Here is a 57,671-nt window from a genome sequence, read left to right as displayed (position 1 = left end):
ACGATCATGGAAATCCAGAGACGGCTGCCTAGCCGCCGGTCATGTTCATGAAACGCAGGATCTGCACGTCGCCACCGACTTCGAAATGATGGCGGTAGGGCTTGAGGTGCAAGGAATCACGAATGGCCTTTTCCAGGCGTTCGGGGTTGCCGGGGTGGGCGCGCAGCACCTGCTTCAGGTCCACCGAGTGTTCATTGCCCAGGCACAGCAGCAGGCGGCCTTCGACGGTGAGTCGCACGCGGTTGCAGGTGGCGCAGAAGTTGTGGCTGTGTGGCGAAATGAAGCCGACCCGAGTATTGGCGGCTTCGGCCAGGCGCCAGTAGCGGGCGGGGCCCTGGGACGACTCGGTCGATTCGACCAATGTGAACTGCTCGGCCAGCAGCACACGTACTTCGTCACTGGAGCAGAACGACTCGCCGCGTTCATGTTCGCTGATCACGCCCAAGGGCATTTCTTCGATGAAGGTGATGTCCAGTTCGCGGTCGATGGCAAAGCGCACCAGGTCGACCAGTTCATGATCGTTGCGGCCCTTGAGGACCACGCAGTTGAGCTTGGTGCGCTTGAAGCCTGCCTGGCGGGCGGCGTCGATGCCGGCGATCACCTGGTGCAGGTCGCCGGTGCGGGTCAGTTGCTTGAAGCGCTCGGCGTCCAGGCTGTCGAGGCTGATGTTCAGGCGCGTGACACCTGCGTCGAACAGCGGCTGGGCCAGGCGCCCGAGTTGCGAGCCGTTGCTGGTCAGGCACAACTCGCGCAGGCCGGGCAGGGCGGCGATCCGCCCGCACAGGTCGACGATGCCCTGGCGCACCAGCGGCTCGCCGCCGGTCAGGCGGATCTTGCGGGTACCAAGGGCGACGAAGCGCTCGGCCACCTGGAGCAGTTCCTCGAGGCTGAGGATTTGTTGGCGCGGCAGGAACTGCATGTCTTCGGCCATGCAGTACACGCAACGGAAGTCGCAGCGGTCGGTGACCGACATCCGCAGGTAGTCGATTTTCCGGTTGAAGCCGTCGATCAGGGCCCGGCTGTTCTGTTCCACGTTCGCGCTCGAATGGATTGGGACTCGATCCAAGCTATAACTTGGGCGCAGGGCCGTCAAATTGCTTTGTCCGACCGATTGATCGATGGCCTCTATCACTTGGCGCAGCATCTTCAGCGTCTATGAGATCGAGCGCCGCCCGCGCGGCGCTTCGCGGCACAAGGCCGCTCCCACATTTGTTTCGGGCCAGTCACTCCTGTGGTTTCACCTCTGTCCGCCTTGTTTGTTCCATTCGATATCGAACGGTACGCCACTGCACCCCATCAATCTCCAGCCATGCACCAAAGCTGCAACCCACCTGTCACAGGAATAACTGGCCCGAAACAAATGTGGGAGCGGCCTTGTGCCGCGAAGCGCCGCGCGGGCGGCGCTCGATCTCATAGGCGCTGAAGATTCTGTGGCAAGCACCTGGCAGCCCCAACACATCTCCAGAAAATACCCATGATCGAAACCGCCTATCACCCCGTAAGATCTTTCGATTGGACGGCTCTACCCCACGCTCCATAGGCTGAAAAAAAGCATCGAAGCGTGAGGATTCACCGCATGAGCCAGGACCAACATATCAGGGACTACAAAGGCGCCGCCGCCGGCTGGGGGGCGCTCAAGAGCGTGACCAAGAGCTGGCTGGGCAGCGACAATGCCTTCAAGAACCTGCGGGCCATGCTCAAGACCAACCAGAACGGCGGCTTCGACTGCCCCGGCTGCGCCTGGGGCGAGTCGCCGGAAAACGACATGGTCAAGTTCTGCGAGAACGGCGCCAAGGCGGTCAATTGGGAAGCCACCGGCCGCTCGGTGGACCCGGCATTCTTCGCCAGGTACAGCGTCAGTGCGCTGGCCGAGCAGACTGACTACTGGCTGGAGTACCAGGGCCGCCTGACCCACCCGATGCGCTACGACGCGGCCACCGACCACTATGTCGAAACCAGCTGGGAAGAAGCCTTTGCGCTGGTTGCCCAACACTTGCGCGCACTCGAATCGCCCGACCAGGCCGAGTTCTACACCTCGGGCCGGGCCAGCAACGAGGCGGCGTTCCTCTACCAGCTGTTCGTCCGCGCCTACGGCACCAACAACTTCCCCGACTGCTCGAACATGTGCCATGAAGCCAGCGGCGTGGGCATGTCTGAAACCCTCGGCGTGGGCAAGGGCACCGTGGTGTTCCACGATCTGGAACTGGCCGATGCCATCTTCGTCATCGGCCAGAACCCCGGCACCAACCACCCGCGCATGCTCGAACCGCTGCGTGAAGCGGTGAAGCGTGGTGCCCAGGTGGTCTGCTTCAACCCGCTCAAGGAGCGCGGCCTGGAGCGCTTCCAGCACCCGCAGCACCCGTTCGAAATGCTCAGCAATGGCTCCGAACCAACCAACACGGCCTACTTCCGCCCGGCCCTGGGCGGCGACATGGCAGTGATGCGTGGCATTGCCAAGTACCTGCTGCAGTGGGAACGCGAAGCCCAGGCCAATGGCGAACCGGCGGTGTTCGACCATGCCTTCATCGCCGAGCACACCAGTGGCATCGACGCATACCTGGAAACCGTGGATGCCACGCCTTGGGCGCACATCGTCGAGCAATCGGGCCTGACCCAGGCCGAGATCGAACTGGCCGCGCGCATGTACCGCAAGGCCGAACGGGTGATCATGTGCTGGGCCATGGGCGTCACCCAGCATCGCCACTCGGTGCCGACCGTTCAGGAAATCGTCAACCTGCAGCTGCTGCGCGGCAACGTCGGCAAGCCCGGCGCCGGCCTGTCACCGGTGCGTGGCCACAGCAACGTGCAGGGCGACCGCACCATGGGCATCGACGAGAAGCCCGGGTCGGCGCTGCTCGATGCCATCGAAAAACGCTTCCAGTTCCGCGTGCCGCGTGCCCACGGGCACAACGCGGTGCTGGCGATCAAGGCCATGGAAGAGGGGCGGGCCAAGGTGTTCATCGGCCTGGGTGGTAACTTTGCCCAGGCCACGCCGGATACGCCGCGCACCCATGCGGCCATGCGCAATTGCGCGCTGACCGTGCAGATTTCCACCAAGCTCAACCGCTCGCACCTGGTCACCGGCCGCGATGCGTTGATCCTGCCGTGCCTGGGCCGTACCGAAATCGACATGCAGGCCAGCGGGCCGCAAGGCGTGACCGTGGAGGACACCTTCAGCATGGTGCACATCTCCCACGGCCAGCTGCGCCCGCGCTCGCCGCACCTGCGCTCGGAGCCGTGGATCATCGCCGGCATGGCCCAGGCGACCCTGGGCAAGCAGCCGATCGACTGGGAGTACGCTGTTGCCGACTACGGCCGCATCCGCAGCATGATTGCCGATGTGATCCCCGGCTTTGCCGCTTTCAACGAGCGCCTGCAGCACCCGGGCGGCTTCCACCTGGGCAACAATGCCGCCGACCGTACCTGGCGCACGGCCACAGGTAAGGCGTGCTTCAGCCCGCACCGGCTGCCGGAGCAACTGGTGAATGCCAAGGTGCTGGCGCGCGGCGACAAGCCCGACCTGATCCTGCAGACCCTGCGCTCGCACGATCAGTACAACACCACCCTGTATGGCCTGGACGACCGTTATCGCGGGGTGTTCGGCCTGCGTGAAGTGGTGTTCGTCAACGAGGTGGACATCCGCCGTATGGGCTTCGAGCCGGGCGAGCATGTGGACCTGGTGTCGCTGTGGGAGGATGGCGTGGAGCGGCGGGTGTCGGGCTTCCGCCTGGTGGCGTATGACGTGCCCGAGGGGCAGGCGGCGGCGTACTACCCTGAGACCAACCCGCTGGTGCCGCTGGAAAGCTATGGCGAGGGGACCTATACCCCGACCTCGAAGTTCGTGGCGATCAAGGTCGAGAAAGCCAAGGCCGGCAACCGGATTGCGGCGGTGCTGGCCGCGGATTGACAGGTAGCCTGCAAGGGCCCTATCGCCGGCAAGCCAGCTCCCACAGGGACCGCACAGATTTCAGAACCTGTGACGTACCTGTGGGAGCTGGCTTGCCGGCGATAGGGCCGGTACTGCCATACAGGAATCAGGAACGGTTCACCGGGTAAGCCGTGGTGTATTTCATCTGCTCCATGGCAAAACTGGAAGTGATGTTCGACAGCCCATCAGTACTGGTGATCAGCTTTTTGTAAAACCGGTCGTACGCCGCAATATCCCCCACCACCACCCTCAGCATGTAATCCCAGTCTCCCGACATGCGGTAGAACTCCATCACTTCCTCGAACCCGGTCACGGTCGCGGCAAACTGCTCCAGCCAGGCGCTGTCGTGGCGCTGGGTCTTGAGCTGGACGAACACCGTCAGCCCCAACCCCAGCCGTTCCGGGTCGAGCAGGGCGACACGGCCGACAATGTAGCCGTCTTCCTCCAGGCGCTTGACCCGCTTCCAGCACGGCGTGGTGGAGAGGTTGACGGCCTCGGCCAGGTCCTTGAGCGAGATCGAGGCGTCGCGCTGAAGCAGGGTGAGAATGTGCTGGTCGAAGCTGTCCATATCGCGCGTGGGCCGTGGAGAAAAATATTTCACAGATTACCCCAAGGCTAGAAGATTTGGGTTGTGCGATAGTTGCAGCTTTCACTCTGCCAATGGGCCTGACCATGTCCGACAAGCCGCGCAATTTCGCCACCCGTACCATTCACGCCGGTGAGCAGTTCAGCGTCGCCGATAACGCTATTTTCCCGGCGATCGTCACCGCCAGCTCGTTCACCAAGCGCAGCCTGGACGACAAACCGGAATACTCCTACAGCCGCGTCGGCAACCCCACCCGGCATGCCTATGAAACCTGTGTCGCCGCCCTGGAAGAGGGCGTTGGCGCGGTCGCCTGCGCCTCGGGTGTGAACGCCACCGCCACCGTGCTGGAGCTGCTGCCCAAGGATGCCCACGTGGTGGTGATGAACGGCGTGTACGGCGGCACCTTCCGCATCATGGAAGACTACCGCAGCCGCACCTCGGGCCTGACCACCACCTACGTCGACCTCAACGACCTCGAGGCGGTGGCCGCCGCCATCAAGCCGGAAACCCAGCTGATCTGGATCGAATCGCCGACCAACCCGTTGCTGCACCTGGTCGACATCAAGGCGGTGTGCGACCTGGCCAAGGCGCGGGGCATCCTCACCTGTATCGACAACACCTTCTGCTCGCCGTGGAACCAGCGCCCGATCACCCTGGGCGTGGACCTGGTGATGCACTCGGCCAGCAAGTACATCGGCGGCCACTCCGACCTCACCGGTGGCGTGGTGGTAGCTGCCAATGATGCGCTGTTGGCGCGCCTGCGCCGCATCAGCATGGCGATTGGCGCGGTGCAGGGGCCGTTCGACTGCTACCTGGCCCTGCGCGGTCTGAAGACCCTGGATGTGCGCATGGAGCGCCAGTGTGCCAATGCCCTGCAGGTGGCGCGCTTCCTCGAAAGCCACGCGCAGATCGATCAGGTGTATTACCCGGGGCTGGAAAGTCACCCGCAACATGAGTTGTGCAAACGGCAGATGCGCAGTGGCGGGGCGGTGGTGGCGATGAAGGTCAAGGGCGACCGGGCTGCGCTAAACCGCTTGGTGGAGGCGCTGCAGATCTTCGTGCTGGCCGACTCGCTGGGCGGGGTGGAAAGCATGATCAACCACTCCTGGAGCATGTCGCACTGCTCGCTGAGCCCGGAGCAGAAGGGCGTGATGGGCATCAGCGAAAACCTGCTGCGGTTGTCGGTGGGGATCGAGGATTACCGCGACCTGGTCGAGGATCTGGATGGGGCATTGAAGGCTGCGGCTGCTGGCTCGTGATGATGCGGTTGTAGGAGCGGCCTTGTGTCGCGATGGGCTGCGCAGCAGCCCCAGAATCTATGTCTCTGTCGAGATTTTCGGGGCTGCTGCGCAGCCCATCGCGACACAAGGCCGCTCCTACAGGGGGCCGTGCAGGCCTGTGGTATCTATCTGGATTTGGGCGGATGAATGATCCGTTCGATCTTGTCCTTGATCAGCAAGCGCTCCTTGCGCAGGCGGTTGACGGTTTCGTCGTTGGTGCCGTTGCCTTCGGCAGCGACCACCTCTTTGTCTTTTGCGTTGTATTCCTTGTGCAGTGAGTGCAGCGTCTGGTCCTTTTCCATGAGCGCCTGGAATGCATCAGCGGTAACGTGCAGGTCAGCGAGCAGATCATGCGGAACTGGCATTTCTTCACCTCTGTCGGGGGTTGGCGGATGGTTCTGACCTTTGAGGATAGTCGTCTTTGCGCAGGTAGGGGACTGGGGTAGGCTGTCGCATCTCCCCCGTGACCCGGAACCTGCGCCATGCCCCACCTGAACCTCGAATACAGCGACAACCTGCGTGAGCTGAATGTCGACGTCCTGCTGCTGCGCCTGAACCATGCCCTGGTTGGCAGTGGCCAGTTCGCCGACGAGGCCGATATCAAAAGCCGCGCCGAAGCCTTCAAGCATTATCGGGTGGGCACTGCGCCCGGCGAGCGTGCCTTTGCCCATGTGCGCCTGGTCATCCTCAGCGGGCGCTCGCTCGAGGTGAAGACGCAACTGTCCACCAGCCTGCTCGACGTGTTGCGTGACGCCATCCCCGAGCAACCCGGGCTTGATATCCAGCTGTGCGTGGAAGTGCTGGACATCGACCGCGAGCCGTATGCCAAGGCACGCCTGCCAGGCTGAACAAGCGCTGAATGAACTTCTTTTAATGTAGAAAAGGCGCCTGCTCACGAATTTGTTGGCGTCTTTTTCACAAAATATTGATGGCACGCTTTCTAGAGTTCAGCCAAGTTTCCCTGGTGCCGCGCAGGCCCTCGGGCTGATAATCACTCTTGATTGCGAACACTGATGCTCAACTTCAAATCCCTGCGGACTGAATGGGTCACGCTGCTGGCCAGCCTTTACCTGCTGATAGGCTTCAATGTCTTCCTCTGGCAGCATCTCGAACAGGTTGTGCCGCCCGGTTTGCCGGGGCTTTGGCTGAGCCTGGCGTTTGCCGTGCTGATGCTGTTCGCGTTCAACCTGATTCTCACGTTGTTCGCCTTCCGTTATGTATTGAAGCCAATACTTATCGTGTTGTTCATGAGTGGCGCGGGCGTGGCTTACTTCATGAACCAGTACGGCGTACTTATTGACGCGGGCATGTTCCGCAATATTGCGGAAACCAACGTGGCGGAAGTGCGTGACCTGCTTTCGTTGAAGTTTGCCTTGTATATCCTGGGCCTCGGTGTAGTGCCTTCGCTGCTGTTGTGGAAGGCGCCGATCGCCTATCGCGCCTGGCACCGTGAACTGCTCGGCAAGCTGGTGGTTGGCGGTGCCTGCGTAGTGGCCCTGGGCTCGGTGGCACTGGTCAACTACCAGGGCCTTTCGTCGCTGTTTCGCAACCACCACGAACTGCGCCTGATGCTCACCCCCAGCAATATCGTGGGTGCCTCCATCGGTTATGTCAGCGAGCGCGTCGGTACCGCATCACGGCCCTTCCAGCATTACGGCGAAGATGCCAAGCGTGACGCTGCCTGGCAAAAGCATGAACGCAAGTCGCTGACTGTACTGGTGGTGGGTGAAAGTGCGCGGGCAGATCACTTCGGCGTGCTCGGCTACAACCGCGATACCACACCGAACCTCGCCAGGGAGCAGGGCCTGCTGGCGTTCTCCGATGTTCACTCCTGCGGCACGGAAACCGCCGTTTCGGTGCCCTGCATGTTCTCTGGCATGAAGCGCAAGGACTACGATGCCCGCGTGGCGAAGAACCGCGAAGGGTTGCTGGACATCCTCCAGCGGACCGGCCTGGCGGTGCAGTGGCGTGACAATCAATCGGGCTGCAAGGGTACCTGCGACCGCGTGCAATTCATCGATGTCAGCAAACTCAAGGACCCGCAGTTGTGCGCTGATGGTGAATGCCATGACCAGATCCTGCTGCAGGGCCTGGGTGAGCTGATCGACAACCTCGACAAGGACACCGTGCTGGTGCTGCACCAGATGGGCAGCCACGGGCCTGAATACTTCAAGCGCTACCCCGGCTCCGACCAGCGCTTTGCCCCGGTGTGCCAGAGCAACGCGCTGGACCAGTGCAGCGAACAGGAAATCGTCAACGGTTACGACAACACCCTGGCCTATACCGACAAGGTGCTGGCCTCGCTGATCGATACCCTGCGCAGCAAGCAGGACAAGGTCGACACGGCGATGATCTACCTGTCCGACCATGGCGAGTCGCTGGGTGAGTACAACCTGTTCCTGCACGGCACGCCTTACGCTATCGCCCCCGAGCAGCAGAAGCACGTGCCGCTGCTGACCTGGTTCTCCGACAGCTACAAGGAGGACTTCGGCGTCGACACCGACTGCCTGGCCAAGCTCAGCGATGCGCCGCTGTCGCAGGACAACCTGTTCCACTCGATGCTCGGCCTGTTGCAGGTGCGTACCGAGGTCTACCAGCAATCGCTGGACATGTTCGCCAGCTGCCGGCCGTGGCTGGCGGCCAAGCGCTGAGTCTGACTGCACACGGGCACTGTAGGAGCAGCCTTGTGCTGCGAAGGGGCCGGTACAGCCAATACAGCACCATGATCAGTGCACCGGCTCTTTCGCAGCACAAGGCTGCTCCTACAAAAAGGCGCCGGTGCAGCACCGTTTATCTATTCCAGGGATGGCGCAGGTTTCACCAGCAGTGCCCGCGCCGTATATACTGCGCGCCAATGTTAGTGGGAGAGCCTCGTGGCCATCGAAATACACTGGATCCGTGACGACCAGAGCCTGGCCGAACACTGCCGCGACTGGCACCAGCTGCCCTTTGTCGCCGTCGATACCGAATTCATGCGGGTCGACACCTTCTACCCGAAAGCCGGGCTGATCCAGATCGGCGATGGCCAGCGTGCCTTCCTGATCGACCCGTTGCTGATCGGCAACTGGCAACCCCTGGCCGAACTGCTGGATGACAGCGGTGTGGTCAAGGTACTGCACGCCTGCAGCGAAGACCTCGAAGTGCTGTTGCGCCTGACCGGCAAGCTGCCACAGCCGCTGTTCGACACCCAACTGGCGGCCGGTTATCTGAACCTGGGGTTCTCCATGGGTTATTCGCGCCTGGTGCAGGATGTGCTGGGTATTGACTTGCCCAAGGGCGAAACCCGCTCCGACTGGCTGCAGCGTCCGCTCTCGGAAACCCAGGTCAGCTATGCCGCCGAGGATGCCGTGCACTTGGCCGAGCTGTTCACCGTGTTGCGCCCGCGCCTGAGTGACGACAAGTACGCCTGGGTGCTGGAGGACGGCGCCGAGCTGGTGGCCGCATTGCGCCGCGAAGTCGAGCCCGAAAGCCTGTACCGCGACGTCAAGCTGGCCTGGAAGCTGGCCCCCCAGCAACTGGCAGTGCTGCGTGAGCTGTGTGCCTGGCGCGAGCGTGAAGCGCGCAACCGCGACGTACCGCGCAATCGCATCCTCAAGGAGCACTCGCTGTGGCCCATGGCCAAGAGCCAGCCGAGCAACCTGTCGGCGCTGGCCAAGATCGACGAGATGCATCCGCGCACCATTCGTCAGGACGGTGAGTTCCTCATCCAGCTGATCAAGCGTGCCGCCAGCCTGCCAGCCGAGCAATGGCCACAGGCCTTGCCCGAGCCCTTGCCGATCGAGGCTGCAGGTATCCTCAAGCAGCTGCGTGCCATCGGCCAGGCCGAAGGTGAGCGCCTGGGCATTGCCCCCGAGCTGATGCTGCGCAAAAAAGCCCTGGAAGCGCTGCTCAAGAGCGGCTACCCCAATGGCCCCTATCAATTGCCCGATTCGCTGCGCGGCTGGCGCCGTGAGCGCATGGGCCAGGCCCTGCTGGACAGCCTCGCAGGCGCCGGAGAGACCCGATGAAACGCATTTGCTCTATCTACAAGAGCCCCCGCAAGAACGAAATGTACCTGTACGTGCTCAAGGCCGACGGCCTGGAGCGCGTGCCCGAAGGCCTGCTGCCGTTCTTCGGCACCCCCGTGCACGCCTTCGACCTGGTGCTGACTCCCGAGCGCAAGCTGGCCCGCGAGGACATCGCCAAGGTGCTGGAAAACCTCGACAACCAGGGTTACCACCTGCAGATGCCGCCGCCGGAAGACGACTACATCGAGCACCTGCCCGAAGAGTTGCTGCGCCGTAACGACCCTGCCTGATCATGCGAGTACTGATTGCTGAGCATGATCATGCTCGATACGCCGAGATTTTGCGTGCAGCCGCGCCTGAGCTGGAAGTCCTGACCAGCGGCGACTCCGCCGAACTGGCACGCCAGGCGCCACAGTGCCCGGTGTGGCTGGGCCAGCCGGACCTGCTGGCAAGCCTGTTGCGCCAAGGCCACAAGCCGGGCTGGATGCAGTCCACCTGGGCCGGTATCACCCCGCTGCTGGCCGAGGGCCTGCCGCGCGACTATCGCCTGACCCGCGCCGTGGGCATCTTTGGCCAGGTGATGGCCGAGTACATGCTCACCTACATGCTCGGCCATGAGCGCGAGGTGCTGTCGCGGCTGGTCAGCCAGGTCGAGCGTCGTTGGGACGACCGCCCGGGGCGGACCCTGGAAGGGCGCAAGGTGCTGATCGTCGGCACTGGCGACATTGGCCAGCGGGTGGCCGAGTTCCTGCAGGCGTTTGGCGTGGTGCTGTATGGCGTTGCCAGCAGCGCCCGCGAGCAGGCGCCGTTCGTCGAGGTAGCGGCGCTGGCCGACCTGCCGCGCATGGTGGGTCAGGTCGACTACGTACTCAACCTGCTGCCGGATACCCCGGCAACCCACGACCTGTATGATGCGGCACTGTTCAAGTGCTTCCAGCCCACGGCGCTGTTCATCAATGCCGGGCGCGGCGCTGCGGTGGTCGACGCTGACCTGGTCGAGGCACTGAAGGAAGGGCACCTGGCGGGGGCGGTGATCGATGTCTGCCGGCAGGAGCCGTTGCCTAGGCAACACCCGTTCTGGACGGCGTGGGGCTTGCTGCTGACCGGGCACAGCTCGGCACCCACCTCGCCGGCGGCGATGGTGCGGTTGTTTGTCGAGAATGTGCGGGCGTATGCGGCGGGGCAGGGGTTGCGAGGAGAAGTGGACTTCGCCCGGGGCTATTGATTTTGTAGTGCCTGTACCGGCCTCTTCGCAGCACAAGGCTGCTCCTACAGGTTTTTTTCACTGTGCTGTAGGAGCAGCCTTGTGCTGCGAAAGGGCCGGTACAGCCAATGCAAGGCTTACAGGCTGAAATCACCCTCGGCAGCCAGCTCGCTCAGTGGCTTGCGCGGGCTCGGGACTTCACGCGCCTGCAGCGCTTCGTTCAGGCTGGCCTTGTCGCCCAGCTTGCCGATCGCCACCATGGCATGCAGCACGTAGCCTTCAGGAACCTTCAACTCCTGACGCGCCAGTTCCTGGTCGAAACCGGCCATGCCATGGGTATGCCAGCCGCTGATGCTGGCTTGCAGGGCCAGGTGCCCCCAGGCGGAGCCGGTGTCGAAGGTGTGCCACAGCGCCGGTCTTTCTTCCGTGGCGCCCGGGGCGGCGTAGGTGGTCTTGGAAATCACCAGCACCAGCGCCGAAGCCTGTTGCGCCCAGCTGCGGTTGGCCGGCACCAGCAGGTTCAGGTAACGCTCCCAGTTCGGCGTGTCACGGCGGGCATAGAGGAAGCGCCAAGGTTGCGAGTTGTTCGCCGACGGCGCCCAGCGTGCAGCTTCGAGGAAGCTCAGCAAGGTTTCTTCGCTGATCGGCTCGGCGGTGAAGGCACGTGGCGACCAGCGGTTGATGAACTGCTCGTTGATGGCGTAATCGGCAATGCGGGGGTTGGCGCTCATGGCGGCTCCTGCAAAAGGGCGGTAAACGCGCACGCTACTGCGTCGCGTCGCGACTGACAAGCGGTCTGGCTTTGCCGAAGGCCAGGCTCTAGACTGGCGCCGCCGCGCGCCGTGGCCCCAAGATGAATGCAGGAAACCCGTGTCATGATCGCTGAAAACGCGCCGTTCTGGCAGCGCAAGACCCTCGAGCAACTCAGCCCGCAAGAGTGGGAGTCGCTGTGTGATGGTTGCGGCCTGTGCTGCCTGCAAAAGCTCGAGGACGAGGACGACAACAGCGTCTATTACACGCGTATCGCCTGCAAACTGCTGGATCTTCACACCTGTCAGTGCAGCGATTACCCCAACCGCTTCGCCCAGGTACCTGACTGCATCCAGCTCACCCCGGGCAAGGCCGACCAGTTCAAGTGGCTGCCGAGTACCTGCGGCTACCGCCTGGTCAGTGAGGGCAAGGACCTGCCGGCCTGGCACCACCTGGTCTGCGGTGATCGCCAGCAGGTCCATGAACAGCGCATTTCCCAGTCGGGGCGCATGCTCAGTGAACACGATGTGCACGAAGACGACTGGGAAGACCACCTGATCTTCCGCGCCAGCTGACCGGCGCGGCCCGCTGCCACGGGGAAACAAGGAGTTTCTGTATGCGTTGCCAGCTGTTGTTGCTATTGGGCCTGATGGCCAGTTCGCCGGCCTGGGCGAAAAAGGTCGACCTCGACTATCAAGTGCGCCTGTTGCCAGCCAGTGGCCAGGCGGAGGTCCGCCTAACCTTGGCCGAAGGCAGTGCCGTGCGCAGTCTGGATTTCGACCTGGGCAAGGCCGGGGCCTACAGCGGCTTCCAGGCTGATGGCCAATGGCAACTGCAGGGCCAGCGCGGCGTGTGGCAACCGGCGGCCGGCAAGACCAGCCTCAGTTACCGCGTGCAGCTGGACCAGAAACGCGGCAGCGGCGCCTATTCGTCGCGCATCACCCCGCATTGGGCGCTGTTCCTCGGCGACCAACTGGTGCCGCCTGCGCGCCTCGACCAGCAGGATGGCACCGAACTGGTGGCGCGGCTGGCGTTCGACCTGCCGGAGGGCTGGAAGAGCATTGAGACCTCCTGGCCGCGCATCGGCAAGGACAAGTTCCGCATCGACAACGTTTCGCGCCTGTTCGACCGCCCCACAGGCTGGATGCTCGCTGGCGACCTGGGCAGCCGCCGCGCCCGCCTGGGCGAAACCGAGGTCACCGTGGCCGCACCGGTGGGGCAGGGTATGCGGCGCATGGACAACCTGACCATGCTGACCTTTGTCTGGCCGCAATTGCAGGCGGTTTTCCCGCGCAACCCGCCGAAGCTGCTGTTGGTCGGCGCTCGCGACGGCATGTGGCGTGGGGCGACCGCCGCGCAGGGCTCGTTGTACCTGCACAGTGCCCGGCCGATGGTCAGCGAGAATGGCAGCAGCCCGTTGCTGCGCGAAGTGGTGCAACTGTTTGCGCAGATCCATGGGCGTGATGGCAGTGACTGGCTGGTGGAAAGCCTGAACGACTACTATGCCAGCGAGTTGCTGCGCCGCGCGGGCGGGGTGAGTGACGACCGTTACGAGGCTTGGCAGGCGCGCCTGAGTAAGCAGGGCGCCAAGGTCACCCGGCTCAAGGGCGAGCATGCCACCCCGGCGCAGGTGGCGCGCGGGGTGATGCTGTTGCAAGCGCTGGACAAGGAAATCCGCATCCACACTCAGGCCAAACGCTCGCTGGACGATGTGGCACGCGGGTTGATGCGCCTGCCCAGCGTCAGCACCGAAGACTTCGTGCAGATCAGCGAGAACGTGCTGGGGCGGCGCTCCGAGGTGTTGCAGAGCAAGGCGTTGCGCTAGGCCTCTCTATTGCCAGTGCTGACTCTTTCGCGGGCACGCCCCCACAGGTGCCGCGCAAGTTTCGAAGAGGTCGGCACAGGCCAGTGATGTTCCGACAGCCATGAGGTCCCTGTGGGAGCGGGCGTGCCCGCGAAAGGGCCGGCACAGGCAGTGCAAAACTCAACTGCCAGCCAACGGATCCTTCCCGGTTACCGTCACCCCCCGCGTCGCCGCCTCGGCACTGGCCTTCAACGCCTCCAGTTCCGCAGCACTGCGCTCGATGTCCGAACGCAAGCGGTGATACTCCTGCCGGTGCCGCTGCCACCAGGCCTTGGTCGCACAATGCCCGCTGAAGCCCCGAGCCAGTGCCAGGCCGCCAACTGCGATCTGCAACAACCCGACCAGGCCGCCGTGGCGTAGCCCCTTGCTGACCATCAACGCGCCGCCAGCCAGCGAGCTGGCGCGCTCCAGGCCATGAACGTTCTTGTCTTGCGATGTCGCTGCCGAATGGATATCAAGCATGGCAAGGTCTCCGTCTGAAGTGTATGCAGGTGACCTGTTGGCCGCCGCCATCGTTCAGTCGGCTATTTGAACCTGGGCCCCGAACGGGTATTCAGCCCCTTGGCCATGCGGTCATACAGCACCACATTCACCGTCGCTGCGAGGTTCATGCAGCCCTCAGTCGGAATGTAGATGGTCTCTTCGCACCATGCCCGCACATCGGCACTGAGGCTGCCGTCTTCCGGCCCGAAGATGTAGATGGCCCGGTCCGGGTGGGTGTATTCCGGCAATGGCCGCGCGCCCTCCACCAACTCCACGGCCACCGGCGTGCAGCCCAGCGGGATGATGCGCTGCAGGTCATCGATGCCGATCAGCGGGATGTCGTAGTGCACGCGCTTGGTGTCGGTGACGAAGTCACGCGCACGCTCGTAGCGTTTGCCGGTGTAGAACACCGAATTGACACCGTAGCAACCCGCGGCGCGCATCACCGAGCCGACGTTTTCTGCCGACTTGGGGTTGAACAGGCCAATGCAGCTGTATCGTTTGTTTGCCACGTACCGGGGCCCTTCGCGAAAAAAAGCGCGATTATACGGGCTGCCCGGTAGCAGCGGGGTGGTGAATCGATGGTCAGTCTTTCTTCAGCATGCCCGCCAGCCCGGCGAACGGGTTGTGGGTGGCCTTGGCGATGCTCGGGGTGCTGGTGGAGCCTTCGCTGAAGTACTGCTGGTCGGTATAGCGCGAGTGCTCGTTGTCGTGGCAGTACAGGCACAGTAACTCCCAGTTGGAGCCGTCCTGCGGGTTGTTGTCGTGGTTGTGGTCGCGGTGGTGCACGGTCAGCTCGCTCAGGCGCTTGCCGGAGAACTCGCGGGCGCAGCGGCCGCAGACGTGCGGGTACATTTTCAGGGCCTTGTCGCGGTAGCCCATTTCCTTGTCGCGCTTGGCATCGGCCAGGATGCGGTCCAGGCGCGCGGTGGCGGCGGCGGAAGAGGTGGAGCTCATGGTGTTTCCTTTGTTCTGATCAGGCAAATGACGGTTATGCACTGAGTCTAGCGCGCTTGCGGGGCAGGCGGACAGGCGAAAGCTTTGATTTAGGCGTAGCCTGTAGGAAGGTTCCCGACAGGAGGTTGCTGATGTTTCGCGCGATCCTCGTTGTGCTGTTGTTGGCCGGCCTGCCCATGGCCGAAGCTGCCAGCACGCCACCCCGGTTGAGCACGCCGGTGCCCGGTGCACCGGGTACGCCTACGCCTACGCCATATCCGCAGATTACCCCGAGTACGCCGCCCAAGGCCTATGACAGCCAGCCGGGGGCGCCACTGTTACCGCCGATGCCGGTGCCCGGGCCACCGAAGGACCAGCCATTGCCGGGGTTGCGCCAAGACCCGCCGAAGCCGGCGGTGCAGGATGATTGAATTCAGCCGGCTGCCCCGGTTTTCTGTGGGAGCGCGCAGGATTCAGGGCATGCACGGTACCTGTAGGAGCGGCCTTGTGTCGCGAAAGGGGCGCAAAGCGCCCCCAGCTTTCTCAAACGATACCTAGCTCGCCGAAGACGAACGCGTACTCAAGGGCCACATCCTTGAGCCCCTGATACCGCCCGCTCATCCCGCCATGCCCAGCCCCCATCTCGGTCTTGAGCAGCAGCAGGTTGTCGTCGGTCTTGCGCGTGCGCAGCCGCGCCACCCACTTGGCCGCTTCCCAGTACTGCACGCGGCTGTCGTTGTAGCCCGCCACCACCAGCATCGCCGGGTAGGCCTGTTCCTTCACGTTCTCGTACGGTGCATAGGCCTTGATCCGCTCATACACCTCCGGCTCCTCAGGGTTGCCCCATTCGTCGTACTCGGTCACGGTCAGCGGCAGCTCGGGGTCGAGCATGGTGTTGAGCACGTCGACGAACGGCACTTCGGCAATCGCACAGCGGAACAGCTCGGGGCGCAGGTTGAGCACCGCGCCCATCAGCAGGCCACCGGCGCTGCCGCCACTGATGGCCAGGCGTTCGGCAGCCGTGACACCCTCGGCGATCAGGTGTTCGGCACAGGCGATGAAGTCGCTGAAGGTGTTGTGCTTGTGCTCCTGCTTGCCGGCGCGGTACCAGGCTTCGCCCAGTTCGCCACCACCACGCACATGGGCGATGGCAAAGGCCACGCCGCGCTCCAGCAGGCTCAGGCGCGCGTGCGAGAACCATGGGTCAAGGCTTTCGCCATAGGCGCCGTAGCCATACAGGTACAGCGGCACGGTCTGGCCCAGGTCCTGGCGGCGGCGCACCAGGCTGATCGGCACCCGGGTGCCGTCCGCTGCGGTAGCCCACAGGCGCTCGCTGACATAGTCGTCGGCATCGAACGGCCCCAGCACCGGGGTTTGCTTGAGCACCGCCTGGGCACCGCTGGCCAGCTCCAGCTGGCGTACCTGGGCTGGGCGGTTGAGTGCTTCGTAGCGCAGGCGCAGGCGTGGGCTGGCGAATTCCAGGCTGTCCTGCACGTACAGGCTGTAGGCCGCGTCGGGCAGTTCGACGCGGTAGGGTGCCAGGCCCTGCGGGCGTACCTCGATGATCGGCAGGCCGCCTTCGCGCAGGCTCAGGGTCAGCGCGCCGGCATTCAGGCTGAGGCCTTCGAGCATGATCGCGTCGCGGTGCGCTACCAGCACCTGCCATTGCTCACGGCTGGGCACTGGTGCGACCGGGGCGTGGTACAGGGCGAAGTTGATGCCGTCCTGGTTGGTGCGGATGAACCAGCGCCACTGGCCGTCGAGCTGGCCGTGGTCGGGGAAGTACTCGTGACCTTCGACCCGTGGCGCCAGGCAGGTGAACGGTGCCTGCGGGGTTTCCGCGTCAAGCACCCAGGCTTCGCTGGTGGTCTTGCTGTTGAGCAGCAGCACTAGCTGGCGTTCGGAGCTGGTGCGGTAGCAGTGCAGGAAGAAGCGCCCATCGGTCTCCTCGAACACGGTCTGCGCGCCGTCGTTGCCCAGGGTGTGGCGACGCAGGCGCCACGGGCGGTGGGTCTCGTCCAGTTCGGCGAAGAACAGCGTCTGGCTGTCGTTGGCCCAGGTCAGGCTGCCGTCGCAGTCGTCGAAGGGCAGGGAGGTGACGCTGCCACTGGCCAGGTCCTTCACGTACAGGGTGAAGATTTCGTCGCCACTGGTGTCCAGGCTGTAGGCCAGCAGGCGGTGGTCGGGGCTGACGTTGAACGCGCCGAGGGACAGGAAACCGCCATTGGCCAGGGCGTTGGGGTCGAGCAGCAGTTGCTCCTGGCTTTCATCGACCGTGTTGGAGTCGTCGGCCGGGCGCGGGCAGCGGTAGTGGCGCGGGTACTCGTCGCCCGCGGTGGTACGGGTGTAGTACAGGTAGGGGCCCCAGGGCGCCGGCAGCGACAGGTCGGTTTCCAGGATGCGGCCCTTGATCTCTTCGAACAGTTGTTCGCGCAGCGGCGCCTGGTCGGCCAGGCAGGCTTCCTGGTAGGCGTTTTCGGCCTGCAGGTAGGCAAGCACCTCGGGGGTGTCACGCTGTTGCAGCCAGGCGTACGGGTCGGCGGCCTGGGCCTGGCGGGCAATCGGGGGGTGGGGCTTGGTTGGCATTGAGGATCTCTTGATTGGGGGTGCCTGTACCGGCCTCTTCGCGGGCAGCCCGCGAAGAGGCCGGTACAGGCAAACACTGTCTGCGCCCGGAAAAGTGTTTATCATAGGCATCTCTTTGCCTGGCTTGCACGAACACCATGACCGAGAACGACTACACCCTCGCCTGGGGCCTTTACGCCGTTGCCGCCCTGGGCTGCCTGATGGTGGGCTTCAAGCTCACCGGCTGGATGTGGCGCTGGCTGCGCGAACCGCTGCGGGTGGTGCTGGCGGTGCTGCTGCTGACCCCGACCATCGTCGACCCGGTCAAGGACAGCTTCGCCCCGGCGATTGCCATCACCGCCCTCGACGTCGCCTTCAAGGTCGGCAACAACGCCTGGCGCGCGGTTTCCGACTTCGCCATGTACGGCATGGGCGCGTTTTCCCTGTATTTCCTCTTCGTGCTGCTGCGCTTTCCGCTGGAGAAACGCGCCCGCGAGCGCCGCGCGCAGGCCGAGGCCGCTGCCCAGCGCCAGGCTGCCGAAGATGACCAGCTCGGCGCCCAGGCCCCGCTGGCCGCAGAGCGCCGCGACCGTTACCGTGATGCGCCACCCCCTGTCGCCCCAGCCGTCTCCCGCGGCAGCGGCCGGGTCGAGCCCCGTCTGTAAGCGGAGACACGCCTATGTGCGAACTGCTGGGCATGAGTGCCAACGTCCCCACCGATATCGTCTTCAGCTTCACCGGCCTGATGCAGCGCGGCGGCCGTACCGGCCCGCACCGTGACGGCTGGGGCATCGGCTTCTACGAAGGCCGTGGCCTGCGCCTGTTCCAGGACCCGGCCGCGAGCAGCGAGTCGGAAGTGGCCAACCTGGTGCAGCGTTACCCGATCAAGAGCGAAGTGGTCATCGGCCACATCCGCCAGGCCAACGTCGGCAAGGTGTGCCTGTCCAACACTCACCCGTTCGTACGGGAGATGTGGGGCCGCAACTGGTGCTTCGCGCACAATGGCCAGCTGGGCGACTTCAAGGGCCAGGCCAGTTTCTACCGGCCGGTGGGCGACACCGACAGCGAGGCGGCCTTCTGCGACCTGCTCAACCGCATCCGCAGCGCCTTCCCAGAGCCCGTGCCGGTGGAACAGCTGCTGCCGGTGCTGGTCGAAGCCTGTGCCGGCTACCGCGGCCAGGGCGTGTTCAACTGCATGCTCAGCGACGGCGACTGGCTGTTCTGCTTCTGTTCGACCAAGCTGGTGCACATTACTCGCCGGGCACCCTTTGGTGCGGCGCGGTTGAAGGATGTCGACCTGATCGTCGATTTTCACACCGAAACGACCCCTAATGACGTGGTCACGGTGATCGCCACCGAGGCCTTGACCGAGAACGAGACCTGGCAGCGCTACGAGCCGGGTCAGTGGGCCCTTTGGCGGCACGGCGAGTGCGTGGCGCACGGCCAGAGCTAAGGACGCGGCATGTTCAGAAGTTACCTGCGGTTGCTGTTGTTTACCTTCGGCCTGCTGGCCGGTATCCAGGTCCCGGGGTTGGTGAAGGATTACAGCCAGCGGGTCGAGGCGCACCTGTTCGAATCACGCGAAGCGCTCGACGGCTTCCGGCAGACCGCCGAACGTTTCTTCAGTGGTGACCTGCAGGCGCTGCTGCGGCATTACCGCAGCAGCGACGACCCGGTGTTCAACAGTGATGCCAACAGCATCGAAAGCCTGATGATCCGCAACGAACTGCTGGAAAACGAATGGCAGGCGCTGCAAGCGCCATGGGCGCAGCGTACCTGGCACGTGCTGGTACAGGCCGACCCGCAGTTGCGCGAAGAAACCCTCAATGGCTACAGCTACCAGATCCTGCTGGTGCCCGAGGCGGTTGGCTGGGGGCTTGGTGCAGGGTTTGTGCTGGCATTCGTGGTCGAGAGCCTGTTGCTGGCGATTGGCTGGGTGATCCTGGGCGGGCGGCGTGGGGCGGTGAAGGAGAGCTGGCGCTGATTTTTGCAGTGCCTGTGCTGGCCCTTTCGCGGGTGAACCCGCTCCCACAGGTACTGCGCAGCCCTCAAGACCTGTGGTGACTCTGTGGGAGCGGGTTTACCCGCGAAGAGGCCAGCACAGGCACTGCAAATCTGTCAGACCAACACAATCCGCTGCCCACCCACATCCCGCGCATACCGCTCCAGCACCTGCCGGCAAACCCCGACCACTTCATCCACCAACGCCACCCCGGTCTGCCAGGCCACCACCAGTTCCAGGCTCGGCGGCGGTTGCAGTCCCTGCAGCAATACCAGTTCACCCCGGCTCAACTCGGCATCCACCAGCGCCGGCGGCAACGCACCAATGCCAAACCCGTCGCGCAACAGCCGGGTAATCGCCGCCACCGAGTTCACGCAGTTCAGCCGCGGCGTTTCGGCCCCGGCACTCAGCAGCAGGCTCAGCACTTCCTGGTGCGGCCGCGAGTTCTTCGAGAAGGTGATGATGCGCTCACGCCCAAGCTCGGCCAGCGAAGCGTAGTCGCGGTGCTGGTGCGAGCCGGCGGCCACCACCCAACCCATCGGGTAGCGCGCCAGGTCCAGGCTGCGGATCGACTGCTCGCGCAGCAGGTCGGTCTGCAGGATCACGTCGAGAAAGCCCTTCTGCAATTGCTCGCGAAGGTTCAGCGCAGTGTCGGCCACCAGTTCGATCTCCACCTGCGGGTAACGCTCGGTCAGCTCCGCCACCAGTGCGCTCATCCAGGTGTGGATCACCGTGTCCATCACCCCGATACGGATGCGCCCGACCTTGGCCCGGTCGCTGTCCAGCGACTGCTTCATGGCCTTGGCGGTTTCCAGCATGCGCTCGGCATATTCCAGCACCTTGCCGCCTTCCGGGGTCAGGCTGACGCCACGTGAGTCGCGCAACAGCAGCTTCACGCCAAGGTCGGCCTCCAACGCGGCGATGCGGCTGGAAACCGAGGCCTGGGTAGTGAACAGCTTTTCCGCGGTCAGGCGGAAGCTCTTGAGCCGGGCGACCCAGACGAAGGTTTCGAGGAAGCGAAGGTTCATGATCAGTTTTTCTTGTTCCAGACCGGCGGTTTTTCTCGTTGGACGCAGGTGGCGCGGCCTCTGAACAATGGCAGCCAGGCCGCGACTCATTGTCGCCCATAAAACAATACCAACAAGCCGAGGCAAGCATGAACCCCACCGGCGTGCAGCAGCAGGTCAGTTCCCCATCTTCGTCCGGGCCTTTCGCCTGGTATCGCGACATCGACTCACAGCAGCGCCGCACCTTCTGGAGCTGCAAGATCGGCTATGGCCTGGACGGCATGGACACGCAGATGCTCAGCTTCGTCATCCCCACGCTGATCATGCTGTGGGGCATCACCACCACCGAAGCCGGGTTGATCCACACCAGTACCTTGATCGCCTCGGCCGTGGGTGGCTGGGTGGCCGGCATTCTCTCCGACCGCATTGGCCGCGTGCGCACCCTGCAACTGACGGTGCTGTGGTTTGCCTTCTTCACCTTCCTCTGCGGCTTCGCCCAGAACTACGAACAATTGCTGATCGCCCGTACCCTGATGGGCTTCGGCTTTGGCGGTGAGTGGACCGCCGGCGCGGTGCTGATCGGCGAGGTGATCCGCGCCCAGGACCGTGGCAAGGCGGTGGGCATGGTGCAGTCCGGCTGGGCGCTTGGCTGGGGCCTCACCGCCATCCTCTACGCGCTGCTGTTCTCCTGGCTGCCGGCAGAGCAGGCCTGGCGCGCGCTGTTCCTGCTGGGCCTGGTACCGGCGATCTTCGTGATCTTCGTCCGCCGCCTGGTCAAGGACCCCGAGGTATATCGCGAGGCCAAGGCGGTGGAAAACGCCGAGGCACCTGCGCAGTTCTACGAAATCTTTGCCCCGGGGATGCTCTGGACCACCGTGCGGGCTTCCCTGCTGACCACCGGCGCACTGGGCGGCTACTACGCCATTACCTCGTGGCTGCCGACCTTCCTCAAGAACGAGCGCGGCCTGAGCGTGCTGGGTACCGGTGGCTATCTGGCCATGGTGATCGTCGGCTCATATGTCGGCTATGTGGTCAGTGCGTACCTGTCCGACCTGCTGGGGCGCAAGAAAAACTTCATCCTGTTCGCCGTGGGCTCGTTCGTCATCGTACTGCTGTACACGCAAATGCAGGTCAGCGACGGCGTGATGCTGTGGCTGGGCTTCCCGCTGGGCTTCTTCGCCTCGGGTATCTTCAGCGGCATGGGCGCGTTCCTCACCGAACTGTTCCCCACGCGTATCCGTGGTTCGGGGCAGGGCTTCTGCTACAACATCGGCAAGGTCATCGCGGCACTGTTCCCGCTGCTGATCGGCGTGCTCGGCCAGAAAGTACCGCTGGGCCTGGGTATCGGCGTGTTCTCCGCCGTGTCCTACGGGGTGGTGATCGTGGCGGCGCTGAGCCTGCCGGAAACCCGCGGCAAACAGCTGCAGGCGCGTTAAGGTAGGCATATGAACAACGACAACGGAGGCCGTGCAGTGGAACGCCTGCTACTCAATTGCGACATGGGCGAGAGCTTTGGCAGCTGGCGCATGGGCCTGGATGCCGAGGTCATGCCCTACATCGATTGCGCCAACATCGCCTGCGGTTACCACGCCGGTGACCCCGGCATCATGCGCCGGACCGTGGCCCTGGCACTGGAGCACGGGGTGACCATCGGCGCGCACCCGGCCTACCCGGACCTGGTCGGCTTCGGCCGCCGCTCCATGGCCTGCAGCCCGGAGGAAATCCGCGACCTGCTGCATTACCAGATCGGTGCGCTGGACGGTATCTGCAAAGTGTTGGGCGGCCGCGTGGCCTACGTGAAACCCCATGGTGCGCTGTACAACGACATGATGGCCGACCCGCTCAAGCTGCGCACCGTACTGGAGGCTGTGGCGGCCTATGGCGCAGAACTGCCGCTGATGCTGATGGCCACCGCCGACAACCGCGCCGCCCAGGCCCTGGGTGATGAGATTGGCGTGCCGCTGTGGTTCGAAGCATTCGCCGATCGCGCCTACACCGCCAGCGGCCATCTGGTGTCGCGTCGCCTGCCCGGCGCTGTGCACCACGACCCGGCGCTGGTGGTGGAGCAGGCCGTGCGCCTGGCCCGCGGCGATACGCTCGTCGCGGACGATGGCAGTGCACTGAGGCTTGCAGCCAGTACCCTGTGCGTACACGGTGACAACGACAGTTCGGTGGCGGCTGTGCGGCAGATTCGCCAGGCTCTCGATGCCCTGGAGTCGCGATGAAACCCCGTATTGAAGTCGTGGCCATCGACAGCCTGATGGTGCGCCTGTTCGATGGTATCGACGAGGGCAACATGCCGTGGATGCTTGCCGCCAGCCAGCGCTTGCACGCGACGTTCGGCAAGCACTTGCTGGACCTGGTGCCGTCCTACACCACGCTGATGGTGCAGTTCGACCTGCCACCGGGTGAGGCGAGGGCACTGATCATCCGTGCGCTGGAGGGCTTGCAGCCAGACACGGGCAGCGGTGGCCGCCGCCATGAGATCCCGGTGTGGTACGACGCCAGCGTCGGCCCGGAGCTGCCGGTGTTGGCGGCCCGCAGTGGCTTGAGTGAAGCAGAGGTGGTCCGCTTGCACAGCGAGCGCGAGTACCCGGTGTTCGCCCTGGGTTTCGCCCCCGGTTTCGGCTTCATGGGCCTGGTGGACGAACGCCTGGCCAGCCCGCGCCTTAGCACCCCGCGCAAGCGCGTGGCGGCCGGCAGCGTCGGCATTGCCGAGCGCCAGACGGCGGCCTATCCAGCGGTATCGCCGGGTGGCTGGAACCTGATCGGGCGTACCCCGGTGCGCCTGTTCGACCATGAACGCGAGGGCTACAGCCTGTTGCAACCCGGTGACCGGGTGCGCTTCGTGCCGGTTTCGCGCAGCAACTTCGTGGCGTTGGGCGGTGATGTGGAGGCACAAGCATGAAGCAGTTGAAGATCGAGGCCAGTACTCCGCTGTGCCAATTACAGGATGCTGGGCGTTTTGGCGTACGCCATTTGGGCGTGACCCAGGGCGGGGCGCTGGACTGGGTGGCGATGCACTGGGCCAACTGGCTGCTGGGCAACCCGTTGGCGGCGCCGGTGGTCGAGGTGGCGCTAGGTGGTTTCTGTGTGGTCGCCGAGCAGGATTGTGTGCTGGCCCTGGCCGGTGCCGACCTGGATGCGCGTGTCGATGATCAGCCGCTGGCGCCCTGGCGCAGCTTTGCGTTGGTCAAGGGCCAGCGGTTGACCCTGAAGCAGCCGAAGCAGGGCGTGAGAGCGTATCTGGCGGCGCCTGGCGGGTTCCTCGGCGAGGATGTGCTGGGCAGTTGTGCCACCGTTGTGCGGGAAGAACTTGGCGGTATCGATGGTCAGGGTTCTGCGCTTGGCAAAGGCCACGTTCTGGCATTCTCAGGCACTTCGCCGACCCTGCGGGAGGTACCCGAAGCGCTGCGGCCACAGTACCCACAAAAGCCTGTGCTTGACCTGGTGATCGGCGCACAGATCGGTGACTTCAGCGGTACCAGCCTGTTCGAGGCGTTCAACCGCGAGTGGACGCTGGACAGCCGTGCCGACCGCATGGGCATCCGCCTGCTGGGGCCGCAGCTGGTCTACCAGGGCGCGCCGATGATTTCCGAGGGGATTCCGCTGGGGGCGGTGCAGGTGCCGCCGGATGGGCAGCCGATCGTGTTGCTCAATGACCGGCAGACCATTGGCGGTTATCCGCGGCTGGGGGCATTGACGCCGCTGGCGCTGGCGCAACTGGCGCAGTGCATGCCGGGCGCGGTGGTGCGGTTCCGGGCGGTGGTGCAGGATGAGGCGTGGCGGGAGCAGCAGGCTTACCTGGACCGTTGGCGATAAGGCAGCCGGCCTCTTCGCGGGTAAACCCGCTCCTACAGGTACGGCGCAAGCCGGGAGGCCTGTGCGGGACCTGTAGGAGCGGGTTTACCCGCGAAAGAGCCGGCACTGGCAAAATCACTTGGACAAGTAACGCATCCCTTCCTCCAACCCCTGCAAGGTCAGCGGGTACATCTTGTCCTCGATCAAGTCCCGCACCAGGTGGGTCGATGCGGTGTAGTCCCAGGCCTGCTTCGGGTATGGGTTGATCCAGATGATCTTCCTGAATTTTTCCATGAAACGCTGCATCCACACATAACCGGCCTCTTCGTTCCAGTGCTCCACGCTGCCACCCGGCTGGGTAATCTCGTAGGGCGCCATGGCCGCATCGCCAACGAACACAACCTTGTAGTCATCGCCGTACTTGTGCAGCAGGTCGAAGGTGGAATAGCGCTCCGAGGTGCGGCGCAGGTTGTTTTTCCACACCGACTCGTACACGAAGTTGTGGAAGTAGTAGTACTCCAGGTGCTTGAACTCGGTCTTGCACGCCGAGAACAGTTCTTCGCAGACCTTGACGTGGGCGTCCATCGAGCCACCGATGTCGAACAGCAACAGCAGCTTCACCGTGTTGCGCCGCTCGGGGCGCATCTGGATGTTCAGCAGCCCGGCATCCCGCGCGGTGTGGTCGATGGTGCCGTCGATGTCCAGCTCTTCGGCGGCGCCTTCACGGGCGAACTTGCGCAGCCGGCGCAAAGCCAGCTTGATGTTGCGCGTGCCCAGCTCCACCTGGTCGTCCAGGTTCTTGTATTCGCGCTGGTCCCACACCTTCACCGCCTTGCCCTGGCGTTTGCCGGCCTCGCCCACGCGTATGCCCTCGGGGTTGAAGCCACCGGAGCCGAAGGGGCTGGTGCCGCCGGTGCCGATCCACTTGTTGCCGCCGGCGTGACGCTCCTTCTGCTCTTCGAGGCGCTTCTTGAACTCCTCGATCAGCTTGTCCAGGCCACCCAGCGACTGGATCTGCGCGCGTTCCTCGTCGGTCAGCGAACGCTCGAATTCCTTGCGCAGCCAGTCTTCGGGGATCAATGCTTCGATGTGCCGGTCGAGGTTCTCCAGGCCCTTGAAGTAGGCGGCGAAGGCGCGGTCGAACTTGTCGAAGTGGCGCTCGTCCTTCACCAGGATGGCGCGGGCGAGGTAGTAGAACTCGTCCATGTCGGCGAACACCACGCGCTTTTGCAGGGCCTGGTGCAGGTCGAGCAGTTCGCGTACCGACACCGGCACCTTGGCCGCGCGCATTTCATTGAACAGGTTGAGCAGCATGGCCCGGCTCCTGTCAGCGGTTGCCGCGCCGGCTCATGAAGGCCAGGCGCTCGAGCAGTTGTACGTCCTGCTCGTTCTTCACCAGCGCGCCGGCCAGCGGTGGAATGGCCTTGGTCGGGTCGCGTTCGCGCAGCACCGCTTCACCGATGTTGTCGGCCATCAGCAGCTTGAGCCAATCGACCAGTTCGGAGGTGGACGGCTTTTTCTTCAGGCCTGGTACCTTGCGCACGTCGAAGAACACGTCCAGCGCCTCGCTGACCAGCGACTGGCTGATGTTCGGGTAGTGCACGTCGACGATCTGCTGCAGGGTGGCGCGGTCGGGGAAGGCGATGTAGTGGAAGAAGCAGCGGCGCAGGAATGCGTCCGGCAGCTCCTTTTCGTTGTTGGAGGTGATGATGATGATCGGGCGCTGTCTGGCCTTGATGGTCTCGTCGATTTCGTAGACGTAGAACTCCATCTTGTCGAGCTCTTGCAACAGGTCGTTGGGGAACTCGATGTCGGCCTTGTCGATTTCGTCGATCAGCAGAATGACCCGTTCCTCGGCCTCGAAGGCCTCCCACAACTTGCCCTTTTTCAGGTAATTGCGCACATCGTGGACCTTGTCCACGCCCAGCTGCGAGTCCCGCAGGCGGCTGACCGCGTCGTACTCGTAGAGGCCCTGGTGGGCCTTGGTGGTGGACTTGATGTGCCAGGTGATCAGGCGCGCACCGAACGAGGCCGCCAACTGCTCGGCAAGCATGGTCTTGCCGGTGCCGGGTTCGCCCTTGACCAGCAAGGGGCGTTCGAGGGTGATGGCCGCGTTTACCGCCAGTTTCAGGTCGTCTGTGGCGACGTAGTCGCGGGTGCCTTCGAACTTCATGGGTCTGTCCTCTGAGGGTAGCTTGCTCTGGCCCTATCGCCGGCAAGCCAGCTCCCACAGGTACAGCACAGGTCTTGAGAACTGTGGGGATCCTGTGGGAGCTGGCTTGCCGGCGATAGGGCCGGAACAGGCAGCACATATTTTGATTTGTCACCGACTATAACGCGGGGTTCGCCGACTGGAAACGCAGACCAGGTATTCAGTCCCTGAATGCCCCGTCACTCGATCCTAGTCGGAATCCGGCGCATCACGCTCATACCGCGCATTGAACGCCTCGATGAACCCGTTGCGCAGTATTTGCAGAAACGCCTCGAAGGCGCTGATATCCTGTTTGTGCACGCTGCCGCTGAGCTCTACCCGGGTCGCGAACTGGTTCTTCGGCTGGTTCTTCAATACCGTCTCGGTCGCACCTACCAGCGCTTCCCAGACCGAGCGGAAGAAGCCTTTGTCCTTCTCCTGCACATCCTGCTGCCAGTCGAACACATCCACATCCCGCAACAGTGGCTTGATGTACCCGTTCAATCGCCCGTTGGTCGCCTCGGCCTCTATCACCACATCGCCGTGCCCGGCATTGAAATCGAACTTGCCGTAGGCGCTGGCGAAGTCATTGAGCTTGCGCAGCTCGATACCCTTGGCGCGCAGGCGGAACTCGAAGTCGTCGAAATCGCTGAACGGGTCGAAGGTGGCGCGACTTTCCACCTTGGCATCGCCTACGATCAGCGCCGTGCCATCGAAGCTGGCATCACGTCGGCCCTTTTCGTCACGAATGTTGGTGAGGTTGCGAATACTGGCATCGAGCTGAGTGGCCTTGAGGTTGACTGGTGGTTTGGAGTTGAAGTTGCGGAAAGTCAGCACGCCGTTGTCGATGCGAACCTCGTTCAGGGTGATCGGCAGCAGTTTTTCCAGTTGCTGGCGCCAGTCGGTGCCCTGACCGGTCTGCGAGTTCTGTTTGTTGCCGCCATCGACGAAGTTGAGTTCCGGCCGGTCGAATATTACTTCGGCAACCACTGCGCGGTCGTACCAAAGGGCGTGCCAGCTCACCGACAGGTCGATCAGCGGTGCATCGAGAAACGGTACCGGCACCTTGCCGGTGGTCTTGACGATCTTCAGCCCGTTGATCTGGTATGCACCGCGCCACCAGGCCAGGTCCACATCGGCCACCTGGCCACGGTAGTCGCCCATGTCGGCCAGTTTGTCATTGAGGTAGTCGCGCACCAGATAGGGCAGGGCCAGGTGCAGCGCCAGCAACAGCACGATCAGGCTGGCCAGGCCGATCAACGGCCAGCGATAACGGGCTCTCATCGAAGTGTCTCCAACGCAGGATATGCGGTTGACCGCAACGAGTCCGCGTGAGTTCGAACAGGCTTTACGGGCCACCGGTGCGGGCTTACCCTTGAGGTCTTTCCCTGCTTTTTTTCATGCCAAGGACCCCTGCCATGAGCCGTATCTTTGCAGACAACGCCCACTCCATCGGTAACACGCCGCTGGTGCAGATCAACCGCATTGCCCCGCGCGGCGTGACCATCCTGGCCAAGATCGAAGGGCGTAACCCGGGCTATTCGGTCAAATGCCGCATCGGCGCGAACATGGTCTGGGACGCCGAAAGCAGCGGCAAGCTCAAGCCGGGCATGACCATCGTCGAACCGACCTCGGGCAACACCGGCATCGGCCTGGCCTTCGTCGCCGCAGCCCGTGGCTACAAACTGATGCTGACCATGCCCGCATCCATGAGCCTGGAGCGCCGCAAGGTGCTGAAGGCTCTGGGCGCCGAGTTGGTGCTGACCGACCCGGCCAAGGGCATGAAGGGCGCCATCGAGAAGGCCAACGAAATCGTCGCCTCCGACCCGGCCCAATACTTCCTGCCGGGCCAGTTCGAAAACCCAGCCAACCCGGCGATCCACGAAAAAACCACCGGCCCGGAAATCTGGAACGACACCGACGGCGCGGTCGACGTGCTGGTGGCAGGGGTTGGCACTGGCGGCACCATCACCGGTGTTTCGCGCTACATCAAGCATACGCAGGGCAAGGCGATCCTGTCGGTGGCGGTGGAGCCAGTGGCCTCGCCGCTGATCAGCCAGACCCTGGCCGGCGAAGAGCTCAAGCCCAGCCCGCACAAGATCCAGGGCATCGGCGCCGGCTTCGTGCCGAAGAACCTCGACCTGTCGATCGTTGACCAGGTGGAAACGGTGACTGACGAAGAGTCCAAGGCCATGGCCATCCGCCTGATGCAGGAAGAGGGCATCCTCTGTGGCATTTCCTGTGGTGCGGCGATGGCGGCGGCCGTGCGCCTGGCCGAAAAGCCGGAAATGCAGGGTAAGACCATCGTCGTGATTTTGCCGGACTCCGGCGAGCGCTACCTGTCGAGCATGCTGTTCAGCGACATGTTCAGCGAGCAGGAAAACCAGCAGTAATCGGCCTTGCCGCTGATCCGGCGCAACGTTCGGCGGCTTGGTTTATTGCAAAATCTTCATGATTGAGTTGCCGCCCAGGCTGTTTTTACCCCGGCGGCATCAGTTTATGATGGCAGGATGATTTATCGGAGAGCAGGGCGAATGGCCCTGTTTCTTCCTCAAGGAGTGAAAGCATGACCTTTTCCTTTGCAGCCAAGGCGGGTGTCTTGCTGGTGTTTTTTGGCAGCGTGCTGTTCGTGCACCTGCGCGGCAAGGCTCGCTTGCCGGTGTTGCGCCAGTTCGTCAACCATTCGGCGCTGTTCGCCCCTTATAACAGCCTGATGTACCTGTTTTCCGGCGTGCCGTCCAAACCCTACCTGGACCGCCAGCGCTTCCCCGAGCTGGACGTGCTGAAGGACAACTGGCAGGAAATCCGCGAAGAGGCCATGCGCCTGTTCGACGAGGGTTACATCCGCGCCGCGGAGAAGGATAACGACGCCGGCTTCGGTTCGTTCTTCAAGAAAGGCTGGAAGCGCTTTTACCTGAAGTGGTACGACAAACCGTTGCCTTCTGCCGAAACCCTGTGCCCGCGCACCGTCGAGCTGGTCAGCAGCATCCCCAACGTCAAGGGTGCGATGTTCGCCCTGCTGCCCGGCGGCAGCCACCTGAACCCGCACCGCGACCCGTTCGCCGGCTCCCTGCGCTACCACCTGGGCCTGTCCACCCCCAACTCCGATGCTTGCCGCATCTACGTCGATGGCGAGGAATATGCCTGGCGTGACGGTGAGGACGTGATGTTCGATGAAACCTACGTGCACTGGGTCAAGAACGAGACCGACGTTACCCGGGTGATCCTGTTCTGCGACATCGAACGCCCGCTGAGCAGCCCACTGATGACCCGCATCAACCGCCAGGTCAGCGCCTTCCTCGGCCGTGCCACCGCGCCGCAGAACACCGACGACGAGCGTGTGGGCGGGATCAACCAGGCCTACGCCTGGAGCAAGCGCTTCAGCAACCGGATCAGTAGCCAGGTCAAGCAGTTCAAGCGCGCCAACCCCAAGGCCTACCGCGTGCTGCGGCCGGTGCTGGCGGCGGTGGTGGTGTACCTGTTGTATCACTGGTTGTTCTGATTTCTGCCTGTTGGGGCTGCCTTGCAGCCCATCGCGACACAAGGCCGCTCCTACAGGTGATTGCGTACTCCTGTAGGAGCGGCCTTGTGTCGCGATAGGGGCGCAAAGCGCCCCCGGCGTCCTATCAGAAAACCACTCAGGCAAGACCTTCCAGCAAACCGTCCGCTCGCACGATATCGACTATCACCTGTTCATCTACCGCGTACACCCCCCGCGATGCTTTCCACACCAGGTTCTTGTCCTGCAAGGCGATAAGCGCTTGCTGCACCCCCGGTACCTCGGCCTTCACTTCGCTCGCATCCACGCCAGCCTGTTCCATCGCTTTGGCGTACAGTGCCAGGGTCGGGGCCTCGAACGGCGCGTAGTCGTTCCCCTTTGCGCACATGACACGTAGAACCGCAGCCTGGATAGGCGTGAGGCTGTGGATCACCTTTTTCAGGTTTGCGTTCAAGTCATTGGCTTGTGCCTGGACAAGCTCTCTGAACCGTGCCGGAATGGCCTCGGGTTCAATGCCGAAGTCGAAGCGGATTTCATCCGCGGCCGCACCCAATAGCTCTGGGCGATAGCCGCTTTCCTTGAAGAGCTGAAACACCTCCGTTGAATCGAGTGCGCATGGCAGGTCGATATTGGCGCACAGCCAGTCGATGAAGTCCTGGTCCAGGGTCGGGAACTGCACCATGGAGGCGCCGAAGAACGCCTGGTCCTTGCTGCTGCGCAGCATGGCCAGCTTGTCCCGGTTTGAACCGGTGCAGACGATGCGCAAGCCATGGTGCTTCGAACTGTTGAGTTCGTCTCTGGCTGCCTTGAGGGCGAACAGCGCCGCTATTCCTTGCTCGGTCGTGATTGCATGCTGTGCTTCGTCGATGATCAGCACGATGATCTTGCGGGACTCATCGGAGAGCGCCGCCAGGGCGGTGGTCAGGTCGACATCTTGCCCCAGCCCGATCTTGTCCACGCTGAAATTCAGGCCGCCGACAGTGACCTTCTCCATGCCAGATGACTTTGCCAGCCGCGTGATGAAGCCTTCGTTACGCCCGACCGCCTCACGCACCGCTTCTACGATGACTTGCCCGGGATCCTTGGTCAGGTCTTTCCACAGATCGGCATACAGCACAATGGCCCCGGCTGTTTCGAGGGCCGGGCGCAGGTCTTCGCGGGCAAAGGTGGATTTCCCGGTACGTCGTGGCGCAGCGAGAAACACACCAGAGCTTGCTGCGCTGCCCACGGCGACTTGCAGGATCAATTTCGACAGGCGGGACGCAAGCGCCGGGCGGTGATAGACAGTTTCAGGCATCTCGGCCCCTCCGTTTCAATTTATAGTCGATTATAGATGGATTATAGAGGCATTATAGATCTGAGAGGCGCGGTGTTTATAGGGAATTATAGACAGACTATAGAACGATTATAGATTGTGGTGGATGAGGGGCGCGCAGCCCCCCTTTGCTGCCTCAAGCCGGCTCCAACGCCTCCACCACTTTCCCCCGGCTAAGGTGCACCACCTTGTCCGCCGTATCGAAATACCGGTCATCATGCGAAATCACGATGATGGTCTTGCCCAAACGCTTCAGGTCCGGCAGCAGCTCGGTGTAGAACACCCGGCGGAAGGTCGGGTCCTGGTCCGCCGCCCATTCGTCGAACACCAGCACCGGTCGCCCGTCCAGCCAGGCATTGACCAGTGCCAGGCGCTTGCGCTGGCCGGTCGACAGGTCGGTGGTGGTAAAGGCACCGTCGCGTACGCTCACCTTGTGGGCGATCTCCAGCCGCTCGAGGTAGCGCGTGGCATCACTGGGCAGGCTGTGTTCATGCTCGGGCAGGTCGTCGAACAGGTAGTAGTCGGCGAACACCGTGGTGAACAGCTGGCGATAGTCATCCAGCCCCTCCGGGCCGACGGCCTTGCCGTTCAGGCGCACTTCGCCGCGTTGCGGGGTGTATAGGCCGAGCAGCAGCTTGATCAGCGAAGTCTTGCCGCAGCCGTTCTCGCCGACGATGAACAGGATCTCGCCCGGTTCGATGCTCAGGTTCACCGGCCCCACGCGGAACGGCTCGTTGCCGTCCACCGGCGGGTAGGCGTACTCGACGTTGTGCAGTTCCAGGTGCGCGCTGGCCGGGGCGGTGCGCTTGACCGGCGGCTCCAGCAGCAGGTGCGGCTCGGGCGAGGAGAAGCGCTCGGACAGGTCGGCAATGCGGCGGAACGCCACCTGGGCGCGGCCGAGGATCGGCAGGTTGCCGATCAAGGTTTCCAGCGGGCCTTTCATGTACAGCAGCACCAGCACGAAGCCGCTCATCACCGCCGGGTCGTTGCTCGGCCATAGCGATTGCAGGGCCAGGGTCAGGCCGATGACCACGAAGAACAGCATCGACCCCAGGCTCTTGGCCGCGACGAAGATGTTGATGGCGCGGATATGGGTGTTGGCGATGAAGTCGGCGGTGCCCTGGATGTTACGGGTCAGCATGGCGTGGCGGCGGCGGCGGTCGATGCGCAGCTCCTTGGCGCCCTCGGCGATGGCCGAGTAGTGCTTCTGCAGGTTGTCTTCGGCATCGCGGGCGGCGTTGAAGCCGGCCACGCCTTTCTGCCTGGCCACGTACTGGATGCCACTGCCAATGCCGATGGCCGCCAGGGTGATGAGGAAGATCGGCCACGACAGCCAGGCCAGGTAGGCCATGCAGCCAGTCACGGTGGTGAGCGAGATGGCCAGCGGGGCGAAGGCGAAGGCAAAGTCGCTGATGGTGTCGACGTCGCGGGTCAGCACCGGGATCAGGCGATGGGTGCGGTAGCGCTCGATCTGCTCGATCGGCGCTGACAGCACCTTGGCGCCGAGGTCCTTGCGCAGCCTGGCGATGACTTTCTGCCCAACGTAGTTGGTGCCGCTGTCGGCCGCCACGCTGCTGACCAGGGCCAGCACGCACAGGCCGGCGAATGCCAGGATCACGCCCTGGCTCATGCCGCCAGCGGCATGCAGGCCCTGGTTGACGGTGGCCAGCAGGGCGGTCACGGCCAGGCCGCCGAGCATGCCCAGCAGCACCGAGACGATTACCGCCGGGCGGTAGGGTTTCAGCAGGCCCAGCAATTCGCGGATGGCCCCGGGGGAGGAGGTTTTCATGAAGCGTGATCTCGCTGGTGAGGTGGGGGCGGGTCAGCTGCCGAGGGTCAGGGAGCCTTTCATCAAGGTGCCGTGGAACGGGAACGAGCAGTAGAAGCTGTACGCGGTACCTGCCTTCAGCGACCGGACGTCGAGGCTGATGCTGTCTGTTTCACCGCCGCCGATCAGGCGGGTGTGGGCGAGCACCCGGGTGTCGCCGGGCTTCACGTAGTCCAGTGCCTCGCCGGCTTTCTGGCCGTCGTCGAGCACGCCTTGCATGTCGGCCTGGGTACTCAGCACCCAGTTGTGGCCCATCACGTTCTTCGGCATGTCGCCAGGGTGGGTGAGCGTGACGGTGAACACGGCGCAAGCCTTGGGCACGGTGATGGCGGCCTTGTCGAAGGTCATCTGGTCGGTGCCATGGATTTCCACGGCGCATGGCTCTGCCGACCACGCGGCAGGGGCCACGGCGAGCAGGGCGAGGAGCAGAAGCTGGCGAGTCATGTACGGTTCCTGGGCGATAGAAGGGTGCACATCGTTCAGACGAACCGGCGCGCGCCGGCTTTACCTGTGTGTGCGGCCCAGGTGAATTTCCCCATCGCCCGCTCGTTCATTCAGTCAGGCGCCGACATGGCGCGCATCCCGATTTCGCCGCCTATGCGGCCCTGGCTTGAGGTGACCGGACATGAGTGAACTGCTGAGCTTTGCGATCGAACCCTTGGACGCCGCGCGCGGCAACCTGCCGCTGCTGGTACGCGCGCCGGAGCCGGGTATCGACCTGCTGGAAGCCTTTGCCGAATTGCAGCCGCTGGTGGACCGGCACCTGCTGCAGGCCGGCGGCATCCTGTTTCGCGGGTTCGAGGTGGGTGGTGCCGAAGCTTTCCGCCAGTTCGCCGCTTCTTTCGGCCACCCGTTGCTCAATTACGAATTTGGCTCCACCCCGCGCAGCAACGTGACCAAGGGGGTGTACACCTCCACCGAGTACCCGGCGCACCAGAGCATCCCCCTGCACAACGAGCAGGCCTATACCCTGGAATGGCCGATGAAGATCTGGTTCTACAGCGTGATCCCCGCCGAGACCGGTGGCCAGACGCCGATTGCCGACAGCCGCGAGGTTTACCGGCGCATGCCGGTGCGTATTCGTGAGCGGCTGGTGGAGAAGGGGCTGATGTACGTGCGCAACTACGGCAACGGCCTTGATGTGGAATGGTCGCAGGTGTTCAACACTGAGGACCCGCGCCAGGTCGAGGCCTATTGCCGGGCGCATGCCATCGAGTGCATCTGGAAGGATGACGGCGAATTGCGCACCCGTCAGCGCTGCCAGGTGGTGGCGCGTCACCCGGTGACCGGGGAGGACGTGTGGTTCAACCAGGCGCACCTGTTCCATGTGTCGAACCTGCAGCCAGAAGTGCGCGAGTCGTTGATGGACATCGTCGAGGAAGAGGACCTGCCGCGTAACGTGTATTACGGCGACGGTACGACCATCGAGGATTCGCTGCTCGATGAAGTGCGTGGGGTGCTGGATGAATGCACCATTAGCTTCCCTTGGCTGGAGAACGATGTGCTGATGCTGGATAACATGCTCGCGGCGCATGCGCGGTCGCCGTTTACCGGCAAGCGCAAGGTAGTGGTGGCGATGGCGCAGGGGCATAGGGAGGTGTTGGGCTGACAGGTGTTCGCCATGACAGGTTCAGCGCCTATGAGATCGAGCGCCGCCCGCGCGGCGCATCGCGAGCGAAGCTCGCTCCTACATTTGTTTCGGGCCAGTATTGCCTGTGCCAGCGCGCGCGGCCGCCTTGTTTGTCCCACACGATATCCAGTCGAACGCCAAGGGGCCGCGCGCCAATGCCTCAGGAATAATTGGCCCGAAACAGATGTAGGAGCGAGCTTCGCTCGCGATGCGCCGCGCGGGCGGCGCTCGATCTCATAGGCGCTGAACCTGTCATGGCGAACACCTGTCAGCCCTGACGCATTCTCAAGACATGCCCCCAGCAACCTACAAAAATCCCAGACTCTTCCTACGCCTCGGGACTGGCAACTCCACCCCCTGCGAAATACCCTACAACCTCTGTCGACACGCGTCTGATTGTTCCTGCAAATCCCGCACTCTAGGCTTTGCCTGTCGCTGACGGTTCAGCGATCGGGTGTGGAAACCTGGCAAGACATATGATGATTGTTGACACGACAGCTGTACGCGGGAGGCTTTCGGGCCTACCGGGTTCATCATATGCCTGGTTTTCCACCCCGTGTGCAGCTGTCACCCCAATGTGTGGAAACGGACGGGTGGCACATAACTCATATGATGACCATTCCATGACCGACGAAACCAAAACCACCCCCGGTGTCACCTACTTCTACCAAGGCGAAGGCCAAACCCATCCGCTGTTCCGTATCGCTGAGGGCATCCCCTGCCGCAGCGCCCGGGAGCAAGCCTCGGAGTTGATGGGCTATGCACGCGACTTGTCACTGACCGGTTTGATGGACGGCGATCAGCAGATGCTCTGGGCTTCGCATTACTTTGCAGCCATGGCCAAGGCGCTGCTGGATGATGCCGAGTTGGGTTTGCTGCGCTGATCCTTGTATTGACTGGGCTGGCCCTTTCGCGGCTAAAGCCGCTCCTACAGGGATTGTGCATGCCTCAGGTTAAGCAGAATGCCGCAGGGTATGCACAACTCCTGTGGGAGCGGGCGTGCCCGCGAACACCGGCGCAGCCGGTGCCATACAATCAGTGGCAAACCGACCTTTACGTCATTTAGTGGTTGGCATAATGAGAAATTAGTGCAAGTAGAGCGGCGGAGGGCGACCAGCTGATAATTATCCATAGCCCGTTTGCCCAAGTAATTTGAGCGTTCCGCAGACCTGTTGGGTCACCTTCATAAGCGTTGGCTGCTTGCTGAATTTGCACCAGCGCTACCAAGGTTAAAGTCACAGACGTGACCAGAAGCGCGAGCGGCAGCATGAACATGTTATAGAGCGATTGGCTTTCCTCCGGCTGGTCGGGTGCCCAGAATTGCCAGCTCACGAAGAGCAGGTAAGGTACCCAATATCTCAATGTCACTCCAAGCGCTGTACCTTCGACGGTCAGATCCAATTCTTTGCTATAGGTGATTGCTCTTTTCATTAGGGGGTAAATCAAGAAAGAGCCAAACACGCCGCAGAGCAACGGGATTAGAGCGAACCCGCTTTGTCCTCGGATAAGTCTCCAGTGGCAATAGCTCCAATAGGGTATATAAAGGCCCCAGGTTAAGCAGGTCATGGTGATCAGCTTCGATGTAGAGACTACGTGAAGTCGGTGTTTTTGAATGCGCCGGTTTGCTTGAGGTTCGGTGTTATATGAAAGATTTGAGTTCATCTGTTTTGTCTCTCAGTCTAGCAGTTTCATCAGGTAATAGATGGCTATCCAAGCGATGCCGATGGTGTTTAGTGATGATGCAATAAGAATTTTTCTTCTTAACTTCTCAGGGAATTGTAAATGGTCTTGCTCATCCAATAGCCCGCTGCGAATGCTTGAGGCGGGGGACCCAATGGCGCCAGCGATTACAGAAATAACTAGAATTCTGGAACCTATTTTTTTCTCTCCCCACATGCCGGTCGCAAATGGAAGGCACGCGCTCCGTTGGAGTGCTGAAGTCATTTCTTTATATTGGCGAGAGCACGCAATGTGAAGGTCAGATACAAGCCCGATTAAGGCGAGGCAGATAGGAGTGCCTAACAGAAATAGTCTTAGTTTTACGTCAAGGTAATCAATCATCTCCAAAGACCTCGAAGACTAATTCTCCGAACTCCTCACCCGCTTCCATACCACCGATGCTGCCGGCCAAGGCGCCTCCACCAGTGATCACTATTCCGCATGCTACGGCGTAGGGTCCGACTCTCCAGCAAACCTTCGCAGAGATTCTGCCCGCAATTTTTCCTGCCAACCAGCCACCAGCTAAGCCACCGGAGAAATTACCTGCCTCAGAAACGCTGACTTTTTTACAGGCATTTGTGTTGCCCTCTTTGCACACCTCTGAAATTTTCAGGGCAGATCCGCCACCGCCAATAGTAATGCCAACACGCCCTCCGGCTTTTAAATATTTAGCCAGCTTGGCCAGCTTGTCTAAGTGTGTCGAGTAGCCAGGGATATGTGTCGGTCCTCCCGCTTTGCTCCAGTGGTGCACCAAGCTTCTCGAAGAAATTCCCAAGTCCCGGCGCAGACTTTCATAGTTTCCGAGATTGAGGTGTTTTTTTAGAAGGGTCGCATTCAAGTTTGCACTCAATTGCGTGAACAGCTTTTGACGTTCTGCAAAGAACTCAGGGTGCCGAAGATGTCCGTGCTTGACGAATTGGACTTTATGGAGCTCTTCGATTTTTTTCAAAATGGTGCTGAGTTCATCCAGCGACTTGGCAACCATCGCCTCGCTCACCCCCATCGCCAGGCTCACATCGCTGAGCAACGCAGCAATCTCGGCTTGATGGCGCATCATGAATTCCGCCTCTTCGGGCGTCAGTTCCGCCAGTGCTTCACGAGCTTGTTTTGCTGCACTCATCGCAGACAGTTCTTCCCGAGTGCACACCGGGCGCCTCAAACCATCGCCAATGACAAAGATCTCGCCCGCCTTGAACCCCTGCTGATAGGTCGGGTTCAGCCGCTCCAGAATCGACCGAGGCAGGTTGGCCTGCGGCGCGCCCAGTTCTGCCAGGATTTCCTGATACGTCATGCAGCGCGGAACGATGTAGAAACCGGGCTCCATGCCTTGAGGGGTGGGCGAGGGCTGAACCACCTCAGGCTGATAGGTACTTCTTGCCGGGTTACCCGTCCGGGCCTGTGCTGGTGCCTCACGAACAGGCTCAGGTGCGGGTGCCCTGCGCGAAGCCGGAGGTGCGTACCCACTTGCAACCAGGCGATTGCTGCCCTGTGGGCACCCGCATTGCACCAGTGCTCCGTCCAGAGCCGTGGGAATACCATCCTGCCGCCAGCGGACTTCGCCCTCGACGATGGTGCCCGCTTGTCCACATAGCGGGCAGGGTGTGGTCGGGTCGCCTTGAAGTAGCCAGTTGCGGCCATGCACACGGCCCCTGGCTTGGCTGGCAATGCAAATGGCGCCTGTGCTGGTTTCGTCGCCGTCCAGGCCTTGGTATCGGCCGAAGATGTTCATGCGCATGCTCATGGCTCGCCTCTTTTTCAGGTGGAAGCCAGGAACCTAGCAGGCTGTGGGCGGGTATTTTCGGGGTGGGGAGGGTTTAGGAAGGGTCCTACAAGGAATAGAGATTTGGACTACGTGATTTTATTGATGGCAATGCCGGCCTCTTCGCGGGCATGCCCGCTCCCACAGGTAGTGCACAAGCCTCGATAGCTGTGGTGTACCTGTGGGTTTTACCCGCGAAGAGGCCGACAAGGCCACCGCCACAGCCCTGCAGTCCCGCCACTAAATCAACCCCCCACACCTTCGTCTGACAGTTACCGCTCGACTGCCAGGACACCGCTCGACATGAATGCCGACCAAACGCTCAAGCTCGCCCGCCGCTTCATCGAACTCAGCCCCGACAAGCGCCGCCTGTTCCTCAAGGCGCTGCAGGGCGAGGGCATGGATTTTTCCGTGCTGCCGATTGCGCCCGGGGTGGAGGTGGCCGAGCGTGACCAGCTGTCTTACGCCCAGCGGCGCATGTGGTTCCTCTGGCAGCTCGACCCGCAAGGCGCGGCGTACAACCTGCCCATGGCCGTGCGCCTGAATGGCCCGCTGAACCTGGCCGCCCTGCAGCACGCCTTCGATGCCCTGGTGGCCCGCCACGAAACCCTGCGCACCCGCTTCGTCGCCGACGGCGATGACGTGCGCCAGCAGGTCGAGGCCAGCGCCGCCCCGTTGCAGCTGCACCAGGATGCCCTGGCCGGCCTGGACGAGGGCGCCCGTCAGGCCGCCATCGAAACCATCGCCGAAGCCGAAGCCCTGGCCCCCTTCGACCTGGCCAGTGGCCCGCTGTTGCGGGTGCGCCTGCTGCAACTGGCGGCACAGGAGCACATCCTGCTGTTCACCCTGCACCACATCGTCGCCGACGGCTGGTCGATGAACGTGCTGATCGACGAATTCCTGCACCTGTACGACGCCGCCGTGGCCGGCAGCGAAGCCCACCTGGAACCGCTGCCGATCCAGTACCGCGACTACGCCCTGTGGCAGCGCAGCTGGCTCCAGGCCGGTGAGCAGGAGCGCCAGCTGGCCTACTGGCAGGCGCGCCTGGGCGATGACCATTCGCCGCTGGAGCTGCCACTGGACCGCAGCCGCGAGGGCCGCCCCAGCTATCGTGGCGCGCGTCACGAGTTCCCCATCGCCGCAGATGTCGTCGAACGGCTGCGCGGTCTGGCACGCAAGCATAACGTCACCCTGTTCATGGTCCTGCTGGCCGCCTTCAAGCTGCTACTGCAGCGCTACAGCGGCCAGTCGGCGATCCGTGTCGGCGTGCCCATCGCCAACCGCAACCGCGCCGAAAGCCAAGGGCTGATCGGTTGCTTCATCAATACCCAGGTATTGCACACCGAAATCGACCCGCTGCTGGATATCACCGGCCTGCTCCAGCGCGTGCGCGAAACCGCCCTAGGCGCTCAAAGCCACCAGGACCTGCCGTTCGAGCAACTGGTCGAAGCCCTGGACCTGCCGCGCAGCAGCGAGAGCCCGCTGTTCCGTGTGCTGTTCAACCACCAGGCGCAGGTGGCGGATGTGCAAGCCATCGAGACCCGCTCCGGCCTGAGCCTGGCGCCAGTCGTGCTGGCAAAGCACAGCGCCCGCTTCGACCTGGCGCTGGATACCCATGAGCGAGCGGGGCAGCTGCATGCAGCGTTCACCTATGCGACCGACGTGTTCGATACGGCCACCGTCGAAGCCCTTGGCGAGCAGTGGCTAGCCCTGGTGCAGGCATTGGCCGACGAAGCGGCTGGCGCAGTTGGCGAGTTGCCATTGCCAGGCCTGGCCCCTGCCATTGGCGCGCCTGCGCAGGCTGACGCAACGCTGCTGGTTCACCAGCGCTTTGCCGCCGCCGCCAGCCGCCACCCCGAGCGCACGGCGGTGATGGCTGCGGGCGAGCAGGCCAGCTTCGCCGAACTCGATGCCCGCGCCGAAGCCATTGCAGGCCGGCTGGTGGAAGCCGGAGCAGGGCCGGACACACTGGTCGGCGTGCTGGCCGACCGCAGTGTCGGCATGCTCGCCAGTATCCTCGGCGTGCTCAAGGCCGGTGGCGCCTACCTGCCACTGGAGCCCGAGCAGCCGGCCGAACGCTTGGCCTACATGCTCGCCGACAGCGCTACGCGCCTTGTACTGGCGCCCGGTAACTGGCAGGCCGAACTGCCCGAGGGCGTGCAGCGCCTGGACTGGGCGCAAACCGGCAGCGGCAGCGCCGCCCGCATCGCCCCGGCGCCGGCCAACCTGGCCTACGTGATCTACACCTCCGGCACCACCGGCCAGCCCAAGGGCGTGGCGATCAGCCATGGCGGCCTGGCCAACTACGTCGAAGGCATCGCCGCACGTTTGCCGCTCGAGCGCATCCGTAGCATGGCCCAGGTCTCGACCCCGGCTGCCGACCTCGGCCACACCATGCTGTTCGGCGCCTTGTGCGGCAGCCACACCCTGCATTTGCTGCTACGCGAGCAGGTGCTGGATGCCGAAGGCTTCGCCGCCTACCTGACCGAGCACCAGGTAGACGCGCTGAAGATCGTACCGTCGCACCTGGAGGCCATGTTGGTGGCTGGCCGCTCGGCGCTGCCGGCCCAGTGCCTGGTGCTCGGCGGCGAGGCCATCAGCCCGAGCCTGCTGGGCAAGGTCCGCAACCTGGCCCCGGCGCTCAAGGTGTTCAACCACTACGGCCCGACCGAGACCACCGTCGGTGTGCTGGTCGCCGAACTGAACGGGCAGGCCAGCCTCGGCCAGCCACTGGCCAACACCCGCGTCGCGGTGCTCGACCGCTGCCTGCAACCCCTGCCGGCCAAAGCCAAGGGCGAGCTGTACATCGGTGGCGCCGGCCTGGCCCGTGGCTACCTGAACCGCCCGGCACTCACCGCCGAGCGCTTCGTTCCCGACCCGAACGGCCACGGCCAGCGCCTGTACCGCAGCGGTGACTGGGTTCGCCAAGGCAGCGACCTGCAGTTCGCCGGTCGCATGGATGGCCAGGTCAAGGTCCGTGGCTATCGCGTGGAACTGGCCGAAATCGAAAACCAGCTGCGTGCCCTGGGCGGTGTCGCCAATGCCCTGGTGCGCGTGCATGGCCAAGGGCCGCAACTGCAACTGGCTGCCTGGCTGGTGCCCGTTCAGATGCCGGCCGACAGCCTGGCCTGGCAGGAATCGATCCGCGCCAGCCTCAAGAGCCTGCTGCCCGAGCACATGGTGCCGACCCACCTGATGGTGCTGGAGCACCTGCCGGTCACGGTCAACGGTAAGGTCGATGTCAAGGCACTGCCGGAACCCGCCGCCACCCAGGTGGCCTATCAAGCGCCGCAGACCCCGCTGCAAACGCAATTGGCACAGATTTGGGCGCAAGTCCTGCAAGTACCGCAGGTAGGCCTGGGCGACAACTTCTTTGCCCTTGGCGGCCATTCGCTGCTGGCCACCCAGGCGGTATCGCGGATACGCAAGCAATTGGGCGTGGATATTCCGCTGCGCAGCCTGTTCGACACCGTCGACCTGCAGGCCTTCGCCCAGGCCGTGGCCGAAGGCGAGCAGGGCGCAGGCCTGGACATCGAAATCCTCGATCGCCAGCAACCGCTGCCAGTGTCCCCCTCGCAGAACCGCCAGTGGCTGTTCTGGAAGCTCAACCCCGAAAGCCTGGCCTACAACACGCCGATGGCCGTGCGCATGCAGGGCCACCTCGACCACTGCGCCGTGGAGGCAGCGCTGGATGCCTTGGTGGCCCGCCACGAATCGTTGCGCACGGTGTTCGTCGAGGCCGACGGCCTGCCTTGGCAGCGCATCCTGCCGGCTGCCACGGTACCGATCGGTTTCGAAGACCTCAGCGGCCAGGACCACGCCGCGCAGATGCGCAAGCTGGAAGCTGAAGCCTTCGTCCCGTTCGACCTGGAGCACGGCCCGCTGCTGCGCGCACGCTTGTTCAGGGTGCATGCGCAGGAGCACCTGCTGTCGCTGACCTTGCACCATATCGTCTCCGATGGCTGGTCGATGAGCCTGCTGGTGCGCGAGTTCGCCGCCGCCTACAACGCCGCCGCCACGGGCCAGGCGCAAGCCGTCGAGCCGCTGCCGGTGCAGTACGCCGACTTCGCCGCCTGGCAGCGCAAGTGGCTGGCCGAGGGGCAGATGCAGGCGCAGATCGACTACTGGAAGGCCCGCCTGGAAGACGACTTCGAAGTGCTGGAACTGCCTGCCGACCGCATTCGCCCGCAGGTCAAAAGCTACCAGGGCAGCCGCTTCGACGTGCGCCTGCCACAGGCCCTCACCGAGCGCCTGCGGGCACTGGCGGTGGCATCCAACGCCACATTGTTCCATGTGTTCCTGGCGGCCTATGCCATCGTGCTGTCGCGCTACAGCCGCAAGGGCACGCTCAACATTGGCGTGCCGGTCACCAACCGCAACCGCCTGGAGCTTGAGGGGCTGATCGGCTTCTTCATCAACGTGGTCGTGGCTCGTATCCGTGTCGATGGCAGCCAGCCGTTCTCGCAGCTGCTGGCGGCGATCAAGGAGACCACCCTGCAGGCCCAGGCCAACAAGGATGTGCCGTTCCTCGAAGTAGCCGAGGCGCTGTATCCGGAGCGTGACCAGGGTGTGAACCCGATCTTCCAGGTGCTGTACAACCACCTGCGCGACCTCGGCGAGCAGGTGTCCAGCGATGCCCTGCACGGCCTGCAGGTCAAGGAAGTGGACCTGTTGGAGCCGGGCGCGCAGTACGACATATCGCTCAACACCCTGGAGCGCTCCGATGGCGTGACGGCCTCGTTCAACTATTGCACCGACCTGTTCGATGCCGCGCGTATCGAGCGCATGGCCGGGCATTGGCAAGCACTGCTGGAAGCCATCTGCGCCGAACCACAATGCTGCATTGCCGAGCTGGACTTCCTTGGCAGTTGCGAACGCCAGCAGCTGACCCACGGCTGGAACCCGGCGCCCCAGGCTGGCAGCGGCTTGTGTGCGCACCAGCTGCTGGCGCGACAGGCCCACGAGCGGCCGGATGCGCTGGCGCTGATCTTCGACGACCAGCAGATGACCTACGCCGAACTGGACCGCAGCAGCAACCAACTGGCTCACCGCCTTCGGGCGCTGGGTGTGGGGCCGGACTGCCTGGTTGGCGTGGCTGTCGAGCGCGGCCTGGGCATGGCCCTGGCGCTGATCGCCATTCACAAGGCGGGTGGCGCCTATGTGCCGCTGGACCCGGACTACCCGCAAGAACGCCTGGCCTACATGGTCGAGGACAGCAATATCGGCCTGCTGCTGGCCGATGCGCCCTCGCGTGAGCGCCTGCAATTGGGCAAGCAACTGCCCTGCGTGGTACTGGAGCCGGGCACCGAGTGGCTGCAAGCCTGGACCGCCGAACCGCTGGCCAACCTGGCGGCACCGCACAACCTCGCCTATGTCATCTACACCTCCGGCTCCACCGGCATGCCCAAGGGCGTGGCCATCGACCACCAGGCCCTGTCGCTGTTCTGCCAGGTGGCCGGCGACTATTCGCGCCTCACCCCGGACGATCGCGTGCTGCAGTTCGCCACCATCAGCTTCGATGGCTTCATCGAGCAGTTCTTCCCGCCGCTGGCCCAGGGCGCCTGTGTGGTCCTGCGCGACCTGCGGCTGTGGGACACCGCCACCCTGCTGGACGAGATCAACCGCCACGGCGTGACCGTGGCCGACCTGCCGGCGGCCTACTGGCGCCTGCTGGCGCTGGAGCGCCGAGCCCCCGCGGCCTATGGCCGGCTGAAGCAGATTCACGTGGGGGGAGAGGCGGTGCCGGAAGATGCCCTGCGCGCCTGGCTGGCCGATGGCCCGCCAGCAGTGCGCCTGCTGAACACCTACGGCCCGACCGAAGCCACCGTGGTCGCCACCACCTACGATTGTTCGCAGATGACCGTGGAGCAGATCAGCCTGGGCGGCGTACCGATCGGCCGTGCCTTGCCGGGGCGTACCCTGCATGCTCTGGACGATGGCCTGGCGCCGACGCCGGTGGGCGTGCCCGGCGAGCTGTTCATCGGCGGGGCAGGTTGCCTGGCGCGCGGTTATCACCAGCGGCCGTCACTCACCGCCGAGCGTTTCATCCCCGACCCGTTCGACCCGGTTGGCGGTGGCCGCCTGTACCGCACCGGCGACCTCGGCTGCTACGACGAAAACGGCCAGCTGGCCTATCGCGGCCGGGTCGACCATCAGGTGAAGGTGCGCGGCTTCCGTATTGAGCTGGGCGAGATCGAGCAGTACCTGCGGGCGCACCCGGACGTTCGCGAAGCCACCGTGCTGGCCATCGACCTGCCCGGTGGCAAGCAGCTATGCGCCTATGCGGTGCCGGCCGAAGGCTACCGCGGCGATCTGCGCCAGGCCCTGAAGCAGTACCTGAAGGCCAGCCTGCCGGACTACATGATCCCGGCCTACCTGGTGACCCTGCCGAGCATGCCGCTGACCCCCAGCGGCAAACTCGACCGCAAGGCGCTGCCGCTGCCCGACCCGAACCAGCCACAGCATGACTACCAGGCGCCGCAGACCGAGCGGCAGCAGCAGCTCGCGAACATCTGGGCGCAGTTGCTTAACGTTGCCCGGGTCGGCCTGAGCGACAACTTCTTCGAGCTGGGCGGCCACTCCTTGCTGGCGGCCCAGGCAGTGTCGCGGATCAACGTCGAGCTTGGGCTGGACATACCCCTGCGGCTGATCTTCAGCCACCCCGAACTACGCGCGTTCGCCCAGGCACTGGACGAGCAGGGCCTGTCGCTCTCCGACGATGGCCTGAGCGATATCGAACACATGATGAATGCATTCACAGAGGCCTGACATGGAACTCACTGCCGCACAACGTATCGCCCAACGTTTCGTTGGCCTCCCTGTGGAGCAACGCCAGCAGATCCTGGAAAAGATGCAGGCCACCGGCCAGAGCTTCCGCCTGCTGCCTATCGTGCCCGCGCGCCAGGGCCTGGCGCGTATTCCGCTGTCGTACGCCCAGCAACGCCTGCTGTTTCTCTGGCAGCTGGAGCCCGACAGCCCAGCCTACAACGTGCCGATGGCGGTACGCCTGAAGGGCGCGCTGGACCAGGCAGTGCTGCAGCAGGCGCTGGATGCGCTGGTGCAACGCCACGAATCGCTGCGCACGCGCTTTGCCTCGGAGGAGGGCGAGTTCTACCAGGAAATCCTCGAGCACTGCCCGCTGGCGCTGGAATTGCTGATGCTCGACGGTGCCGTCGATGAGACAGCGCTGAGCGTGGCCGTGGACGCCGCCCTCAAGCAGCCCTTCGACCTGCTGAGCGGCCCGCTGCTGCGGGTGACCCTGCTGCGCGTGGCCGCCGATCACCACGTGCTGGCGCTGAGCATGCACCACATCATCTCGGACGGCTGGTCCAGCGATGTGCTGGTGCAGGAATTCATCCAGCTGTACAGCGCCCTGGCCGAAGGCCGGCAGGCCGAGTTGCCGGCCTTGCCGATCCAGTACGCCGACTACGCCATCTGGCAGCGCGCCTGGCTCGAGGCAGGTGAAGCGCAGCGCCAACTGGCCTACTGGCAGGCCCAGTTGGGCGGCGAGCAGCCGGTGCTGAGCCTGCCGCTGGACTTCGAGCGCCCGGCCACGCCCAGCCAGCGTGGCGCGGTGGTGCGTGTGGACATCGGCGCCGAACAGGCCGAGGCCCTGCGCAGCCAGGCGCGCAAGGGTGGCCACACGTTGTTCGTGTTGGTACTGGCGGCCATGGCGGTGGTGCTGTCGCGCTACAGCGGCCAGGCCGACATCCGCATCGGCGCCCCGAACGCCGGGCGCAACCGCAAGGAGCTGGAAGGCCTGATCGGCTTCTTCATCAACACCCAGGTGCTGCGCGTGCAGGTGGACGAGCGCGCCACCTTCGCCGCACTGCTGGAGCAGGTCAAAGACGTGATCGGCGGCGCCCAGTCGCACCAGGAGCTGCCGTTCGAGCACCTGGTCGATGCCTTGCTGCCCGAGCGCAACCTGGCCCACAACCCGCTGTTCCAGTTCAAGATCAACCAGCACGTGGCCGCCAGCGATGCAGGGCGCAAGCGCCTGGGCGCGCTGGAGGTGGAAGGCTTTGCCCGTGACGGCGGCGATGCCCGCTTCGACCTGGCGTTCGACTTCTCCGACAAGGCCGACGGCATCGAAGGCTATTTCACCTACGCCACCGACCTGTTCGAGCAGGCCACTATCGAACGCATGGCCGCTTCGCTGCGCCAGGTGCTGGATGCGCTGATCCGTGACCCGCAGCAGGCGATCGTCGACAGCCCGCAATTGGCGACGCTGCTGCCGGCGGCCACGCAGGCCTACCCGCACGGCGACTTCCTCGCCTTGTGGCGCCAGGCAATGGCGCAAGGCCAGGCCCACGGCGGTGTGCGTGCCGGTGACCGGTTCATGACCCAGGCCGGGCTGGAGGCGGCGTCCAACCGCCTGGCCGACTACCTGCGCCAGCACGGCGTCGGTGCTGGCAGCATCGTCGCCCTGTGCCTGCCGCGCTCCATCGAGTGGGTCGGCGCCTTGCTCGCGGTGCTCAAGACCGGCGCCGCCTACCTGCCGCTGGACACCCAGCAACCGCAGGAGCGCCTGCAACAACTGATTGCCGACAGTGGCGCCGCCATACTGCTGCATGAGCCGGGCGACCAGCGCTTCGCCGGCCTGGACGGCGTGCAGCGGATTGCCTGCGATCACACCGCCTGGGCAACCTGCAGCGACAGCCCGGTCGAGGTGGCCATTGCCGCCGAGCAACCGGCCTATCTGATCTACACCTCGGGCTCGACCGGCCAGCCGAAAGGCGTGGTGGTCAGCCACGGGGCGCTGGCCAGCTACACCCAGGCGGTGCTGGAGCGCCTGCAACTGCCGGCCGCGGCGAGCATGGCGATGGTGTCCACCACCGCGGCCGACCTGGGCCACACCGTGCTGTTCGGTGCCCTGGCCTCGGGCCGCCTGCTGCACCTGCTGCCACAGGAACTGGCGTTCGACCCGGATGGCTTCGCCAGCTACATGGCGCAGCACCAGGTCGGCGTGCTCAAACTGGTGCCGAGCCACCTGCAAGGCTTGCTGCAAGCGGCCCGCGCCGCCGATGTGCTGCCCGCCGAGGCATTGATCCTGGGTGGTGAGGCATGCAGCTGGGGCCTGTTGGAAAAAATCCGCGAACTGCGCCCGGCCTGCCGGGTCATCAACCACTACGGCCCGACCGAAACCACTGTCGGCGTGCTCACCTTCGAGACGGGGCAGCCGCTGCCAGGTTGCCGCACGGTGCCGGTCGGGCGCCCGCTGGGCAACGCCTGCGCCCAGGTGCTGGATGGCTACCTCAACCCGTTGGCGGCGCAGGTGCCCGGTGAGCTTTACCTGGGCGGGCAGGGTGTCGCTCAGGGCTACCTGGGCCAGCCCGCATTGACCGCCGAACGCTTCGTGCCGACCGAGGGTGGTGCCCGCCTGTACCGCACCGGCGACCGCGCGCGGCTGACTGCCGATGGCCTGGTCGAGTTCATCGGCCGTGCCGACGACCAGGTGAAGATCCGCGGCTATCGCGTGGAGCCAGGTGAAGTCGGCCGGGTGCTGGCCGGCCTGCCTGGTGTCAACGAGGCCGTGGTACTGGCCTTGCCATTGGAGGGCGATGCCGAGCGCTTGCAGCTGGTGGCCTACGGGGTGGCCGATGCAGGCGTGACCGTGCAGCAACTGCAGGCGCAATTGCAGGCACGCCTGCCGGACTACATGGTGCCGGCGCACATACTGCTGCTGGAGCGCCTGCCACTGACCGCCAATGGCAAGCTCGACAAGCGCGCCTTGCTGGCACCGGGCGTGGTCAGCCGTGGCTATGTGGCGCCGCAAGGCGATATCGAGGAGAAGCTGGCTGCAGTGTGGGCCGATGTGCTCAAGCTGGAGCAGGTCGGCAGCACCGACAACTTCTTCGAACTGGGCGGCGACTCGATCCTCAGCCTGCAGATCATCGCCCGGGCCAAACGCCAGGGCATCCGGATCACCCCCAAGCAGCTGTTCGAACAACAAACCATCGCCCAGCTGGCCCAGGTAGCCAAGCGCATCGAGGCCAAGCAAGCGGTTGCGGCCGCAGCCATGGACACCGCCACCAGCGGCGAGTTGGCATTGCTGCCGGCCCAGGCGCGTTTCTTCGAGATGGAGATCGCCCAGCCGGCGCATTGGAACCAGTCGGTGCTGCTCAAGCCGGCCAGCCCGGTGCAGGTGCAACACCTGGAGGCAGCCCTGCGCGCCGTGGTCGAGCAGCATGATGCCCTGCGCCTGCGCTTCAGCCGTGGCGAAAGCCAGTGGCAGGCGCGCTTCCAGCCGCTGGACAATGCACCACTGCTGCACCAGCGCAACCTGGCCGCACTGAGTGAGCTGGACGCCGCCGGCAACCAGGTGCAGGCCAGCCTGAACCTGGAGCACGGGCCGCTGCTGCGTGCCGAACTGTTCGATTTCGCCGATGGCCAGCAGCGCCTGCTGCTGGTGGTCCATCACCTGGTGGTCGACGGTGTGTCGTGGCGGGTGTTGCTGGAAGACCTGCAAGCGGCCTACCGGCAATTGCTGAACGGCCAGGCCGTGAGCCTGCCCGCCAAGACCACCTCGGTGAAGACCTGGGCCGAGCGCCTGGCCAGCCATGCCGGCAGCCCCGCATTGCAAGCACAGCGCGACTACTGGCTGCAGGCGCTGGCCGGCGACCACGCCGAACTGCCGCGTGACAACCCGCTGGGCAGCCTGGCCAACACCCATGCCCGTACCGCCGCCACACGGCTGGATGCCGAGCGCACCGCCAAACTGCTGAAACAGGCCCCGGCGGCTTACCGCACGCAGATCAACGACCTGCTGCTGACCGCGCTGGCGCGCACCCTGTGCCAGTGGAGCGCACAGGACAACGTGCAGGTACTGCTGGAGGGCCATGGCCGCGAAGACCTGTTCGACGACCTCGACCTCAGCCGCACCGTGGGCTGGTTCACCAGCCTGTTCCCGGTGCGCCTCACACCCGGCCAAGACCTTGGCCAGTCGATCAAGGCAATCAAGGAGCAACTGCGCGGCGTGCCGGACAAAGGCCTCGGCTACGGCCTGCTGCGTTACTTCGGCGATGCTGAAGTGCGTGACCAGCTCGAGCGTGCCGCCCAGGCCCGTGTCACCTTCAACTACCTGGGCCAGTTCGATGCCAGCTTCGATGCCGAGGCCGGCGCCCTGTTCACCCCGAGCGGGGAAAGCGCAGGCCGTACCCAATGTGCCGGCGCGCAGCTGGGCAACTGGCTGAGCATCACCGGCCAGGTGTACGGCGGCGAGCTGTTCCTGGAGTGGACCTACAGCGCCGACGTTCATCACCCGGCCACCATCGAGAAGCTGGCCCGGGCCTACGGGCAGGCCTTGGCAGAGCTGGTCGAGCACTGCTGCGATGCGCGGCACCAGGGCGTGACGCCGTCGGACTTCCCGCTGGCCGCGCTGACCCAGGCGCAACTGGACAGCCTGCCGCTGGAGGCCGGGCAGATCGCCGATGTGTACCCGCTGTCACCCATGCAGCAGGGCATGTTGTTCCACACCCTTTACGACCAGCAGGCCGGTAACTACATCAACCAGCTGCGCGTGGATGTGGAGGGGCTGGATGTGCAGCGGTTCCGCCAGGCCTGGCAGGCCACGCTCGATGCCCACGACATCCTGCGCAGCGGTTTCATCCTGCAAGGCGAACTGGAGCAAGCCGTACAGGTGGTTCGCAAGGCCGTCGAACTTCCATGCAGCGAGCATGACTGGCGTGGCCAGCCGGCGTTGGAGCAGGCATTGCAGACCCTGGCCGAGGGTGAGCGCCAGCGCGGTTTCGACCTTGCTGCCGCGCCGCTGCTGCGCCTGGTACTGGTACGCACGTGCGATACCCGCCACCACCTGATCTACACCAACCACCACATCCTGATGGACGGCTGGAGCACCTCGCGCCTGTTGGGCGAAGTGCTGCAGCGCTATGCCGGCCTGGCGCCGCAGGCCCAGGCCACGCACTACCGCGACTACATCGCCTGGCTGCAGGGCCAGGACGCGGCCGTTGCCGAAGCCTTCTGGAAAGCCCAGCTTGCCGCCCTGGACGAGCCGCCCCGCCTGGCCCAGGCCATCGCCGGCAGTGCAGGCACAAGCGGTAGCGGTCATGGCGACCACCGCCTGGCCTTCGACCCTGAGCAGACCGCGCGCATCGAAGCCTTCGCCCGGGCCAACCGGGTCACGGTCAACACCCTGGTGCAATCGGCCTGGCTGCTGCTGTTGCAGCGCTGCACCGGCCAGGCCAGCGTGTGCTTCGGTGCCACTGTCGCCGGCCGCCCGGCAGACCTGCCGGGGGTAGAGGAACAGATCGGCCTGTTCATCAACACCTTGCCAGTGATCGGCGCCCCGCGTGCCGAGCAGACCGTGGCCGAGTGGATCGGCCTGGTGCAGGCCGGCAACCTGGCCGTGCGCGAGTTCGAGCACACCCCGCTGTACGATGTTCAGCGCTGGGCGGGGCAGGGCGGTGACGCCTTGTTCGACAGCATCCTGGTGTTCGAGAACTACCCGGTGGCCGAGGCGCTGCAACAGGGCGCGCCCGGTGGCCTGCGCTTCGGCGATGTGGCCGTGCAGGAGCAGACCAACTACCCGCTGACCCTGGTGGTGGAACTGGGCACCACGCTGTCGATGCAGTACAGCCATGACCGTGCGCTGTGGAGCGACGAGAGCATTGGCCGCCTGGCTGGCTACTTTGCCAACCTGCTGCAGGCGCTGGTGGAGAATGCTGACGCGGTGGTTGGCGAGCTGCCAATGCTGGGCCTGCCAGAACAGCGACAGATGGTCGAAGGCTGGAACGAAACCCAGGCGACCTACCCGGACGAGCGCAGCATTCACCAGCTGATCGAAGCCCAGGTGTTCGCCACCCCGGATGCCCCGGCGCTGACCTTTGGCCAGCAGACCCTGAGCTATGCCGAGCTCAACCGCCGTAGCAACCGGCTGGCGCACAAGCTGCGCGAGCAGGGCGTGGGGCCGGATGTGCTGGTGGGCATCGCCATGGAGCGCAGCCTGGAGATGGTCATCGGTTTGCTCGGCATCGTGAAGGCCGGCGGCGCGTATGTGCCGCTGGACCCGGAATACCCCCAGGATCGCCTGAGCTACATGTTCGAGGACAGCGGCATCGCCTTGCTGCTGACCCAGTCGCACCTGCATGAAGCCCTGCCGATCCCGGCCGGCCTGCGCAGCCTGGACCTGGACACCGAGAACTTAGATGGCTACAGCGATGCCAACGCGAACATCGACGTGGCCCCGCTGAACCTCGCCTACGTGATCTACACCTCCGGCTCCACCGGTCGCCCGAAAGGTGCTGGCAACAGCCATCAGGCGCTGGTCAACCGCCTGTGCTGGATGCAGAAGGCCTACGGCCTGGACGCCAGCGACAGCGTGCTGCAGAAAACCCCGTTCAGCTTCGACGTGTCGGTGTGGGAGTTCTTCTGGCCGCTGATGACCGGCGCGCGCCTGGTCATGGCCCAGCCCGGCGCGCACCGCGACCCGCAGTTGTTGGTCGAAACCATCAACCACCACGGCATCAGCACGCTGCACTTCGTGCCGTCGATGCTGCAGGCGTTCATGACCCACGAAGCGGTCGAAAGCTGCGTCAGCCTCAAGCGCGTGGTGTGCAGCGGTGAAGCGTTGCCGGCCGAGTTGGCCCGCCAAACCCTGCAACGCCTGCCGGCGGCGGGCCTGTACAACCTGTACGGCCCGACCGAGGCGGCGATCGACGTGACCCACTGGACCTGCCAGCCGGACGAAAGCATCAGCGTGCCGATCGGCCAGCCGATCGACAACCTCAAGACCCATATCCTCGAAGGCAGCCTGCAACCGGCGGTGCGCGGCAGTGCCGGCGAGCTGTACCTCGGTGGTGTCGGCCTGGCCCGTGGTTACCACCAACGCCCGGCGCTGACCGCCGAACGCTTCGTGCCGGACCCGTTCAGCGACAACGGCGGTCGCCTGTACCGCACCGGCGACCTGGCACGCTACCGCGCCGATGGGGTGATCGACTACGCCGGGCGCATCGACCATCAGGTGAAGATCCGCGGCCTGCGCATCGAACTGGGCGAGATCGAGGCGCGTCTATTGGAGCTGCCGAGTGTGCAGGAAGCCGTGGTGCTGGCCCAGGACGGGCCAAGCGGCAAGCAGCTGGTGGGCTATGTGGTGCCTGCCGACAGCACGCAAGACGAAGGCGCGTTGCGCGACAGCCTGCGCGAGGCGCTGAAGGCCGGCCTGCCGGACTACATGGTGCCGGCGCACCTGCTGCTGCTCGGCAAGCTGCCGGTGACGCCGAACGGCAAGCTGGACCGCAAGGCCCTGCCGCAGGCGGATGCCAGCCAGTCTCAGGGTGAATACATCGCCCCGCAGAGCGCGCTGGAGCAGCAGATCGCGGCGATCTGGGCGGATGTGCTGAAGCTGGAGACGGTCGGCCTGGGTGACAACTTCTTCGAGATTGGCGGGCACTCCTTGCTGGCCACCTCGGTGATCGTGCGCATCCAGGAGCAGGTGGGGGTAGTGGCCGAATTGAAAGAACTATTCGAGTTCCCGGTGCTGGCTGACTTCAGTCGTCAACTGGAAGCCAGGACGCCCCTGGTCGATTCCACCCAGGACCAGTTGGCCAGATCCCTGGCGCTGCTCGATAGCCTGAGCATGGAAGAGCTCGATGAACTGATTTCCTGACCTGATGTGATCTGTGCATGTGGGTAAACCCTTTCCCATAGATATGAGGCATTCCTTCAGCTGGTGGGGTCCCTGTGGGAGTGGGCATGCCCGCGAAGCAGGCGACGCGGTGGATGGCACCGGCTGCGCCGGTGTTCGCGGGCGCGCCCGCTCCCACAGGTATGGCGCAGGTTTCCGGGTCCCACAGGGGCCCTGCCAATTATTTATGTGCTGTGCCATGGGAAGTGGGTTCGGTGCAGGTTTCAGGGTCACGCTGTACCTGCACCGGGCGCTGCCTCCACCGAATTTCCATCTAAATCCATGCCACCACTCAACCGTCTAACTACGGAGGAAATTGATGAGCTGATTTCTTAGGAGATTCCCTGTGCAAGAGCTGCTCGATACGGTCGTATCGTTGTCCACCCAAAAACGTAAGGCGTTGGCAGCCTTGCTCAAGAAACAAGGCGTGAACCTGTACGGTGTCACGCCGATCTTCCCGAGGGATCCTGCAGAGCCGGTGCTGCTTTCCTACGCTCAGCAGCGCCTGTGGATACTGTCGCAATTGGGCGAGGTGGGCAGCGCGTACAACCTCTCGTCCGTCTTGCGTTTCAAAGGCCACCTGGATACCCAAGCCCTGCAGCGCAGTTTCGAGGCCCTGATCAAGCGCCACGAAACGCTGCGTACCACCTTCCGCCTGGAACGGGAACAGGCGGTTCAGGTGATCCACCCACATGTCCCTTTCGAACTGGCCGTTGAAGTGCTGGTGCAGGCCGATGACAGCTACCTGCGTCAGCGTGTCGAGGCCGAAGCCCACCTGCCTTTCGACCTGCAGCAGGGCCCGCTGTTGCGTGTGCGCCTGTTGCGCCTGGCAGCAGACGAACATGTGCTGGTGCTGACCCTGCACCACATCGTCTCCGACGGTTGGTCGATGCCGGTAATGGTCAACGAGCTGGTGCAGCTCTACCACGGCTACAGCCAGGGCCAACCCGTGGAGTTGCCGACACTGCCGGTGCAGTACGCCGATTACGCCACCTGGCAGCGCAACTGGATGGAGGCCGGCGAGCAGGAAAAGCAACTGGCCTACTGGACCGCGCAACTGGGAGAGGAGCATCCCGTGCTGGCGCTGCCCACCGACCGCCCGCGGCCCGCCGTGAGCAGTCATCAGGGCGCACGGATAAAGGTCGCGTTGGACCAGCAACTGGCCGGGGCGCTCAAGCAGCTGGCCCAGCAGCAGGGCGTGACGCCGTTCATGCTGTTGCTGGCCAGCTTCCAGACGCTGCTGCACCGCTACAGCGGCCAGCCAGATATCCGCGTCGGTGTACCGGTTGCCAACCGCAACCGGGTCGAGACCGAGCGCCTGATCGGCTTTTTCGTCAACACCCAGGTGCTACGGGCCGAGTTCGACCTGCAGATGACCTTCATTGACCTGCTGCAGCAGGTGAAGCAACGCGCACTGGGCGCCCAGGCCCATCAGGACCTGCCGTTCGAGCAGTTGGTCGAGGCCTTGCAGGTCGAGCGCAACCTGGGCCACAGCCCGCTGTTCCAGGTCATGTACAACCACCAGACCCAGGCCAAGGGCGAGCGCCGTAGCCTGCAAGGGCTGCAGATGGAAGAGCTGGTCTGGGACAGCCACACCGCCAAGTTCGACCTGACCCTGGATACCTTCGAGCACGAGCAGGGCATTGGCGCGGCACTGACCTACGCCACCGACCTGTTCGACGCGGCGACCATCGAGGGCATGGCCCGGCATTGGCTGAACCTGCTGCAGGGGATCGTATGCGAGCCTGGGCAGCGGGTTGCCGACCTGCCGCTGCTGGACGAGCCTGAACGGCACATCATCATGCGCGGCTGGAACGCCACCGAAGCGGACTACCCGGCAGGGCAAAGCATCCATCAGCTCATCGAAGCCCAGGTCCTCGCCACCCCGGACGCCCCGGCGCTGGCCTTTGGCGAGCAGACCCTGAGCTATGCCGAGCTCAACCGCCGTAGCAACCAGCTGGCGCACAAGCTGCGCGAGCAGGGCGTGGGGCCGGATGTGCTGGTGGGCATCGCCATGGAGCGCAGCCTGGAGATGGTCATCGGTTTGCTCGGCATCGTGAAGGCCGGCGGCGCCTATGTGCCGCTGGACCCGGAATACCCCCAGGATCGCCTGAGCTACATGTTCGAGGACAGCGGCATCGCTTTGCTGCTGACCCAGTCGCACCTGCATGAAGCCCTGCCGATCCCGGCCGGCCTGCGCAGCCTGGACCTGGATACCGAGAACTTCGACGGCTACAGCGATGCCAACCCGAACATCGACGTGGCCCCGTTGAACCTCGCCTACGTGATCTACACCTCCGGCTCTACCGGTCGCCCGAAAGGTGCTGGCAACAGCCATCAGGCGCTGGTCAACCGCCTGTGCTGGATGCAGAAGGCCTACGGCCTGGACGCCAGCGACAGCGTGCTGCAGAAAACCCCGTTCAGCTTCGACGTGTCGGTGTGGGAGTTCTTCTGGCCGCTGATGACCGGCGCGCGCCTGGTCATGGCCCAGCCCGGCGCGCACCGCGACCCGCAGTTGTTGGTCGAAACCATCAACCACCACGGCATCAGCACGCTGCACTTCGTGCCGTCGATGCTGCAGGCGTTCATGACCCACGAAGCGGTCGAAAGCTGCGTCAGCCTCAAGCGCGTGGTGTGCAGCGGTGAAGCGTTGCCGGCCGAGTTGGCCCGCCAAACCCTGCAACGCCTGCCGGCGGCGGGCCTGTACAACCTGTACGGCCCGACCGAGGCGGCGATCGACGTGACCCACTGGACCTGCCAGCCGGACGAAAGCATCAGCGTGCCGATCGGCCAGCCGATCGACAACCTCAAGACCCATATCCTCGAAGGCAGCCTGCAACCGGCGGTGCGCGGCAGTGCCGGCGAGCTGTACCTCGGTGGTGTCGGCCTGGCCCGTGGTTACCACCAACGCCCGGCGCTGACCGCCGAACGCTTCGTGCCGGACCCGTTCAGCGACAACGGCGGTCGCCTGTACCGCACCGGCGACCTGGCACGCTACCGCGCCGATGGGGTGATCGACTACGCCGGGCGCATCGACCATCAGGTGAAGATCCGCGGCCTGCGCATCGAACTGGGCGAGATCGAGGCGCGTCTATTGGAGCTGCCGAGTGTGCAGGAAGCCGTGGTGCTGGCCCAGGACGGGCCAAGCGGCAAGCAGCTGGTGGGCTATGTGGTGCCTGCCGACAGCACGCAAGACGAAGGCGCGTTGCGCGACAGCCTGCGCGAGGCGCTGAAGGCCGGCCTGCCGGACTACATGGTGCCGGCGCACCTGCTGCTGCTCGGCAAGCTGCCGGTGACGCCGAACGGCAAGCTGGACCGCAAGGCCCTGCCGCAGGCGGATGCCAGCCAGTCTCAGGGTGAATACATCGCCCCGCAGAGCGCGCTGGAGCAGCAGATCGCGGCGATCTGGGCCGATGTGCTGAAGCTGGAGAGGGTTGGCCTCGACGACCATTTCTTCATGCAGGGAGGGCACTCTCTGCTGGCAGTTTCGGTGATTGCCCGCATTCGTCAGCACCTGGGGCTGGACGTGCAGTTGCTTACCCTGTTCGAGGCTCCGGTGTTGAGGGACTTTGCCAAACGTGTCGAGCACGGTGAACGGGCACAGGCTGCTGTCATCGAATGCGTGAGCAGGGCTCAGCCACTAGCGCTTTCCTACGCCCAGCAACGGCAGTGGTTCTTGTGGCAATGGGCACCGCACAGCGCCACCTACAACATTCCGGCCGCACTGAAGCTGGCCGGGGCACTGGATGTCGCCGCCCTGCAACAGGCTTTCGGCGCCTTGATCGAGCGTCACGAAACCCTGCGTACCACCTTCCGCCTGGATGGCGAGCACGCAGTGCAGGTCATTCATGATCAAGTGCCGTTCGAGCTGGCCATCGAGGAGCAGGCGCACGCCGACGAGGCCGCTGTGCGGGCCTGGGTCGAAGCCGAAGCAGGGAAACCGTTCGACCTCGAGCAGGGGCCGCTGCTGCGGGCCAGGCTGCTGGGCCTGGCGGCGGACCAGCATGTATTGGTGCTGACCCTGCACCATATCGTCGCTGACGGCTGGTCGATGCCGGTGCTGGTCGAAGAGCTGGTGCAACTGTATGCGGGCTACAGCCAAGGCCAGGTGCCGACGCTGCCGGTCCTGCCGATTCAGTACGCGGACTTTGCCGTTTGGCAGCGCAACTGGATGGAGGCCGGCGAGCAGGCGCGGCAGCTGGCCTACTGGACCGAACAATTGGGTGATGAGCAACCGGTGCTGGAGTTGCCGTTGGACCATCCGCGCCCGGCTGTACCGAGCCACCAAGGCGCGCGTTGGCCGATTGAGTTGGGCGATGAGCTGGCGGCCAACCTCAAGCGCGTTGCCCAGCAGCAGGGCGTGACGCCGTTCATGCTGCTGCTGGCCAGCTTCCAGACCCTGCTGCATCGCTACTCGGGCCAGGCCGACATCCGTGTTGGTGTGCCCACGGCCAACCGCAACCGGGTCGAGACCGAGCGCCTGATCGGCTTCTTCGTCAACACCCAGGTACTGCGGGCCGAGTTCGATGTGCAACTGACGTTCAGCGAGCTGCTGCAACAGGTACGCCAGCGCACGTTGGGCGCGCAGGCCCACCAGGACCTGCCATTCGAGCAACTGGTCGAAGCCTTGCAGCCTGAGCGCAACCTTGGGCACAACCCGTTGTTCCAGGTGCTGT

Annotated in this window: 42 protein-coding genes and 3 pseudogenes (2 of these 45 cut by a window edge); 26 read left to right on the top strand and 19 right to left on the bottom strand. The window is 64.1% G+C overall.

The genetic code is table 11. The features are described 5' to 3' along the window. Window positions 1-8: pseudogene (locus GYA95_RS16495) on the bottom strand (bestrophin family protein) (it extends 892 nt beyond the left edge of the window). Window positions 9-28: 20 nt separating this feature from the next. Further along, on the bottom strand, window positions 29-1,033 hold the full coding sequence (moaA, locus tag GYA95_RS16490) for a GTP 3',8-cyclase MoaA (protein WP_015271361.1): 1,005 nt from the start codon (window positions 1,031-1,033) through the stop codon (window positions 29-31). 543 nt (window positions 1,034-1,576) lie between these two features. Between moaA and GYA95_RS16485 the strand changes: the two genes are divergently transcribed. Beyond that, window positions 1,577-3,907 carry an FdhF/YdeP family oxidoreductase gene (locus GYA95_RS16485; RefSeq protein ID WP_161551433.1) on the top strand — a complete coding sequence of 777 codons (2,331 nt, stop codon included), beginning with the start codon at window positions 1,577-1,579 and terminating at the stop codon, window positions 3,905-3,907. A gap of 127 nt (window positions 3,908-4,034) precedes the next feature. Here GYA95_RS16485 and GYA95_RS16480 read toward each other — a convergent pair whose 3' ends face one another. Beyond that, window positions 4,035-4,496, bottom strand: a complete 462-nt coding sequence (locus tag GYA95_RS16480) for an Lrp/AsnC family transcriptional regulator (protein WP_015271359.1) — start codon at window positions 4,494-4,496, stop codon at window positions 4,035-4,037. A 92-nt stretch (window positions 4,497-4,588) separates the two neighbouring features. Between GYA95_RS16480 and GYA95_RS16475 the strand changes: the two genes are divergently transcribed. Beyond that, complete coding sequence (locus GYA95_RS16475) at window positions 4,589-5,773, top strand: trans-sulfuration enzyme family protein (RefSeq protein WP_015271358.1); 1,185 nt, start codon at window positions 4,589-4,591, stop codon at window positions 5,771-5,773. Between the two features lie 146 nt (window positions 5,774-5,919). On the opposite strand, the gene GYA95_RS16470 is transcribed toward GYA95_RS16475, so the two are convergent. Next, complete coding sequence (locus GYA95_RS16470; protein ID WP_015271357.1) at window positions 5,920-6,159, bottom strand: YdcH family protein; 240 nt, start codon at window positions 6,157-6,159, stop codon at window positions 5,920-5,922. Window positions 6,160-6,276: 117 nt separating this feature from the next. Here GYA95_RS16470 and GYA95_RS16465 point away from each other — a divergent pair, with 117 nt between their 5' ends. The 5 genes from GYA95_RS16465 to GYA95_RS16445 all read left to right on the top strand — a co-directional run bounded on the left by GYA95_RS16465 (window position 6,277) and on the right by GYA95_RS16445 (window position 11,026). Further along, window positions 6,277-6,642 (top strand): 5-carboxymethyl-2-hydroxymuconate Delta-isomerase, encoded by a 366-nt coding sequence (locus tag GYA95_RS16465; RefSeq protein ID WP_015271356.1) that lies wholly within the window; start codon window positions 6,277-6,279, stop codon window positions 6,640-6,642. Between the two features lie 165 nt (window positions 6,643-6,807). Next, on the top strand, window positions 6,808-8,445 hold the full coding sequence (locus tag GYA95_RS16460; RefSeq protein ID WP_015271355.1) for a phosphoethanolamine transferase: 1,638 nt from the start codon (window positions 6,808-6,810) through the stop codon (window positions 8,443-8,445). A gap of 222 nt (window positions 8,446-8,667) precedes the next feature. After that, window positions 8,668-9,801: a ribonuclease D gene (gene rnd / locus GYA95_RS16455; RefSeq protein ID WP_013973768.1), complete on the top strand. Its 1,134-nt coding sequence runs from the start codon at window positions 8,668-8,670 to the stop codon at window positions 9,799-9,801. Then, window positions 9,798-10,091, top strand: coding sequence for a YcgL domain-containing protein (locus GYA95_RS16450; protein ID WP_015271354.1), 294 nt, complete (start codon window positions 9,798-9,800; stop codon window positions 10,089-10,091). The genes rnd and GYA95_RS16450 overlap by 4 nt, the downstream gene beginning before the upstream one ends. A gap of 2 nt (window positions 10,092-10,093) precedes the next feature. Continuing rightward, window positions 10,094-11,026 carry a D-2-hydroxyacid dehydrogenase gene (locus GYA95_RS16445; RefSeq protein ID WP_015271353.1) on the top strand — a complete coding sequence of 311 codons (933 nt, stop codon included), beginning with the start codon at window positions 10,094-10,096 and terminating at the stop codon, window positions 11,024-11,026. Window positions 11,027-11,142: 116 nt separating this feature from the next. Here the strand turns inward: GYA95_RS16445 and GYA95_RS16440 are convergent, their stop codons facing one another. Further along, window positions 11,143-11,736 (bottom strand): nitroreductase family protein, encoded by a 594-nt coding sequence (locus GYA95_RS16440; RefSeq protein ID WP_015271352.1) that lies wholly within the window; start codon window positions 11,734-11,736, stop codon window positions 11,143-11,145. A 144-nt stretch (window positions 11,737-11,880) separates the two neighbouring features. On the opposite strand from GYA95_RS16440, the gene GYA95_RS16435 reads away from it, so the two are divergent. Beyond that, window positions 11,881-12,330: a YcgN family cysteine cluster protein gene (locus GYA95_RS16435; protein WP_015271351.1), complete on the top strand. Its 450-nt coding sequence runs from the start codon at window positions 11,881-11,883 to the stop codon at window positions 12,328-12,330. Between the two features lie 41 nt (window positions 12,331-12,371). Next, entirely contained in the window at window positions 12,372-13,580 is a 1,209-nt protein-coding gene (locus GYA95_RS16430) for a hypothetical protein (protein WP_015271350.1), read from the top strand. A 159-nt stretch (window positions 13,581-13,739) separates the two neighbouring features. Here GYA95_RS16430 and GYA95_RS16425 read toward each other — a convergent pair whose 3' ends face one another. The 3 genes from GYA95_RS16425 to GYA95_RS16415 all read right to left on the bottom strand — a co-directional run bounded on the left by GYA95_RS16425 (window position 13,740) and on the right by GYA95_RS16415 (window position 15,059). Continuing rightward, on the bottom strand, window positions 13,740-14,081 hold the full coding sequence (locus tag GYA95_RS16425) for a YgaP family membrane protein (RefSeq protein WP_015271349.1): 342 nt from the start codon (window positions 14,079-14,081) through the stop codon (window positions 13,740-13,742). A 62-nt stretch (window positions 14,082-14,143) separates the two neighbouring features. Then, window positions 14,144-14,614 (bottom strand): RNA methyltransferase, encoded by a 471-nt coding sequence (locus GYA95_RS16420; protein ID WP_015271348.1) that lies wholly within the window; start codon window positions 14,612-14,614, stop codon window positions 14,144-14,146. Between the two features lie 73 nt (window positions 14,615-14,687). Further along, window positions 14,688-15,059 carry a YajD family HNH nuclease gene (locus GYA95_RS16415; protein ID WP_003259546.1) on the bottom strand — a complete coding sequence of 124 codons (372 nt, stop codon included), beginning with the start codon at window positions 15,057-15,059 and terminating at the stop codon, window positions 14,688-14,690. A 131-nt stretch (window positions 15,060-15,190) separates the two neighbouring features. On the opposite strand from GYA95_RS16415, the gene GYA95_RS16410 reads away from it, so the two are divergent. Then, window positions 15,191-15,469 (top strand): hypothetical protein, encoded by a 279-nt coding sequence (locus GYA95_RS16410; protein WP_015271347.1) that lies wholly within the window; start codon window positions 15,191-15,193, stop codon window positions 15,467-15,469. A 112-nt stretch (window positions 15,470-15,581) separates the two neighbouring features. Here the strand turns inward: GYA95_RS16410 and GYA95_RS16405 are convergent, their stop codons facing one another. Next, window positions 15,582-17,624, bottom strand: coding sequence for a S9 family peptidase (locus GYA95_RS16405; RefSeq protein WP_015271346.1), 2,043 nt, complete (start codon window positions 17,622-17,624; stop codon window positions 15,582-15,584). 137 nt (window positions 17,625-17,761) lie between these two features. On the opposite strand from GYA95_RS16405, the gene GYA95_RS16400 reads away from it, so the two are divergent. From GYA95_RS16400 to GYA95_RS16390, 3 genes are read left to right on the top strand one after another with little or no spacing between them, the layout of a single operon-like run. Further along, a complete protein-coding gene (locus tag GYA95_RS16400) occupies window positions 17,762-18,268 on the top strand; it encodes a hypothetical protein (RefSeq protein WP_015271345.1) in 507 nt (168 codons plus the stop codon). A gap of 14 nt (window positions 18,269-18,282) precedes the next feature. Further along, complete coding sequence (locus GYA95_RS16395; protein WP_013973756.1) at window positions 18,283-19,056, top strand: class II glutamine amidotransferase; 774 nt, start codon at window positions 18,283-18,285, stop codon at window positions 19,054-19,056. Window positions 19,057-19,065: 9 nt separating this feature from the next. Further along, complete coding sequence (locus GYA95_RS16390; RefSeq protein ID WP_015271344.1) at window positions 19,066-19,587, top strand: DUF2937 family protein; 522 nt, start codon at window positions 19,066-19,068, stop codon at window positions 19,585-19,587. Window positions 19,588-19,721: 134 nt separating this feature from the next. On the opposite strand, the gene GYA95_RS16385 is transcribed toward GYA95_RS16390, so the two are convergent. Beyond that, window positions 19,722-20,633 (bottom strand): LysR family transcriptional regulator, encoded by a 912-nt coding sequence (locus GYA95_RS16385; RefSeq protein ID WP_015271343.1) that lies wholly within the window; start codon window positions 20,631-20,633, stop codon window positions 19,722-19,724. 128 nt (window positions 20,634-20,761) lie between these two features. Between GYA95_RS16385 and GYA95_RS16380 the strand changes: the two genes are divergently transcribed. From GYA95_RS16380 to GYA95_RS16365, 4 genes are read left to right on the top strand one after another with little or no spacing between them, the layout of a single operon-like run. Beyond that, window positions 20,762-22,048, top strand: coding sequence for an MFS transporter (locus GYA95_RS16380; RefSeq protein WP_013973753.1), 1,287 nt, complete (start codon window positions 20,762-20,764; stop codon window positions 22,046-22,048). Between the two features lie 9 nt (window positions 22,049-22,057). Beyond that, window positions 22,058-22,837 (top strand): 5-oxoprolinase subunit PxpA, encoded by a 780-nt coding sequence (locus GYA95_RS16375; RefSeq protein ID WP_015271342.1) that lies wholly within the window; start codon window positions 22,058-22,060, stop codon window positions 22,835-22,837. After that, entirely contained in the window at window positions 22,834-23,520 is a 687-nt protein-coding gene (gene pxpB, locus GYA95_RS16370; RefSeq protein WP_015271341.1) for a 5-oxoprolinase subunit PxpB, read from the top strand. Before GYA95_RS16375 ends, pxpB begins: the two co-directional genes overlap by 4 nt. Beyond that, the gene (locus GYA95_RS16365) at window positions 23,517-24,434 is read left to right on the top strand and encodes a 5-oxoprolinase subunit C family protein (protein WP_015271340.1); all 918 of its coding nucleotides are present in this window, start codon (window positions 23,517-23,519) and stop codon (window positions 24,432-24,434) included. The genes pxpB and GYA95_RS16365 overlap by 4 nt, the downstream gene beginning before the upstream one ends. 114 nt (window positions 24,435-24,548) lie before the next feature. Here the strand turns inward: GYA95_RS16365 and GYA95_RS16360 are convergent, their stop codons facing one another. The 3 genes from GYA95_RS16360 to GYA95_RS16350 form a co-directional block, all read right to left on the bottom strand. After that, window positions 24,549-25,727, bottom strand: coding sequence for a vWA domain-containing protein (locus tag GYA95_RS16360; protein WP_013973749.1), 1,179 nt, complete (start codon window positions 25,725-25,727; stop codon window positions 24,549-24,551). Window positions 25,728-25,740: 13 nt separating this feature from the next. After that, window positions 25,741-26,586 carry an AAA family ATPase gene (locus GYA95_RS16355; RefSeq protein WP_015271339.1) on the bottom strand — a complete coding sequence of 282 codons (846 nt, stop codon included), beginning with the start codon at window positions 26,584-26,586 and terminating at the stop codon, window positions 25,741-25,743. Window positions 26,587-26,814: 228 nt separating this feature from the next. After that, window positions 26,815-27,888: a DUF748 domain-containing protein gene (locus GYA95_RS16350; protein ID WP_015271338.1), complete on the bottom strand. Its 1,074-nt coding sequence runs from the start codon at window positions 27,886-27,888 to the stop codon at window positions 26,815-26,817. 134 nt (window positions 27,889-28,022) lie between these two features. Here GYA95_RS16350 and cysK point away from each other — a divergent pair, with 134 nt between their 5' ends. Both cysK and GYA95_RS16340 read left to right on the top strand, forming a co-directional pair. Then, window positions 28,023-28,997 carry a cysteine synthase A gene (cysK, locus tag GYA95_RS16345; RefSeq protein WP_013973746.1) on the top strand — a complete coding sequence of 325 codons (975 nt, stop codon included), beginning with the start codon at window positions 28,023-28,025 and terminating at the stop codon, window positions 28,995-28,997. 173 nt (window positions 28,998-29,170) lie between these two features. Beyond that, on the top strand, window positions 29,171-30,106 hold the full coding sequence (locus GYA95_RS16340; protein ID WP_015271337.1) for an aspartyl/asparaginyl beta-hydroxylase domain-containing protein: 936 nt from the start codon (window positions 29,171-29,173) through the stop codon (window positions 30,104-30,106). 136 nt (window positions 30,107-30,242) lie between these two features. Here the strand turns inward: GYA95_RS16340 and GYA95_RS16335 are convergent, their stop codons facing one another. The 3 genes from GYA95_RS16335 to azu form a co-directional block, all read right to left on the bottom strand. After that, window positions 30,243-31,400 (bottom strand): ATP-binding protein, encoded by a 1,158-nt coding sequence (locus GYA95_RS16335; protein WP_015271336.1) that lies wholly within the window; start codon window positions 31,398-31,400, stop codon window positions 30,243-30,245. A gap of 154 nt (window positions 31,401-31,554) precedes the next feature. Continuing rightward, window positions 31,555-33,207 carry a cyclic peptide export ABC transporter gene (locus tag GYA95_RS16330; RefSeq protein WP_015271335.1) on the bottom strand — a complete coding sequence of 551 codons (1,653 nt, stop codon included), beginning with the start codon at window positions 33,205-33,207 and terminating at the stop codon, window positions 31,555-31,557. 33 nt (window positions 33,208-33,240) lie between these two features. Further along, entirely contained in the window at window positions 33,241-33,690 is a 450-nt protein-coding gene (gene azu, locus GYA95_RS16325) for an azurin (protein WP_015271334.1), read from the bottom strand. Window positions 33,691-33,871: 181 nt separating this feature from the next. Between azu and GYA95_RS16320 the strand changes: the two genes are divergently transcribed. Together GYA95_RS16320 and GYA95_RS16315 are read left to right on the top strand one after the other, a co-directional pair. Beyond that, window positions 33,872-34,855, top strand: a complete 984-nt coding sequence (locus tag GYA95_RS16320; protein WP_015271333.1) for a TauD/TfdA family dioxygenase — start codon at window positions 33,872-33,874, stop codon at window positions 34,853-34,855. 644 nt (window positions 34,856-35,499) lie between these two features. Continuing rightward, entirely contained in the window at window positions 35,500-35,760 is a 261-nt protein-coding gene (locus tag GYA95_RS16315) for a DUF3077 domain-containing protein (protein WP_015271332.1), read from the top strand. A 178-nt stretch (window positions 35,761-35,938) separates the two neighbouring features. Here the strand turns inward: GYA95_RS16315 and GYA95_RS16310 are convergent, their stop codons facing one another. The 3 genes from GYA95_RS16310 to GYA95_RS16300 all read right to left on the bottom strand — a co-directional run bounded on the left by GYA95_RS16310 (window position 35,939) and on the right by GYA95_RS16300 (window position 38,336). Next, window positions 35,939-36,307, bottom strand: coding sequence for a hypothetical protein (locus GYA95_RS16310; RefSeq protein WP_015271331.1), 369 nt, complete (start codon window positions 36,305-36,307; stop codon window positions 35,939-35,941). A gap of 243 nt (window positions 36,308-36,550) precedes the next feature. After that, complete coding sequence (locus GYA95_RS16305) at window positions 36,551-36,937, bottom strand: hypothetical protein (RefSeq protein ID WP_054573777.1); 387 nt, start codon at window positions 36,935-36,937, stop codon at window positions 36,551-36,553. Then, entirely contained in the window at window positions 36,930-38,336 is a 1,407-nt protein-coding gene (locus tag GYA95_RS16300) for a PAAR domain-containing protein (protein ID WP_080604897.1), read from the bottom strand. The genes GYA95_RS16305 and GYA95_RS16300 overlap by 8 nt, the downstream gene beginning before the upstream one ends. Before the next feature lie 321 nt (window positions 38,337-38,657). Between GYA95_RS16300 and GYA95_RS16295 the strand changes: the two genes are divergently transcribed. From GYA95_RS16295 to GYA95_RS16280, 5 genes and pseudogenes are all read left to right on the top strand, one after another. After that, window positions 38,658-45,122, top strand: coding sequence for a non-ribosomal peptide synthetase (locus GYA95_RS16295; protein WP_015271329.1), 6,465 nt, complete (start codon window positions 38,658-38,660; stop codon window positions 45,120-45,122). Window position 45,123: 1 nt separating this feature from the next. After that, window positions 45,124-52,977 (top strand): non-ribosomal peptide synthetase, encoded by a 7,854-nt coding sequence (locus tag GYA95_RS16290; RefSeq protein WP_161551432.1) that lies wholly within the window; start codon window positions 45,124-45,126, stop codon window positions 52,975-52,977. Window positions 52,978-53,341: 364 nt separating this feature from the next. After that, window positions 53,342-54,775, top strand: a pseudogene (locus GYA95_RS28495) (condensation domain-containing protein); the annotation flags it as partial. Between the two features lie 21 nt (window positions 54,776-54,796). Next, window positions 54,797-56,566 (top strand): annotated as a pseudogene (locus GYA95_RS28490) (amino acid adenylation domain-containing protein); the annotation flags it as partial. A 51-nt stretch (window positions 56,567-56,617) separates the two neighbouring features. Further along, on the top strand, window positions 56,618-57,671 hold the beginning of the coding sequence (locus tag GYA95_RS16280) for an amino acid adenylation domain-containing protein (protein ID WP_457852357.1). The gene runs 5,396 nt beyond the window's last position; only the first 1,054 of its 6,450 coding nucleotides appear in the window; it begins with the start codon at window positions 56,618-56,620; its stop codon lies beyond the right edge, outside the window.

The sequence above is a fragment of the Pseudomonas asiatica genome, from assembly GCF_009932335.1.
Classification (GTDB): domain Bacteria; phylum Pseudomonadota; class Gammaproteobacteria; order Pseudomonadales; family Pseudomonadaceae; genus Aquipseudomonas; species Aquipseudomonas asiatica.
This window is presented reverse-complemented; position numbering and strand designations above follow the sequence as displayed.

What these genes read in the sequence shown, in the direction of transcription:
- pxpB (WP_015271341.1), top strand. Translation starts at nt 22,834, where the DNA reads ATGAAACCCCGTATTGAAGTCGTGGCCATCGACAGCCTGATGGTGCGC.
- cysK (WP_013973746.1), top strand. Translation starts at nt 28,023, where the DNA reads ATGAGCCGTATCTTTGCAGACAACGCCCACTCCATCGGTAACACGCCG.
- GYA95_RS16375 (WP_015271342.1), top strand. Translation starts at nt 22,058, where the DNA reads ATGAACAACGACAACGGAGGCCGTGCAGTGGAACGCCTGCTACTCAAT.
- GYA95_RS16415 (WP_003259546.1), bottom strand. Translation starts at nt 15,059, where the DNA reads ATGAGCTCCACCTCTTCCGCCGCCGCCACCGCGCGCCTGGACCGCATC.
- GYA95_RS16365 (WP_015271340.1), top strand. Translation starts at nt 23,517, where the DNA reads ATGAAGCAGTTGAAGATCGAGGCCAGTACTCCGCTGTGCCAATTACAG.
- GYA95_RS16435 (WP_015271351.1), top strand. Translation starts at nt 11,881, where the DNA reads ATGATCGCTGAAAACGCGCCGTTCTGGCAGCGCAAGACCCTCGAGCAA.
- GYA95_RS16355 (WP_015271339.1), bottom strand. Translation starts at nt 26,586, where the DNA reads ATGAAGTTCGAAGGCACCCGCGACTACGTCGCCACAGACGACCTGAAA.
- GYA95_RS16295 (WP_015271329.1), top strand. Translation starts at nt 38,658, where the DNA reads ATGAATGCCGACCAAACGCTCAAGCTCGCCCGCCGCTTCATCGAACTC.
- GYA95_RS16360 (WP_013973749.1), bottom strand. Translation starts at nt 25,727, where the DNA reads ATGCTGCTCAACCTGTTCAATGAAATGCGCGCGGCCAAGGTGCCGGTG.
- GYA95_RS16320 (WP_015271333.1), top strand. Translation starts at nt 33,872, where the DNA reads ATGAGTGAACTGCTGAGCTTTGCGATCGAACCCTTGGACGCCGCGCGC.
- GYA95_RS16300 (WP_080604897.1), bottom strand. Translation starts at nt 38,336, where the DNA reads ATGAGCATGCGCATGAACATCTTCGGCCGATACCAAGGCCTGGACGGC.
- GYA95_RS16305 (WP_054573777.1), bottom strand. Translation starts at nt 36,937, where the DNA reads ATGATTGATTACCTTGACGTAAAACTAAGACTATTTCTGTTAGGCACT.
- GYA95_RS16475 (WP_015271358.1), top strand. Translation starts at nt 4,589, where the DNA reads ATGGGCCTGACCATGTCCGACAAGCCGCGCAATTTCGCCACCCGTACC.
- GYA95_RS16425 (WP_015271349.1), bottom strand. Translation starts at nt 14,081, where the DNA reads ATGCTTGATATCCATTCGGCAGCGACATCGCAAGACAAGAACGTTCAT.
- GYA95_RS16440 (WP_015271352.1), bottom strand. Translation starts at nt 11,736, where the DNA reads ATGAGCGCCAACCCCCGCATTGCCGATTACGCCATCAACGAGCAGTTC.
- GYA95_RS16445 (WP_015271353.1), top strand. Translation starts at nt 10,094, where the DNA reads ATGCGAGTACTGATTGCTGAGCATGATCATGCTCGATACGCCGAGATT.
- GYA95_RS16340 (WP_015271337.1), top strand. Translation starts at nt 29,171, where the DNA reads ATGACCTTTTCCTTTGCAGCCAAGGCGGGTGTCTTGCTGGTGTTTTTT.
- GYA95_RS16350 (WP_015271338.1), bottom strand. Translation starts at nt 27,888, where the DNA reads ATGAGAGCCCGTTATCGCTGGCCGTTGATCGGCCTGGCCAGCCTGATC.
- GYA95_RS16380 (WP_013973753.1), top strand. Translation starts at nt 20,762, where the DNA reads ATGAACCCCACCGGCGTGCAGCAGCAGGTCAGTTCCCCATCTTCGTCC.
- GYA95_RS16290 (WP_161551432.1), top strand. Translation starts at nt 45,124, where the DNA reads ATGGAACTCACTGCCGCACAACGTATCGCCCAACGTTTCGTTGGCCTC.
- GYA95_RS16385 (WP_015271343.1), bottom strand. Translation starts at nt 20,633, where the DNA reads ATGAACCTTCGCTTCCTCGAAACCTTCGTCTGGGTCGCCCGGCTCAAG.
- GYA95_RS16450 (WP_015271354.1), top strand. Translation starts at nt 9,798, where the DNA reads ATGAAACGCATTTGCTCTATCTACAAGAGCCCCCGCAAGAACGAAATG.
- GYA95_RS16485 (WP_161551433.1), top strand. Translation starts at nt 1,577, where the DNA reads ATGAGCCAGGACCAACATATCAGGGACTACAAAGGCGCCGCCGCCGGC.
- GYA95_RS16470 (WP_015271357.1), bottom strand. Translation starts at nt 6,159, where the DNA reads ATGCCAGTTCCGCATGATCTGCTCGCTGACCTGCACGTTACCGCTGAT.
- GYA95_RS16465 (WP_015271356.1), top strand. Translation starts at nt 6,277, where the DNA reads ATGCCCCACCTGAACCTCGAATACAGCGACAACCTGCGTGAGCTGAAT.
- GYA95_RS16310 (WP_015271331.1), bottom strand. Translation starts at nt 36,307, where the DNA reads ATGAAAAGAGCAATCACCTATAGCAAAGAATTGGATCTGACCGTCGAA.
- GYA95_RS16405 (WP_015271346.1), bottom strand. Translation starts at nt 17,624, where the DNA reads ATGCCAACCAAGCCCCACCCCCCGATTGCCCGCCAGGCCCAGGCCGCC.
- GYA95_RS16390 (WP_015271344.1), top strand. Translation starts at nt 19,066, where the DNA reads ATGTTCAGAAGTTACCTGCGGTTGCTGTTGTTTACCTTCGGCCTGCTG.
- GYA95_RS16315 (WP_015271332.1), top strand. Translation starts at nt 35,500, where the DNA reads ATGACCGACGAAACCAAAACCACCCCCGGTGTCACCTACTTCTACCAA.
- GYA95_RS16460 (WP_015271355.1), top strand. Translation starts at nt 6,808, where the DNA reads ATGCTCAACTTCAAATCCCTGCGGACTGAATGGGTCACGCTGCTGGCC.
- GYA95_RS16410 (WP_015271347.1), top strand. Translation starts at nt 15,191, where the DNA reads ATGTTTCGCGCGATCCTCGTTGTGCTGTTGTTGGCCGGCCTGCCCATG.
- GYA95_RS16330 (WP_015271335.1), bottom strand. Translation starts at nt 33,207, where the DNA reads ATGAAAACCTCCTCCCCCGGGGCCATCCGCGAATTGCTGGGCCTGCTG.
- GYA95_RS16480 (WP_015271359.1), bottom strand. Translation starts at nt 4,496, where the DNA reads ATGGACAGCTTCGACCAGCACATTCTCACCCTGCTTCAGCGCGACGCC.
- GYA95_RS16430 (WP_015271350.1), top strand. Translation starts at nt 12,372, where the DNA reads ATGCGTTGCCAGCTGTTGTTGCTATTGGGCCTGATGGCCAGTTCGCCG.
- GYA95_RS16335 (WP_015271336.1), bottom strand. Translation starts at nt 31,400, where the DNA reads ATGCCTGAAACTGTCTATCACCGCCCGGCGCTTGCGTCCCGCCTGTCG.
- GYA95_RS16395 (WP_013973756.1), top strand. Translation starts at nt 18,283, where the DNA reads ATGTGCGAACTGCTGGGCATGAGTGCCAACGTCCCCACCGATATCGTC.
- GYA95_RS16400 (WP_015271345.1), top strand. Translation starts at nt 17,762, where the DNA reads ATGACCGAGAACGACTACACCCTCGCCTGGGGCCTTTACGCCGTTGCC.
- azu (WP_015271334.1), bottom strand. Translation starts at nt 33,690, where the DNA reads ATGACTCGCCAGCTTCTGCTCCTCGCCCTGCTCGCCGTGGCCCCTGCC.